Genomic DNA, 57,671 nt, shown 5'->3' with positions numbered 1-57,671 from the left:
CCTCCCGCAAGTTTCCCGACATCGGCATCGCCGCGCTCGCCGGCCGGCCCGGCAGTTGTTCGATCAGTCCCTCCGGCCTCTATGTGCTGTGCACCCAGGAGCTGGGCGACGCCGAGGAGACGCAGCAGACCTATGTGTTCGGCGTCGAGGGCGATCTGGTGCAGAAATGGAGCGAGCATCATCGGCCCGGGCATGGCGACATGGCGATCGATGCAGACGGCAGCGACGTCTATGTCGGCATCAGCAAGTCGGCACCGGATGCCTATCACGTCATCAAGCGGCGGCTTCGCGACGGCGCCGTGACCGACCTTGCGCCCTACGGCGAGGCGCAGCACGCCTCGCTGCGCAATGTCGACCGGCCGGGCTGGGTGTTCGTCACCTATGCCGGGACCGAGGCCGAGCTTGCCGCGCAACCGACCTGGGCGCCGTTCCAGCAGGAGATCGTCGCCCTGCGTCTCGACGGGAGCGGCGAGATCCGGCGCATCGTCCACACGCGGGCCGCGCCGGCGGATTACTGGAGCGAAGCCCATGGTTCGCCGTCCCCCGACGGCTCCCAGGTCATCTGGTCCAGCAACTGGGGCAAGGCGGGCGGTCCGGTATCGGATTATGTCGCCCGGATCGACTGGCCGGACAAGCCCGACACGTCGTGGCGCCGGCCGCTGACGACCGGCGCATTGGACAAGGGAAAGGCGCTACCATGACCACAGCAGGTCTGTCCCGGCACGCAACGAATGCAGGTGGCGTCGGCGGGGAGGGGGGAGCGGCCGCGAGGCTCCGCGGGCTGCGGCCGTCCGGCGTGGCCCGCCGGATCTGGGGGGCCATGCTTGTCGCCTCGGGCCTCTGCAGCGCGGCGACGGCTGCGGAAGACTATCGCCTTTCCGCCGGCGACACCGTCGAGATCGCCATCGCCGGCGTGTCGGCGCAGCAGCAGAGAGCCGTGATCCAGCCGGACGGGACCATCTCGCTGCCGCCCGTCGGCCGGGTGGCGATCGCCGGCCTGACCTCGGCCGAGCTGCAGACGGAAATGGCCGCCCTCCTGTCGACGAAGCTCTACAGCCAACGCGCCCAGGATGGGCGGGAAAACCTCATCGCGATCAAGCCGGGCGACGTCACCGCCACGATTGCGGACTACCGGCCGATCTATGTCACCGGCGACGTCCTGACCCCCGGCCAGCATCCGTACCGGCCTGAGGCCACCGTGCGCCAGCTGGTTGCGATCTCCGGCGGCTACAGCACGCTGCGCGCCAGGGCGGCGAACCCGAACGTCGATCCGGCCGACCTCCAGCGCGACTACACGACCACCTCGATCGACTATGCCAGGGCTTACGTGCGTGCCCTGCGGCTGAAGGCGGAGCTCGACGACAAGGACACCTTCGAGGTGCAGCCCCTGCCGAACACGCCCGTCTCCGCCGACGTCATGCGGGAGCTTACCTGGGCGGAGGCTGAGTCGCTCAAGACCAGCCTGGCCGACAGCCGGCAGGAGAAGGCCTTCCTGCAGGACGCGGTCAAGCAAGCCGACGAGCAGATCCAGGTGCTCGAGGAGCAGGAGCGCCAGGAAGCGCGCGGCGTCCAGGCCGACCAGGAGGAGCTCGACCGCGTCACCAAGCTGCTCGCCACCGGCAACCTTACCAGCTCGCGGGTCACCGACAGCCGCCGGGCCCTGTTGCTGTCCTCCACGCGCCAGCTGCAGGCCGTCGCCACGCTGATGCAGACGAAGCGCCAGCGCGCCGAGTCCCTGCGCCAGCTCGATCGCCTGGACAATCAGCGCCGCATCAACGTGCTGCGCGATCTGGGCGACGCCAATGCCCGGCTCGCCGATCTTTCGGTGAGGCTGCAGGCCATCCGCGCCAGGGCGCAGCCGAATTCCGCCTTTGCCGCGGCCGGCTCGGCCCCGCAGATCAACATCGTCCGTTCCGGCAGCCAGGGCTGGCAGCGGCTGCCGGCGACCGAGGACACCGAGGTCGAGCCCGGCGACGTCATCGAGATCGCGCTGAGCTTCGATGCGCCGGGCGCCGGCCTCGCGCAACGCTGATCCCATCGGAGTTCGCGGCAGGAGGGTGCGCCCGAGGCGCACCCTTCGGCGCGTGTCGCCGATTCCCCCCGTGCCGCACGCATCTCGTGCAGCTCGGCGCTTGCCGACACGCATCGGTCGCAAATACCCCTGAAACGAAGGACTGTCGCTCTTCGGCCTCATCCGAAAGAGATAGGGTTTGCATTGGTCGGACTATCACTATTTGGGGAGTTTACAATGAGGTCGACTCCTGCGGAAATGATACCGTCGAGAGTGCATATGGAGGGCACGAACACAGGGAGAACATGCGGTACAGGCAATCCACACGGTGCGAATACGGCGGCGCGTCTTTCGCAATACGAAAATATATTTCATGTGCATTCTGCGCGCACTGCGACGGCGGAAGAGGAGCCTGCTATGCGGAGGATCGTCGGCCAAAGCGACTTCGGTTGGGCTGAAAATTGGCGTTCCAATGTTTCTGAGAATACTGGAGCAGCACCATCGGGCAGATCCGAGGCGCTCCAGGGTGACAGCGGCGAGCACCATCCGCGCCAAGGCAAGGATTTTCCCGACAGCATCCTGTTCGCGACGCTGGACCTGATCGGTTGCGGCTACCTCGTGATCGACGCCCGTCGCACGGTCGTCGGTTCGAGCGATCTGGCGCGTGATCTCCTGCGCCGGGAGCTCGGCGATTCCTGCGGCCGCGACGGCATGTCGCTCACCAGCGGCTTCCGGCGCCTGATCGACCGGGCCGGTGCCCGCTTTCCGTTCGCGCCCGTACCCTGGGTGGCGGTGCCGCGCGAGACCGGCCGTCCGCTGATCCTCAACCAGATCGGCGACATTCAGCGGGATGGCTACAGCCTCATCGTCATGCTGGATCTGGACGACAGGCCCGAGCCCAATCCGCAGACGCTGCAGCGCATGTTCGGCTTGACCGCCGCGGAAATCCGCCTGGCCATCAGCCTGACCCGGGGCGAGGCTCCCGGAGATGTGGCGCGGGATCAGCATCTGAGCAAGACCACGGTACGCTCGCATCTCGCCTCGGTCTTCGCCAAGACGCAGACCTGCCGTCAGGCCGAACTGGTCTCGCTCCTGTCCAGCGTCTCCATCATGGCCTGAGGCTGAAGGTGCCGCGCCTGTCCGGTCAAGGGCCGGTGCGGCAAGCGGGCGGTCGAGGCGAGGGGCAATCCTCCGGGCTCGGCGAGGGCAGCCACGCGATGCCGAAACGGCCCTGCCCGTCTTGCCTTTCGTCAGGCAATGTCCCGCGCTACCGCTTCGCGCTGGCTCGTCATCGCATCGACCGGCCGGCGATCGCCGGATCCTGCCGGACGTTCTGCTCCATTCGCACGACGCGGACGTCGCCTCCCGTCGATGTCGTGGGTCATCCTCGTCGCCGGATACCCCGACCGCACCGTCCATCACCCGCCCGTGTCAGGCATCTTCGCCTCGGCCTGCCCCATGATGGGGCCGCCGGGACAAATCGCGTGACAAGCAACCTTCGGGTGCGCGACCATTCCGCAAGCTGACATGGGGGTCATCACAACGCACGGCGGGTGATCGCAATGTTGGAATCCGACAAGGTTTTCGCCGGCTCGGTCCCGGAAAATTACGACCGCTACATGGTGCCGTTGATTTTCGAGGCATACGCGGCGGACATCGCGCGGCGAGCCGCGTCGCTGTCGCCAGGCGCCGTTCTGGAAATCGCGGCCGGCACCGGGGTTGTCACCCGCGCCCTGGCGCCAAGGCTGTCCCCCGGCGCAAGCTATATGGTGACCGACCTCAACCAGCCGATGCTCGACTACGCCATGTCGCGGCAGGCTCCCGACAGCCGCATTCGATGGCGCCGGGCAGACGCCCTGGCGTTGCCGTTCGAAAATGCAGCCTTCGATCTCGTTTGCTGCCAGTTCGGTGCGATGTTCTTTCCCGACCGCCCGGCGGCCTACCGTGAAGCGAGGCGGGTCCTGAAGCCCGGAGGACATTTTTTGTTCAACGTCTGGGATCGCATCGAGGAGAATGTCTTTGCGGATGATGTGACGAAGGCTCTCGCAGAGATTTTTCCGGACGATCCGCCGCGCTTTCTGGCACGAACGCCCCACGGCTACCATGATACGGCACGGATCCGCAGCGAGCTGGAGGAGGCAGGTTTCTCGCGCGTGGTGATCGAGACGAAAGCCGAACAAAGCCGTGCATCCTCGCCGCGCGTTCCGGCCGTTGCCTATTGCCAGGGAACGGTTCTTCGCAACGAAATCGAGGCCAGGGACGCGGGAAAGCTGGAAGCCGCCACCGACCACGCCGCATCTGCGATTGCGGGCAGGCATGGCAGCGGTGAAGTTGCCGCAAAAATTCAGGCACACATCATCATGGCTGCGCTTTAGGGGCTGGGATATCCCGTTCGCGCGGCGGAACGCTTCCTCCGTCGCAAGGGAGGAGTCGAGGAGGTCATGTTGGCGCGAAATGTCCCCTATCTGTCAGCGATTGGCATTTCGGACTGAAAGCGCGAGGATATGGTATCTCCGTGATGCTCTCATGGAGATGCCGGAAATGTCCGCCGATACTGCGCTGCTCGTCATCGACGCCCAGGAGTCCTTTCGGCACCGTCCCTATTTTCGCCCGGAGGGGCTGCCGCATTATCTCGGCCGCCAGCAGGCGCTGATCGACGGCGCCAAGGCCGGCGGCATGCCCGTCGTCCAGATCTTCCATGTCGAGGATGCCGGCGTGTTCTCGGAGGCGTCCGGCTTCGTCGCTCCTCTGGCGCCGCTGCGCATCGAGCCGGACGCGGTCTTCCGCAAGCGCCGCCACAGCGCGCTCGTCGGCAGCGGCCTCGACGTCTGGCTGATGGAAAACAGCATCCGCCGGCTCATTGTCTCGGGCATCCGCACCGAGCAGTGCTGCGAGACCACGACCCGCCACGCCTCCGATCTCGGCTATGAGGTGGACTATGTCGGCGAGGCCACGCTGACCTTCCCGATGACGGACGCGGCCGGCCGGACGTGGAGCGCCGCCGAGATCCGCGCGCGCACCGAGCTGGTGCTCGCCGGTCGCTTCGCCCGCATCGCCACCGTCGAGCAGGCGCTGGCCGGTCGCCGGCAAAAGGCCGCGGCATGAGCAGCCGGGTGCGGCGCGACGTTCCCGTCTTCATGGTCGTGCCGCCGCGCGCCCTGCTGCTCGACATTGCCGGCCCGATGGAGGTCCTGCGCAAGGCCAACCTGGTGCAGGAGGATCTGCGCTTCGTCGCGACCTATGTCGGGCCCGCCGTCGGCGTCCGCACCTCCGTCGGCCTCGAGCTCGCCGGGATCGAGCCTCTGCCGGACTCCCTGCCGGACGACGCCATGGTCGTGGTTTCGGGGGCCGCCGATCAGCCGATGGGGGTGGTCGACGACATCAGGGCCGAGGACGCGCCCCTCGAGGCCGCGATCGTCGATTGGCTGCGCCGGGCGATCCGACCCGGCATCCGGCTGATGACGATCTGCTCGGGGGCGCTGCTCGCCGCCCGCGCCGGGCTGCTGGACGGGCGGGAATGCACCACGCATCACTCGGCGGTGGAGGAGCTCCGGCGTTGCGCGCCGACTGCGCGGGTGCGCGACAACCGGCTTTATGTCGAGGACGGCGAGCGGCTGACCAGCGCCGGGATCACCGCGGGAATCGACCTGATGCTCGCCGTCGTGGCGCGCGAGGCGGGGCATGGCGTGGCGCTTGCCGTCGCCCGTTATCTCGTCGTCTACCTCCGGCGCGCCGGTGCCGATCCGCAGCTGTCGCCCTGGCTCGAGGGGCGCAATCACATCCACCCGGCCATTCACCGGGCCCAGGATGCCGTCGCCGGCGATCCCGCCCGGGACTGGTCGGTCGAGGCGCTGGCGCGGATCGCCGTCACCAGCCCGCGCAACTTGTCGCGCCTGTTCAACGAGCAAGCCGGCATGAGCGTGACGGCTTACGTCAACCGCACTCGGATTGCTCTGGCCCGCGAGCTCGTGCTCGGCTCGCGGCTCGACATGGAAAGCGTGGCCGAGCGGGCCGGCTTTTCCTCGACGCGGCAGTTCCGCCGCGCCTGGAACCGCCTGCACGGTGCGTCTCCGACCACGCTGCGCGCCGGCGCCGGCTGACCCCACGCCGCCGACCGCGGCGCTGCGGCGATCATCCCGGGACAATATCGGCTTTGACCAATCGAACGGAGGGCGACAATGACTGAAAAGCGCGTGGTGTTCGACTTCGAGGTCGCGTTCGCGAACGGCGGAGGCATCCAGGGGCAGGACTTCCGCCTCGACATCGATGGCGACGGGATCGACGACGAGGCCCTGGCCGCCTACATCATCAAGGACCTGCGCCTTTTGATGGTCGGCACGGTGGACATCCTCAACAAGCGGATCGTCGCCGAGCCGCACAAGCGGTCGAGCCAGTCTCCGCCCGCGGCGGCCGCGGACGATGCGGTCCGCCATGTCGACCTCAGCCACACCATCGAAAGCGGCATGATCACCTACAAGGGGCTGCCGGCGCCGCTGGTGTGCGATCACATTTCGCGGCTGGAGTCGCGTGCCTCCTATGCCGAGGGAACGGAATTCCAGATCGGCCGCATCGACATGGTCGCCAACACCGGCACCTATCTCGACACGCCCTATCACCGCTACGAGGACGGCTACGACCTCGCCGGATTGCCCCTCGAAAGCGCCTCCGGGCTGCCCGGCATCGTCGTGCGTGTGCTGGCCGCCGCCGAGCGCCGCATCGACTGGACGATGTTCGCGGCCTGCGACGTCGCCGGCCGCGCGGTGCTCGTCCATACGGGATGGGACAGGCATTGGCGGACGGACCGGTATTTCGAGGGGCATCCGTTCCTGACCGAGGCGGCGGCGGCCTATCTGAGAGACCACGGCGCCAGGTTGGTCGGCATCGACTCCCTCAACATCGACGACACGGCCGACCGCCGTCGCCCCGTGCATTCGGTGCTGCTGGCCGCCGGGATCCCGATCGTCGAGCACATGACGAACCTCGGCGCCCTGCCGGTGGAAGGCTTCCGCTTCCACGCCGCGCCGCCGAAGATCTCCTGCATGGGCACCTTTCCGGTGCGGGCTCATGCGATCATCTCGTAGCCTGTCCTGTCGGCGCCGGCGCGAAGCGGGGAGGCTGGCTGGCTGCAAATGGCAAGACGGCTGGATGGCGGCCGGCGACCCGGCCATCCTCCGTCCGCCTTCGGATCCGGTCCGGACGAACGCTCCGGCGCGGAAACGTCCCCGTCGAGGTCTTGCCCCTCACGACGGATTCGGGCTCTCCAAAAGTCGGATTTTGGTTTAGTGAAGGCGGCCGATCCTTGTGGGCTCCGCATACGCCGAGGCTCATCCTGGCGCAGCATCGAGCGCACGCGACGTGACCCAATATCCCGAAATCCCAGGAAATGCATAAATATCAATCATTCAGAATTGCCGTTGCGCCCATGATGGACTGGACGGACCGTCACTGCCGGGCCTTCCATCGCATCCTCTCGCGCCGCGCGCGGCTCTACACCGAGATGGTCACGACCGGGGCGGTGCTGCATGGCGACCGTTCGCGCCTGCTCGGCTTCTCGGCCGAGGAACACCCGGTCGCCGTGCAGCTCGGCGGCTCGAACCCGCAGGACCTCGCCCGGGCGGCCCGCATCTGCGCGGAGTTCGGCTATGACGAGGTCAACCTCAACGTCGGCTGCCCGTCGGACCGCGTCCAGGAGGGCCGCTTCGGCGCCTGCCTGATGCAGGAGCCGGGGCTGGTCGGCGACTGCGTCGCCGCGATGAAGGCGGCGGTCGGCATTCCCGTCACCGTGAAGTGCCGCATCGGCGTCGACGACCAGGATCCGGAGACGGCGCTCGACGCCCTGGTAGCGGCGGTGCGCGCCGCCGAGGTCGACGGCCTCACCGTCCATGCCCGCAAGGCCTGGCTGAAGGGGCTCAGTCCGCGGGAGAACCGCGACGTGCCGCCGCTCGACTATGAGCGCGTCTACCGCTTGAAGGCGGCACATCCGGAACTGCCGGTCGCCGTCAACGGGGGCATCAAGGCCGTGGCCGAATGGCACGGGCACCGGCAGCGGGTCGACGGCGTGATGCTCGGCCGCGAGGCCTACCAGAACCCGGAGATCCTGCTGGCGGTCGATCCGGAGCTGCACGGCGAGGCGGCGCCGGTCGCCGACGGCTTCGAGGCGATCGAGGCGATGCTGCCCTATGTCGAGGCCCGACTCGCCGAGGGCGTGCGCCTGAGCGCCATCACACGCCACATGATCGGCCTGTTCCCGGGGCGCCCCGGCGCCCGGCTCTACCGCCGGCACCTGGCCACGGAGGCGGTGAAGCCCGGCGCCGGGCTGGCGGTGCTGCTCGACGCGGCGGAGCATGTCCGCCAGGCCGAACGGCGGCGCGAAGCCGCCTGAGCGCAGGCGTCAGCGTCCGGCGCGAGGTCCGTCCGACGCCTACAGCTCGAACACCAGCCCGTCCTCGGCCACGTCGAACAGGGTCCGGTCGACGGCGTCGAGGCGACTCAGCATCTCCGGTCCGAGATGGGTGAGCACCACCCGGCGCGCATCGAACAGCGGCCGCTTGGCCACCACCGTGGCGTAGTCGAGATGCGTCGGCGTCGGCGCATAGGCGAAGCATTCGAGGAAGAACAGGTCGGCGCTTCGGGCGATCTGCGGCAGCGCCTCGGTCCATTCCGTGTCGCCGGAATGGACGAACACCTTGCCGCCGGCTTCCAGCCGCACCGCCGTCGGAGGCGCGCCGCAAGGGTGAAGCACCTCGGCGGTATGGATGCGAAAGCCGCACAGCTTGACGTCCACCCCCGGCTCGATCTCCTCGACCGTCCAGGCGAATCCCCAATCGGTATGGCTGGCCGAGCCGTTGAACAGCACCTCGTTGGCGAGCTGGATGCGCTGGCGCGTCCCCGGCGGCCCGGCGATCATCAGCGGCCGCCGGCGGCCGCGGACCCATTGCGCATCGAGGAGGAAGAAGGGGATGCCGCCGAAGTGGTCGCCGTGCAGATGGGTCAGGACGATCAGGTCGATCCGTTCGGGGTCGATGCCGCGCGCATTGATCGCCGGCATGGTCGAGGCGCCGCAGTCGAGCAGGCAGACGGACTTGCCGGCCTCCACCAGGGTCGCCGCCTGAAAGCGCCCACCCGAGCCGAAGGCGTCGCCGCATCCCAGAATCGTGACGCGCATGATCAGGCGCCGGCATCGGGAAGCAGGGTGCCGCCGGCGCGGCTGGCCCGGGTTGTCGCCGGCGCGTCAGCCCTCCGGCGGGGCCGATGTGCCGGAGTATTCCCTGTCTTCCGGGCGAGGCGCGGGCGCGCGATCCTCTGCCCGGCCGGACGGGGCCGCGCACCAGCCGCGGTGTTGCACGAGGGCCGCGAACGGGGCGGCGCGCCAGCATCGATCAGTCCCACCCGACATCTCCCGCGCAGGTTCCTCGAGACCGCCGGGGTGGGCCCCGGACAACCTGCCAATTCTCAGTTGCCGCCCCACTCGGCTCGATGCGCTGAAGCGCAACGGAACGATGACATGCCATGCCGGCTCGCACTGTGCAAAACGATACATCGCGAACAGGGGGATGAAGAATCTGGTGATGCGCCTTTTGATGGGCGCCGCCGAGCCCGCCTGCACTTATGAGGCGGAGCGGATCGTCGCGGCGAAGGCTGCGGCGATCTGGCCGGACCTATTGCGCGGCTGCTCCATGCGCGTCCCGTCTCTCCCGGCGCCAGTCGGCCGGCCGCTCGAACGACCCGGCCCAGATCCCGCGCCGGGCGGCGCGGGCGGCGGCTTCCTCCGCCCGGCAGCAGGCCTCGGCCACCGCCTGGCCGTCCGCCACCATGCGGGCGGCGAGGTCGCCGCCGCCCGCCGTGCAGGAGGCGAGCAGGCGGTCGTAGCGGTCGCGGCCATGGCTCTCGCAGCGCACGCCGGCCCGGATGAGGGCGCGCAGCGCCTCGCGTGACTGGCGGCCGCAGGGCGTGGTCGCCCCGCCGACGCGGCAGGTCTGGTCAAGCTCGGGGGCATCGATGCCGATCAGGCGCACGCGTTCGCCGTGGAGCACCAGCGTGTCGCCGTCGATGGCGAAGGCCGGCCCCTCGAACACCGGCTTCTGGCCCTGGGTCAGCTTGATCGCCACCGCGATCAACAGGACGATCAGCGCATAGGCGGCGACGATGTCGAGCAGGCGCCGCAGTTTCATTCGGCTTTGTCCGGAATCTTCAGCGGATCGTTAACGATTCCTAGCCAATCTGGGAAGCCTGCGGCCGTCCTTCGGGGGGCGTCGCTGAGAAGGGCGTGAGCATGAGTGTGGAGACGGGCGAAACGGCCGGATCGGACCGGGTTGGTTTCGCGTCCGCACGCCGTCGCGACGTCTCGCTCAAGCTGCGGGACATGCGCGAACGCCTGACCTCGTCGAGCGGCATGCGTCAGGCCTTCGACGTGGAGATGATCCGCCAATTCGCCCAGAGCCGGCTCGGCGCGGCGCCGGCCGTCGGCGTCATGGTGACGGCGCTGGCGGCCTCGGCCAGCCTCTGGGGCGACCCGGTCATGCTGGCGATCTGGTGGGTGACCTGCTTTTCCACGCAGGCCACCATGGTCGCCCTGTCGCGCCGCTTCATCGACGAGTCCGCGGGGGCCGTCGCGCCCCGTCTCTGGCGCCGGCGCTTCGCCCTGGCCGAGACGTTGAACTCCGCCGCCTGGGTGACCCTGGCGCTGCAGTTCTGGGCGGTGGACCACGAGGCGGCGCAGTTCTTCCTCCTGTTCCTGATGATGCTCGTCGTCGCGATGTCGGCGGTCCTGTCGGCCGCCCTGCCGATGGTGATGTATGTCGGCGCGGTGCCGATCGCGGTCGTCGCCTGCGGCGTGTCGCTCGCCTCGGGCAATATTGTCGTGCTGGCCATGACACTGATGGCGCTTGGGGCCGGCATCTATTTCCTCGTCCTGGGCAACAGGCTGCACCACTCCTCGGTCGAGACGCTGGAGTTCCGCGCCGAGAAGGACACGCTGATCACCGAGCTGGAGCAGGCCAAGTCCAATTCCGACGAGGCGCGCCGCCGGGCCGAGGAGGCCAACCTCGCCAAGTCGCGCTTCCTCGCCACCATGAGCCATGAGCTGCGCACCCCGCTCAACGCCATCCTCGGCTTTTCCGAGGTGATGAAGTCGGAGGTGTTCGGAGCGCTCAACAATCCAACCTACAAGGAATATGTCGCCGACATCCATGCCAGCGGTCAGCACCTGCTCAACCTGATCAACGAGATCCTCGATCTCTCGCGCATCGAGGCTGGGCGCTACGAACTGAAGGAGGAGGCGGTCAACCTGGTGCACCTGGCCGACGAATGCCTGCATCTGCTCAAGCTGCGCGCCAAGGCCAAGGGCCTGCGCATCCACCAGGTGTTCGAGACCGGCATGCCGGCGATCTGGGCGGACGAGCGTGCCGTGCGGCAGATCACGCTCAACCTCCTGTCCAACGCCATCAAGTTCACGCCGCAGGGCGGGGAGGTGGTGATGAAGGCCGGTTGGACCTCGACCGGCGGCCAATACCTTCTGATCGCCGACACCGGTCCGGGCATCCCCGACGACGAGATCCCGACCGTACTCGCCACGTTCGGCCGCGGCTCGCTGGCGATCAAGACGGCCGAGCAGGGCACGGGGCTCGGCCTGCCGATCGTCAAGGGCCTGGTCGACCTGCACGGCGGCAAGTTCAGCCTGCGCTCGAAGCTGCGCGAGGGCACCGAGGTGACAGTGATCTTCCCGGCCGAGCGGGTGATGGAGGCGCTGCCGCCGATCATCGACGGCAAGCCGGCGCGCCGAGCCCGCGCCGCCTGATATGCCGTCTTCCCCGCCGTTGCGCGGATCGGGGGCCGGTCAGATGGGGTGATTGGGGTCTCGGCCTGAGGGTGGCTGCTCCGTTCGGGATGTTGGAACGTGGTCCGTGTTGATCGGCCACAAGCATCGGGAAGGAGCAGCCATGGAATACTATGCCGGACTGGACGTTTCGCTGGAAGAGACCGCGATCTGCGTTGTGGATGGAACGGGCCGGATCGTGAAGGAGGCGCGCGCGGCGAGCGAGCCTGACGCGCTGGCCGCGGCGCTGAACCAGATCGGCCTGCCGCTGGAGCGCATCGGCCTGGAAGCCTGCTCGCTGACGGCCTGGCTTCACGACGGTCTGCGCGCGGCGGGCTTGCCGGCGATCTGCATCGAGATGCGCCAGGCCAATGCGGCGATGAAGACGATGCCCAACAAGACCGACCGCAACGACGCCCGCGCTTTGGCGCAGATCATGCGGACGGGCTGGTTCCGGCAGGTTCACGTCAAGAGCCGCCAGTGCCGACTGTGGCGTTCGCTTTTGGTGGCGCGCCGCACGGTCCTGGGCGAGATGCGCTCGATCGAGAATGTGGTGCGGGCGATCCTGCGCGAGGCCGGCCTCAAGCTCGGCACCCCTTCGCGTCCAGCCTTCGCTGGCCGCGTGCGCGAGTTGGCCGAGGGCGACCCGCTGGTGATGCCACTCGTCGAGCCGCTTCTGGCTGTGCTGTCCGGCATGCTGACCGCGCTCGCCGGTCTGACCAGGCAGGTCCTGGATCTCGTCAGGAAGGAGGAGGTCTGCCGGCAGCTGATGAGCGTTCCGGGCGTCGGCCCGATCACCGCGCTCGCCTTTCGGGCGACGATCGACCGGCCCGACCGGTTCAGGCGCTCGCGCGACGTCGGCGCCCATCTCGGCCTGACCCCGGCGCGCTACCAGTCCGGCGAAACCGACATCCAGGGCAAGATCAGCCGTTGCGGCGACGAACTCGCCCGCACGGCACTCTATGAGGCGGCGCACACGCTGCTGGTGCGCAGCCGGAAATGGTCGAGCCTGCGCGCCTGGGGGACGAAGATCGCCAGGCATCGCGGCATGGCCCGCGCCCGCGTCGCGGTCGCCCGCAAGCTCGCCGTCATCCTCCACCGCATGTGGAGCGACGGTGTGGAGTTCCGTTTCGGCAAAGACCCTGCCAATGGCGCCCCGGTCGCAGCATGACGCCGCAGTGCTGAAACAGGAGGACACAACACCACGCATGAACCCGCATCAAGGGTGAACCGGATCGTCCCGTGGGGACGATGGGCAAGGCGATCTCGTTGAGAGTCCAGAGCCTGCAGGGGCAAACCTGCAAGGTCGTGAAACAGATTGAGACGCCTCGCCCTTCTGACCCCATCATGCGGCGGCCAAGCGTCGACCGCGAAGAGAAGCGTGTGACCCACGGGAGCGACACAAGCCGGAGAAATCAGAACGAGCAGCTTGACCTCAACGACCCCAATCAGAGAAGGCTCTCAGTTGAAGGTGCCGGCCTTCGGGGCCACGTAGACGCGGAACGGGCCCATCTCGGTGTCCTTGCGGGCGTCGAAGCTCAGCCCGGCCTTGTTGCCGACGCTCGATCCGCCCGAATTCGCGACGAAGCCGGCTTCGATCGAACCGCTGATGCGCACGCAGAAGCCGGAGGTCTCCGAATAGACGAAGCCCGGCCCGTAGGAGGCGCAGCGCAGGCTGTTCCCCTCGCTCGCGAGAGCGGGAGCGGCTGCGACGCAGGAGGTTGCGGCGAGAGCGGCGATCCAGAGGCGGGCCATGGGCGTGTCCATCCGGGCTGGTATTGTCCACCCTCACCAATCCGGTGCAATCATGGCATGATTGAGGCGGGGAGGATCACGCCTTGTCGCTGACGCCGGCCTGGCTGAACGTCGCCATGCCGCGATGGCAGGCCACGGCCGCCTTGATCAGCGCCACCGCGAGCGCGCCGCCCGAGCCTTCGCCGAGCCGCATGCCGAGGTCGAGCAGCGGCGCCTTGCCGAGGCGCCGCAGCACTTCGCCATGGGCGCCCTCGGCCGAGACATGGCCGGCGACGCAATGGTCGAGCGTCGCCGGGTCGAGCGCATGCAGCACCGCTGCCGCGGCGCAGACGACATAGCCGTCGAGAACCACCGGAACGCGTTCCAGGCGCGCCGCCAGGATGGCGCCGGCCATGGCGGCGATCTCGCGGCCGCCGAGTCGGGAGAGCACTTCGAGCGGGTCGCGCAAATGGGGGGCATGCCGCGCCACGGCCGCGGCCACGGCGTCGGTCTTGCGCGCCAGGCCGGCATCGTCGACGCCGGTGCCGCGCCCCACCCAGTCGCGCGCCGCGCCGCCGTAGAGGGCGTGGTAGATCGCCGCCGCCACCGTGGTGTTGCCGATGCCCATCTCGCCGAGCACCAGGAGGTCGGTGCCGCCGGCCACCGCCTCCATGCCGAAGGCCATGGTGGCGGCGCAGGCCGCTTCGTCCATGGCGGGGCCCTCGGTGATGTCGCCGGTCGGGATGTCGAGCGCCAGGTCGAACACCTTCAGGCCGATGTCGAAGGTGGCGCAGATCTGGTTGATGGCGGCGCCGCCGGCGGCGAAGTTCTCCAGCATCTGCCGCGTCACGGCCGGCGGGTAGGGCGAGACGCCCTTGGCCGTGACGCCGTGATTGCCCGCGAACACGGCCACCATCGGCCGTGTCACCGCCGGCGCGGCCACGCCCTGCACCGCGGCGAGCCACTCGACGATCTGCTCCAGCCGGCCGAGGCTGCCCGGTGGCTTGGTGAGCTGCCGGTCGCGGCCGCGCACGGCGTCGACTGCGTCCGCATTCAGATCCGGCATCAGCTTGAGCAGGCCGCGAATGTCGTCGAAGGGCAGGGCAGTGGCGGCGAGAGCCATGGAACGGTCCGGGCTTGGTCATGCGTCGCGCCGGGATGGCGCGACGACGGCGCGCGCTTATATCCGGGGCGCGGGGCGGCGCAAAGTCCCGGCGGGCGTGGTGCGGCCATGCGCCCGAGGGGGCCGCCTTGCGCTGCCCGCTTCCCTGCGGAAAGATCGCGCCGGCCTGCCGACCATACGCCTGCGGGAGCTGCCTTGTCCGATTATCTTTCCTCCGTCGCCCGGGCGGTCCGGTTCTGGTCGCGGCTGCCGTTGCCGGTCCTGCCCTTCGAGGCCGATCCGCATGCGCCTCCGGCCATGGCCGGCCTGGCCACGGCCGCGCCGGTCGCCGGCGTGCTGATCGGCGCGGTCGGCGCCGCGGTGCTGATCCTGGTCCACGCGGCCGGCCTGCCGGCCTGGCCGACGGCGATCGTCGCCGTCGCGGGGCTCGTCCTGGTCACCGGCGCCATGCACGAGGACGCGCTCGCCGACATCGCCGACGGCTTCGGCGGCGGCCGCACCCTCGAGCGCAAGCTGGAGATCATGAAGGACCCCAGGCTCGGCAGCTACGGCGCCGCGGCCCTCGCCCTGGCGCTGATGGCCAAGGCCGCGCTCCTGGCCGAGCTGCTGGCGCGGCACGGCCCCTGGCCGGCCGCTGTCGCCCTCGTCGCTTCGGCCGCCGTGGCCCGCATCGCCGGCCTCTGGCCCCTGGTGGCGCTGCCACCGGCGCGGCGGGACGGCGCCGGGGCCGCCGCCGGCGTGCTCGCCGCCGCGCCCTGGGCCGTCGGGGCCGGCCTCGGCGCCGTCCTCGCCGCCGGTCTGACGGTCCTGACCGGCAGCGCTGCGGGAGCCGTGCTCGCGCCCGCTGCCGCCCTGGCCGCGGCCTGGGGCATCGCCCGCCTGGCCCGCCGCCAGATCGGCGGACAGACCGGCGACGTCTGCGGCGCCGCGACATGCCTCGCCGATCTCGCCTTCCTCGCCGTCGCGCTGGCGTCGGCCCCGAACTGACGGCACACTGGATCGATGCAGATCACCTCCACCCCTTGCGTCGCCATCTGCCGCATCGACCCCGAGGCGGGGCTGTGCATCGGCTGCGGCCGTTCGTCCGCCGAGATCGGACGCTGGATCGACATGACCGAGGCCGAGCGGCTTGCCTTGATGGCGCGGCTGCCGGAGCGCTTCGCGGACGTGCCGGCCCTGGCCGCGGCCCGCGCGGCCTGGGACGAGGCCCTGGCGGCGCGCCGGCGCACCGGCCGCCGGCGGGGCTGAGCGCCGGCGGCGCATTCCACACGGCTGCATGGGAAACTTGCGCAGGCGAGTTGCGCCCGTCCCGGCATGGTGCTTGAGTGCGGGCACGGGCAAAAGCCTGACGGGCGGTTCCAACCGCCCGGCAAGACCAGAAAAAGCAGGGGAACGAGCATGCGTCTCGTCAAGATCATCGCGATCGCCGCCGTCGCGGTAGCCGCAGCCGTCGGTTCGGCGTCGGCCAAGGACTGGAAGACCATCCGCATCGGCACCGAAGGCGCCTATCCGCCCTTCAACGCCGTCGACTCCTCCGGTCAGCTGATCGGCTTCGACGTCGACATCGCCAAGGCGCTTTGCGCCAACCTGAAGGTGGAATGCACCTTCGTCGCCCAGGACTGGGACGGCATCATCCCGGCCCTGCTCGCCGGCAAGTACGACGCCATCGTCGCCTCGATGTCGATCACGCCGGAGCGCAAGAAGAAGGTCGCCTTCAGCAACAAGTACTACAACACGCCGCCCGCCTTCATCGCCGCCAAGGACACCAAGATCACCGACTGGTCGCCCGAGGGCCTCAAGGGCAAGGTGCTGGGCACGCAGTCCTCCACCACGCACGCCACCTTCCTGGAGGAGGTCTACCAGGCCGCCGGCGCCGAGGTGAAGCTCTACGCCACCCAGGACGAGGCCAATGCCGACCTGGCCGCCGGCCGGCTGGATGCGGTCGAGGCCGACAAGACCGTGCTGATGGACTGGCTCAAGAAGCCGGAGGCCTCGTGCTGCGAGTGGAAGGCCGACGTCGACCACAAGAAGTACGTCAAGTATTTCGGCGAGGGCGTCGGCATCGCCGTCCGGCCCGACGACAAGGATCTGGTCGAACTGTTCAACAAGGCCATCGCCGCGATTGTCGCGGACGGCACCTACGAGAAGATCAACGCCAAGTACTTCCCGTTCTCGATCTACTGACGCTCGGCCCGGCCTGCGGCACGGGCGGCGCAAGCGCGCCCGTGCTGCCCCATGACGCCTGATCCTCCGTTTCGACCGGGTGCCGATGCTCGACCTTTTCTCGCTTCTGTCCTGGGGGCCCGACGGCTGGGGCGACGAACTCGCGCGCGGCGCCGGGCTGACCCTGCTGCTGGCAGTGTGCACCCTGCCGGTCGGCTTGGCCGTCGGGTTGATTGTGGCGCTGGCCAAGAACAGCAATCGTGCCGTCCTGCGCCTTGTCGGCAACGTCTACACCACGCTGTTCCGGGCGCTGCCGGAGCTCCTGACCATCCTGATCATCTATTACGGCGGCCAGATCCTGCTGCGGAAGATTGCCGCCGGCCTCGGCTTCTCCGGCGATATCGAGGTCAACGGCTTCGCCGCCGGCCTGATCGCCCTCGGCGTGGTGATGGGCGCCTTTTCCAGCGAGGTCTGGCTCGGCGCCCTGCGGGCCGTGCCGAAGGGCCAGCGCGAGGGCGCCTCCGCGCTCGGCATCGATCGCTTCAACTGCTTCCGGCACGTCATTTTTCCGCAGGCCCTGCGCATCGCGCTGCCCGGCCTCGGCAACAACTGGATGGCGCTGCTCAAGGACACGTCGCTGGTCTCGGTCATCGCCTTCTCCGACCTGATGCGCACGACCTACATCGCCGTTGGCGTCACCAAGCAGCCCTTCTTCTTCTATCTCGTCTGCTGCCTGCTCTATCTGGCGATGGCGATCGCCTCCTCGTTCGTCATCGACGGGCTGGAGCGCCGGGCGCGGCGCGGCCTGACGCGAGCCGGGGCCTGACATGGACGAGATCGGCGCCATCATCCTCACCCTGGCCGGCTGGCTCGGCATGGATACCGAACTGCTGGCCCGCTACGGCCCGCGCCTGCTCGATGGCCTCAGGACCACCCTCGTCATCGTCGCCGTGTCGATGATCGTCGGCGGGATCATCGCCTTTCCCGTCGCCATGGCGCGGATGTCGAAGAACCGCGCGCTGCGCGCCGTCGCCTTCGGCTATGTCTACTTCTTCCGCGGCACGCCGCTGCTCGCCCAGCTCTTCCTGATCTATGCCGGCCTCGGCACCGCCATGGCCAGCTATCGCGGCTTCTTCGAGCAGATCGGGGTGTGGTGGATCCTGCGCGAGGGCTTCTACTACGTGCTCTTCGCCTTCGCCCTCAACACTGGCGCCTACCAGGCCGAGATCCTGCGCGGCGGCATCGAGGCCGTCGGCAAGGGCCAGGCCGAGGCGGGCGAGGCGCTCGGCCTGCATGCCGGCCAGATCTTCCGCAAGATCGTGCTGCCCCAGGCGCTGCTCGTCGGGCTGCGTCCCTATGGCAACGAGCTGATCCTGATGATCAAGGCCAGCTCCGTCGCCTCGATCGTCACCGTCTTCGACGTGATGGGCGTGACGCGGCTCATCTTCTCGCGCTCCTTCGACTTCCAGGCCTATCTGTGGGCGGCGATCATCTACCTCGTGCTGGTCGAGACCATCCGCCGCTTGTGGGACGCCATGGAATGGCGCATGACGCGCCACCTGCGCCCCGCCAGGAGCGCGTGATCCGAATCAGTCGATGGAGCCGCCGCGATGAAGCTCGCCTTTCTGGGCCTTGGAGTCATGGGTTTCCCGATGGCCGGCCACCTGAAGACCCGCGGCGGCCACGACGTCACCGTCTACAACCGCTCCACCGCCAAGGCGCAGGCCTGGGTCGAGCGCTTCGGGCCGGCTGCGGCTCCGACGCCGGCCGACGCCGCGGCCGGAGCCGACATCGTCTTCGCCTGCGTCGGCAATGACGACGACCTGCGCTCGGTCACGCTCGGCGAGGCCGGGGCCTTCGCCGGCATGAAGCCGGGCGCCATCTTCGTCGACCACACCACGGCCTCGGCCGAGGTCGCCCGCCAGCTCCACGCCGAGGGCAAGGCGCGGGGGCTCGGCGTCATCGACGCGCCGGTCTCCGGCGGCCAGGCCGGCGCGGAGAACGGCGCGCTCGGCGTGATGTGCGGCGGCGATGCCGACATCTATGCCCGCGCCGAGCCGGTGATCGCCCACTATGCCCGGGCCTGCCGGCTGATGGGGCCTTCGGGGGCCGGGCAACTGACCAAGATGGTCAACCAGATCTGCATCGCCGGGCTGGTCCAGGGCCTGTCGGAGGGCATCCACTTCGCCGCGAAGGCCGGGCTCGACATCGAGCTGGTGATGAGCGTCATCTCCAAGGGAGCGGCCCAGTCCTGGCAGATGGAGAATCGCTGGCAGACCATGAGCGAGGGCAAGTTCGATTTCGGCTTCGCCGTCGACTGGATGCGCAAGGACCTCGGCATCTGCCTCGCCACCGCTCGCGACGTCGGCGCCCAGCTGCCGGTCACCGCTCTGGTCGACCAGTTCTACGCCGAGGTCCAGGCCATGGGCGGCCGGCGCTGGGACACGTCGAGCCTGGTCGCCCGGCTGGAGCGGTAGGCCCGCCCGGGGAACGGGCGCACGACGCGTCCGCGACCATGGCAATGAATGCCCGCCGCAGGCTCGGGACCGCGAAGGCGGGGGCCCTGGCCTCAGTCGCGGCGGCGCAGCAGGAACCAGGCGAGATAGCCGCCGATGGCGATGACGAGGCCGCCCATCACCAGGTCCTTGGTCTCGGTCGACAGCTCGGTCGCGCGCTGCATCTGCACATAGCGCTGCGCCATTTCCGGATTGCTGAACACATAGACCGATGCGCCGGCCAGGGCGATCAGGAGGGCGGCGAAGATCCAGCGGCTTGAGAACATGGCGTCCGGACGGGTTGCAGGGCGACGGTCGACTTGCCCGGCACCTAAGATAGGGCATTGCGCCGATTCCGGAAGGGCGTCGGCGGCGCGGCCGTGCCGCTCGCCGGTTTCCCCTGGCGCCGCCCTCGGCGGGGCCGGATGAACGGGATGCAAGATTACCGAAGTTTCATGCAGAACCCGCCGCGGCAGCCCGGTCGTGCCTTGCTCCTGCCGGATCGGGCCGCCATGTCTCGACGGTTCAACGGAGAAACCCGGCCAGATGTTCGACCCCAAGAAGATGCTCGACCAATTCCTCGGCGCCGGCGCGGGCGGCAGCCTGCAGCAGACGCTCGGCGGCGTGCTCGGCCAGCTCGGACAGGGGAGCGGACAACCCCAGGGACGCGATGCCGGTTCCCAGCCCGACGGCGGACGCGGTGGCTTCCTTCCCGGCAATGTCGGCTCCTTCGCCACCGGCGCCGCGGCCGGCGGCCTCCTGTCGCTGGTGCTCGGCTCGAAGATCGGCCGCTCGCTCGGCTCCGACATCCTCAAGCTCGGCGGCATGGCGGCGATCGGCGGCCTCGCCTACAAGGCCTATAGCGACTATCAGGCCGGCCGGCCGATCCTCGGTCTCGGCACCGGCTCCGCCAGCCCGCAGGCGCAGGCTCCCGCGCCGGCGGCGCTGCCGGCCCCGCCCGCGAACCCGGCCTTCACCAGCGACGCCACGGCGCGGCTGGTGCTGCGCGCCATGATCGCGGCGGCGAAGGCGGACGGCCATATCGACGACAAGGAGCGGGCCCGCATTCTCGGCGAGGTGCCGGCGGCCGGCGGCGATCGTGCCTTCCTCGACGCGGAGCTGGCGAGCCCGGTCCACATCGCGGCGCTCGCGGCCGAGGCGAACACGCCCGAGCTGGCGGCGCAGGTCTACGCCGCCTCGCTCGTCGCCATCGATCCCGACACCGATGTCGAGCGCGCCTATCTCTCGGCGCTGGCCACCAGCCTCAGGCTCGACCCGGCGCTGAAGTCGCATCTGGAGGCGACGGTGTCGCAGGCCAAGGCGGCCGCCTGAGGCGGGCGCTGCACAGCCGTCCAGGGCGACTCGCTCCCGGGCGGCCTCAACGGCCCTCGAAACGCGGCGGCCGCTTTTCGCGGAAGGCGGCGACGCCCTCCGCGAAGTCGTGGGAGAAGCCGGCCTGCTTCTGCACCCGCGCCTCGACGGCGAGCTGTGCCACCAGGTCGTTGGTGGCGCTCGCCAGCACCGCTTCCTTCATCAGGCGATAGGCGAGGGCGGGCCCGCGGGCGAGGCCGGCGGCGAACCCGGCGACATCGGCCGCGAACGTGGCATCCTCGAAAACCCTGTGGACCAAGCCCAGCCTCTGGGCCTCCTCGGCCGGCACCGGCTCGGCGGTCATCATCAGGGCGAGCGCCCGCTTCGGTCCGACCAGGCGCGGCAGCAGCCAGGTGCCGCCCGCGTCCGGCACCAGCGCGATCCTGGCGAAGGCCTCCTGCAGCATGGCCGAGCGCGCCGCCAAGACGATGTCGCAGGCGAGCGCGATGTTCATCGACGCGCCGACGGCCGGGCCGTTCAATGCGGCGATGGTCGGCTTGGGATACGAGGCGAGCGAGAGAATCAGCGGGTTGTAGTCGCGCTCCAGCGGCGGGCCGAGGTCGATGCGGCCCCGGCCGTCGCGCGGCAGATCCTCGGTCAGGTCCTGGCCGGAGGAGAAGGCCCGGCCGGCCCCTGTCAGCACCACGGCCTTGACCGAGTCGTCGGCCGCCGCGGCGGCGAGCGCATGGCGCAGGTCGGCATGCATGGCGGCATTGAAGGCGTTGAGCTTGTCGGGCCGGTTGAACGTCAGGGTGCGGACGCCGTCCTGCGTCGTCGATTCGATGGTGGTCATGCGATCCTCCGCCGGCAGACTAGCACGCCCGGGCGGGAGCCAGGGCGTGCGACCTCGTCGCGCCGCCGTCTCGTCGGGTTTTTCGGATCGTTCCCTCTGCCCCAGTGCGGCGGAGGTCGTGGCGGCGGCTCCCGGGGCGGCGATTCTCGGAGGGCGGCGCGGCGCCGCCCCGTGCACGTCAAAGGACGAGGAAGTCGAGATGGGTCAGCGCCAGCCCCGTCTCGACCGTCGCGAACCGGATTGCGGCCGTGGCGCCGGTGCCGTCGGCATCGTAGCTGAGCGTCCCGGTCGCGGCATTGTAGATGATGCGGTCGTCGGCGTCGTGAGCCGCGGGTCCGGTGAAGAACGCGCCGGCGGACAGGACGCCGGCCGTCGTCAGCGCGGTGAAGATCGACGCCTCCAGGCCGATGGAATCGTCGGCCACGCTGAAGTCGCTGATCCGGTCGACATTGGTCGCGCCATTCACGGCCGTGTCGAAGACGAAGGCATCCGACCCGCCCAAACCGGCGCGGCCACTGGCGCATCGAAAGCGGCAGCCATTCCGTGCGTGACGTCGCCTTCGCCGAGGACGCTTCCCGCATCCGCAAGAATCCGGACATTGCCGCCCGCCCGCGCTCCTTCGCCCGCAATCTGCTCAGCGCATCAGGGTGTGAAAACATCAAGGTCGCCGCCTCACTTGGCTTGGTGGAGTAGCTGCCCTTTCACGACTTGTGGAAGAGAGAAAAGGGGCGGCCGAGAACAAGGACGATTGCGCCGGGCCAACTCAGGCCGTCTCCATGGGCGGTGTGCAAATCGCCGGCTGTCCCCCTGGAGCGCCCCACGAGCTCTCTCTCGTCGAGAATTTATCTTCCATAGGGATATGTGTAGCATTTATCCAAAGTTTTAATTTATGCCATTTCTACCGTAAGGTTGTTGTCGGATTGTCACTTATTAGTATGATTTAGACTATCGATAATTCTTCTTGCCTTTCCGGCATAATTCATCCCATCCTGATGGCCATGGCGCGCGGGGCTGCGCGTCGGGAATGCAGGGGCTGCATATGATCTTCGACCGGTCGGGTCGCGGAGCTGAATCCGTTGTCGTGTCGAATGCCAAAGGCCAAGTGCTGGCCGGTTTAAGCAGTGGTGCCGCCAGAACGAGGATTGCGGTCATCCTGGCTGCCGCGCTCTTGGCGGCTTTCTCGCTTTTGCCTCATGCCGCCAACAGCGAGACGCTGCAGCCGGCCGGTGGCGATGCCCGTATCAACATCGCCCCGATCGTCGTGACACCCGGCGCAGGAGCGCCGCCCGTGCCGGTTTCCGACCCGACCAGGCGGGAGCCTGGAGGCGCGCAGGGGCAGGTGCCTGGGGCAACGTCTACCCCTTCCCCGACGGCCGATACCGGCAAGGCGCCCGCCGCGGTCACGGACGGCGCGGTGCCGAAGCAGGACGCGGCCACTGACGACACGGCCAAGCCGGTGGAGGCCTCGGGCAAAACGGGCTCAGCGACCGGTGACGAGGAGGCGCCCCAGGGAGTTCCGCCGGCGGCGGCCGCCACGACCCCCGGCGAAGAGGACCCGACCAGCCAGACAAGCGAGCTCAGCGGCATTCCGAACAAGGACGATGCGGCCTCAAATACGGGCTCATTCTCGCAAAACGTGCCCATCAAAGTCCCTGGTTTCCGGGGCCTGGAGCCGAATCTGGCGCTGGCATATGATTCGCTGGCCGGTGGACGGGCAGGCGGCTACATGGCCGGCTTTGTCGGCGCCGGCTTTCGCATGGCCGGCCTGTCGGAAATCACGCGTATCACGCACGGAGGCGGTTCGCCGCGCTTCACGGCGAGCGACACGTTCGCCTTGGATGGGCAGGAACTGGTGCTGTGCTCGGCGCTTTCGGCGCCGGTCAGCGCGGCGTGCGGAACGCCGGCGGCCGGCGTCAACTACTATGTCACCCGCGTCGAGAGCTACCTGCGGATCAGGCGCGCCGGCACCGCCTGGACCGTGACACGGCGCGACGGCGCGGTCGCGACCTACAAGCCCGTATCGACGTGGGGAACGCTCGACCCGAATGCCGATCTGCAGGTTCTGGGGACGGTGACGCGCTGGCTCGTGGCCAGCGTGGCCGACGTGCACGGCAACGTGGTTACTTACGATTACGACAACGGCGGCAGCGGCACCGAAAGCGAGCGCAAATGCACCGCGTTGCCCGTGTGCTGGCCGCGGAGCATCAGCTACAACGGCACGGTCATCACCTTCTACCACGAGCAGGCCCCCGAGGCGGCGCGGATGACGCTGGCGACCGGGGCGGCGCCGCCGGCCGGCTTCCCCACGACGCAGCTTTCGCCGATGTTGGCGACGCTCGACCGGCGCTTGACCGCCATCGGCATCCAGACCAGTGGCAAGATGGTCCGAGCCTATGGCCTGTCCTATGACGTAAGTCCGGCCACGGGTCTCTCGCGCCTGACAAGTGTGACCACCTATGGCAATGACGCCACCATCAACGCCAGCGGTCATGTCAGCGGCGGCACGTCCTTGCCGGCGGCGACTTTCGCCTATCAGGGAACACCCGCGCTGATATCGTCACCGACTGGACCAAAGTTCGATGCCGTTGAGGAAAGGTCGCCACTTTACCTGCCAAAAAGGATGCTTGGGGACCTCAATGGCGATCAATTGATTGATGGCGTGGCTCTCGACAAGAATGATGCAAACGTCTATTGCGGATACAAATTCGTCTATCAAACTCAACCCAATGGCGCTCCGCGTCTTCCGACAGACGATGAATATTTTATAAGTTGTAAAGATAAGCTCGCATTTTCTTTTCCATTGCTTGGGGATATGGATGGAGATGGCAGAACCAATCTCATAGGAGGGTATAAATTCGCAATTGAACTCTGGTTGAATCCAAGCTCTGCTTATGCATTCGACAACAGGACTGTTGGTAATATCAAGCGTATTGCCGAGGCCCAGAGCACTCGTCAGATTCACGGCTTGTTGAATGTCGACGGCGACAACCGACAGGACATCCTGTGGTCTGACGGCCGTATGTTCGGGCTGCGGAAGAATGCTGAGGGCGTGGAGGAGGGCTTCGAGTTCCCGTTCCAGACGACTGTCACTGTAACGGGACGGCAGGCGCTTGCCGACATCAATGGTGACGGCCTGACCGACCTGGTCGAGGTGAACGCGGCAAGCGGCACGCAGTGCCCGGGGACGGGGGACCAGATCCAGGTGAACTATGCGCTATCGACTGGCAGTGGTTTCACGAGCCAGAAGATTGCTTGCTTCCCCGGAAAGTATTTGCCGAAATTGGACAAGTGCGACGGTGAGACTTACGGTCAGGCCAATGTCCGTCCCGCCGACGTCAATGGTGACGGCCGCATGGATTTTGTGCTGCTGGAGGCCGGCGCTACCAACAAGACCGCCAACGTCGGAGTGCTTCTCTCCACCGGAGGAGGATTCGTTTATCAAATCTGGGTCGAGGGGGTGGCGGCTGCCGTTGCCAATGATCAAACTCAATACGCCTGCGCCTCGTCGATGATCGTCGGCGATGTCGACGGCGACGGGCGGTCGGACGTCGTGGTGAACAACACGAGGGGGAGCGCCACCCTGCTGCATTCGCTCGGCGGGTTGCGTGCCGCCGGGCCGGGACAGTATGTCGGATTCGAAAGGGCGCTTCTCGCAAAGGCGGCCTACGGGCTCGTCGATCTCAACGGTGACGGCCGTGATGACATCTTGCCGACCGAAGGAGACAGCTTCAGGACGAATGGGTACTACATTCACGCGACCACGGCATTCCCCGATCTCATGACGTCGGTGCGGGGGGGGCTCGGCGGCGCCACCACCGTGACCTATGGTCCATCGTCAGGAACTTTGTGGAAGCCCGGGACGACAAATGAAATTGGGATCAGGCATGGCCCGATGCCGGGCATCCTGCAGGAGATCAGGACCGTAACGCGGGATGACGGGCGCGGTCTGGTGCAATCCGCCGCCACCAGCAGCTACACATTCGAAGGCGGTTTCTACGACGCGGCCGAACGGAGATTCCTCGGATACCGTAAGGCAACCGTGGAGCTGCCCTGCAATATTGGCGAGACGGTTTGCCCGCGCAAGATCTACACATTCAGCCAAGACCTGGCCTCGGCCGGCAAGCTGGAGAAGCTGGAGGAGACCACCAATGCCGCCGCCGCCACGCCGCTGGCGATCCGGCTGGAGACCTGGACCTCGAAGACGGACGCGAACGGCGCCCCGACGTTGCCCTACACCGCCTCCAACACCGAGAGCGAGAAGCAGGTGCTGTTTGGCGCGATCGTGCGGCGCAGCAAGGTCGCGCGCACGTTCGACGATTACGGCAACGTCAAGACGCTCATCGAGTATGGTGATGCCGACCAGACGGGCGACGAGCGGCTGACCAAGACCGAGCGCGCCGCCAACACCACCGATTACATCGTCTCACTGCCCTATCGTATCCACGTGTATGCCGGCGAAACCGAAACCGCACAGTCGAGGATCGCGGATGCGCTGTATTTCTACGACGGCAAATCGACCTACACGACGCCGCCCGACCGCGGCAATCTGACCCGGACCGACCGCAAGCTCGACATCGACGCCCCCACCCAGAAGTGGGTCACCACCGCCAAGGCCGAGTATGACGGCTACGGCAACAAGACGGACACCATCGATGCGCGTGGCAAGCGCACGGTGACGACTTATGATGCCACCTACCACCTCCTGCCGGTCACGGTCACCAACCCGCTGCTGCAGACGACAAGCCTCGTCTACAGTGACGCCTCGTCGGATCCGGGCACCAAATGCCAGAAGCCGCTGAACAGCACCGACATCAACGGGCAGGTGACGACATTCACCTATGACGCGCTCTGCCGGCTGACCCGCAAGGACCTGCCGCTGACGGCCTTCGAGAAGACCGCCTACACCAACCTCGGCAACCCGAAGACGCAGTTCGTCGACGTGCGCACGCCGGGCTCGTCTGGCACGACGGAGATCTACACCAAGACCTATCTCGACGGCTTCGGGCGCACCTACAAGACGGTGAGCCGGGCGACGCCGGCCGAAATCGTGACGCTGACCGACTACAATGTCCGCGGCGAGGTCTGGCGCAAGAGCCGGCCGTTCTATCTCGGCGACGCCGAAGCCTACGCCACGACCGAGTACGACACGCTCGACCGGCCGGTGCTGACCATCAACCCGGACGACACCCCGTCCTCGCCGAGCCGGTCGACGCTGGTCTATGCCGCTTCGACCTTGTCGAGCATCGACGGCTTCGTGAAGACGACGGCGACGGACGAGCTTCTCCGCCCGCTCGTCACGCACACCGACGCCTACGGCCGAACGGTGCGCCAGACCCGGCTCGTCGCCGGCGCCGAGGTCAACCACACCATGACCTACGACCGTCTCGGCCAGTTGACCAAGCTGACCGACCCGGGCGGCGCCGTCTGGCGCAACACCTTCGACACGCTGGGGCGGCGTACAAAAGTCGAGGATCCGGACCTCGGCACCTGGGCGTTCGTGTACGACAACGCGGACAACCTCACGCTGCAGACGGACGCCAAGGCCCAGACGATCGCCTTCGACTATGACGATCTCAACCGCGTCGTCAGCAAGACCGTCGAAGCGGGCAAGCCGGCGCAGAGCGTCGTCACCTACATCTATGACGAGGTAAGAGGGGCCTATGCCAACAAGGGCCATCTCACGACTCTCAGAGATCTGGCGACGGCGACCATCACCTCCGATTTCGACAAGCTCGGACGCGAGGTAAAGAAGCAGCTCACGGTCGACGGCCAGACCTACGAGACGACGACGGCCTATGACCGTGGCTCGCGCGTGCTCTGGCGCGGCCTGCCGGACGGCTCGACGGTCGGCACGGCGGCCGCGCCGCTGGAATACGACGCGGCCGGGCGCCTGGCCAAGGTGCCGGGGCTGATCGGCTCGATCACCTACGACGCCTCCGGCCAGCCGCTGGTGACGTCCTACGCCAACGAGGCCGGCACGGTCGTCGGCACCAGCACCGCGACCTATCATGCGACCCGCGGCTGGCTGGCGACGCTGAAGCATGTGTCGAGCGCCACCACCCGCCTGTCGCTGGGCTACACCCGTGCCAAGACCGGACGGATCGACGCCGTCACCAGCGCCGCGCAGGAGGAAGCCTGGACCTACGCCTATGACGAGCTCGACCAGTTGCTGCAGGCGAGCAACGCCGGCAACAACACCTACAACGAGACGTTCACCTACAGCACGGCCGGCAACCTCCTGTCGAAGACCGGCGTCGGCGCCTACAGCTATGACGGGACGAACGGCGGCGGCCCGCACGCGGTGTCCAGGATCGTGGCGGGCGGCCTCACCTTCAACTTCGCCTATGACGCCAACGGCAACCTGACCAGCGGCTACAACCGCACCTATGCCTGGGACGCCGAGAACCGGCCGACCGCGATCACCGCGACCGGGGCCGCCACCACCTTCGTCTACGGCCCGGACGGCTCGCGGCTGAAGAAGATGGTCAAGGCGGCGCCACGCGGCTGCACGACCGCGCCCAGCCCGCTGCCGATGGAGACGACGCTCACCGTGTTCGGCGACGAACGCGTCACCTACGCGGCCTCGACCGACGCCTGCGTGCCGACCGCGCCGACCTGGGTCAGCTACCCGACGTCGGACACGAAGCGGGAGACCGTGCCGGGCAAGGCGCAGCAGACCTATATCCTGTTCAAGGATCACCTCGGGTCGATCCGCACCATCGTCGGCAACGCGGGCGGGCTGCTGGTCAGCAGCGTGAGCTACGCTCCCTACGGCTTCCAGCGCGGCACGCCGGCTTCGGCCAGCGGCAGCACGCGGGAGGACAAGGCCTTCATCGGCGAGCGCCAGGACGAGACCGGGCTGCTCTACCTCAACGCCCGCTACTACGACCCGAAGGTCGCGCGCTTCGTCTCGCCCGACTGGTGGGACCCGACCCAGGGCGGCGTCGGCACCAACCGCTACGCCTATGCGGTGAACAACCCGATCAATGTGGTGGACCCGAGCGGGCATTTATTTTTCGATTTTGACAGTCAAATCTTTACGACCAGCATGAATGACACCCTAGAAAGCATTTCATGGGAAACAAATATAAGCACCAATCAGATTATATCGATGAATCGTGATTTTTTTCAGATGAATTCTCTGATAAATGTGGCAATTCCCGACGGTATTACATTAGATCTGCCGAATACAGATAATATTGAGGCTTTCAAGTGGGCGGTATCAAGGCTCGGTAGTACGGAATATGCGGTCTCTGTTGAGAACGGAAGGTTTCTTGCGGGGGCGAACAAGTGCAACTTGTTTGTCAGCGAGGCTTATGTGGTTGGCGCAGGTTCATTTTTTCCGGAAAGGATTCCTCTCGTGGAGAGTTTTCTGGGGAGCTACATTGCGGATGCATTGGGACGTAGTCGCACTCCGGCTACGGCGGGGGCCCTCGCGAGCGAGGACCTGCCGGGAACTCAGATCGTGTCCGAAAGGCAGGCAGCGCTTGGTGATGTGGTAGCATGGCCGGGGGAGTTCTTGCGTGCTACCGGACATGCCGCTATCTATACGGGACGAGTTCAAATTTCTGGGCAAGACCCCCTGCCTCCCGGGGAGTTTGGAGCTATTGGCGCGGGAACATTCACTGTGAATTATTTGAATAGCGGTCATATGGCGGTTCCTCCCTACGGTCCCCCAGGGTTTCGGAGAATACTGGGTTTCGGAGAATAGGTGCGTGGTGAGCGCTCATTTACGAAATGGCCTGTACTTGATCTTGATTCTGGCTGTTCTGGGATTCGGATTCTGTATCTTTTGGAGGTACTATGGAGTGCCACAGCAATGGATGGACCCTTCCCTGCGCGGCCGTACGGCTCAGGAGATTTACGAAAAGCTTGGAAAGCCCTCAGCGTCCGCCTTGGTGAAAGGTTTTGATGAATGGCATATGGACGGATTTCCATATTGGGGATTAATTATTATATATTCTGAAATAAAGCCAATGCCAAATCGTTTAGATCAAAAATTGGACCCAAATAATTTCCGTGCAGAATCTGCTCAACTTTTGAGATTAAATAACATATATGTGGTTAAAATATTAGAGTCGCATGATATGTGGTAAGAATTGTCAGGTGTATTGTTTTGCTTTAGAGTCCCCCTTTGGGGATCGGTAAACCCCCCGCCTTCAGGCGGCGGGAATGTGATGCTACCGTAGTTTTATGAAGGATTATAAGAGCGGTAGCCATACGGTTTGGGACTGCAAATACTATCTGGTGTGGGTGACGAAGTATCGTTACCCGGTGCTGGGCGGGGATGTAGGGCAGCGCTGTCGTGAATTGCTGCGCGAGATATCGCGCAGCCATGAGTTGACGGTCTACGCGGGGGCGATCAATCGCGATCATGTGCACATGCTGATCGGTATTCCCCCGCAATTGTCGGTGTCTCGGGAGAGCCGGCTCGGTTTGTTTGGACAGCTGAAGCTGCCGGATAAGTGGGTTTCGGCCCGTATTATGCCGCCGCCGGGATTGGGGTTGGCTTGTTGAAGTAGGCCTGATCAGGTGTCTTCCGGTCAAGGCTCGAATGGGGTCAGCGGGTATTGTCGAAGGTCAGGTATCGGCCGATCGAGGCGCGGGCGTCAGGCACGGTGTCGTAGGCGTGCAGATAGACTTCCTCGTATTTGACCGACTTCCAGATCCGTTCGACAAAGACGTTATCGCGCCAGGCGCCCTTGCCATCCATGCTGATCCTGACGCCATTTTCGATCAGCAGGCTGGTGAAGGCCTCGCTGGTGAACTGGCTGCCCTGATCGGTCTTGAAGATGTCCGGCTTGCCATGGCGCGCCAGAGCTTCCTCGACCGCCTCGATACAGAAGTCCGCCTGCATCGTCATCGAGAGCCGCCAGGACAGGACGCGGCGGCTGAACCAGTCCACCACGGCCGCCAGGTAGACAAAGCCCCGGCGCATCGGGATATAGGTGATGTCCATCGCCCAGACCTGGTTCGGCCGGGTCACAGGTAGCTTGCGCAAGAGATAGGGATAGATCTTGTGTCCTTCTGCCGGCTTCGAGGTGTTTGGCCGCCGGTCGATCGCTTCAATCCCCATCCGCTTCATCAACGTCGAGACGTGAAGGCGCCCCGCTCTTAATCCATCGGCAGCCAAAAGACCTTGCAGCATGCGAGAACCGGCGAAGGGATACTCAAGATGCAACGCGTCGAGCCGCCGCATCAGAGCAAGATCGCCCGGTGGAACCGGCCGGGGCAGATGGTAGACACTGCTCCGGCTGAGCCCCAAAGCCTTGGCTTGGCGGCCGATCGGCAGAGCGTGCTTGCGGTCGATCATTTCCTTGCGCTCAGCAGGCCGGCCTTGGTGAGCGCTCCTTCCAAAAAATCATTGTCCAGCGTCAGCTCCCCGATCTTGGCATGGAGCGTCTTCACATCAACGGCGGGCGAAGCAGGCGCGACCGTGCCGCTCCCGCCGAATACCCCGGTAGCCCCTTCAAGAAGCTGGGCCTTCCATTGCGCGATCTGGTCGGCGTGAACGTCGAACTGCTGGGCCAGCTCGTTCAGCGTCTTGTCACCCTTGATCGCCGCCAAGGCGACTTTCGCCTTGAACGCCGGCGTATGGTTGCGGCGTGCTCGTCTCGTCATCATCGCTCCTGCCCTTGGCATCTTATGCCACGTCCAGGGCCGAACTCCACTTATCTGGCCTGTCCAAATTTCCCGAGCCGGCTCTGTCAATTTGGGACGGCTCGCTTCTTGGCTCCAAATGCTCCTCATGAATGGCTCGTGGCTGGCAAGCGTTTCATTCTCTTTGAAGGACCGCGTGCTCTTGCTGAAGGGAAAATCGACTGACGCCGCCGGTGCTCCTCAACCGACGGCTCCTCGGCTCCTGCCGGATCGCGCCGGCGCCGTCCTCTTCCCCTGGCGCGCCGGCAACTGCCGCGTCTCCGGATTCTTGATTAGGTGCAGCACCCGCGAGAACACGTGGTCGTGGGCTTCGGCTCGGCCGATGTGAAACACGCCGGTATGGCGCAGATCCTTGGCCAGGATATCGACGATGCGTTCATGTGCAACCTCTTCGACCGAACCCAGCACCTCGGCGTCCCGGCTGTCGTCCTTGGCGCCGGCCGGTGAGAAGCGATCGCGGAAGTGCCCCGGTGCGGCGGAGGTCGTGGCGGCGGCTCCCGGGGGGCGATTCTCGGAGGGCGGCGCGGCGCCGCCCCCTGCACGTCAAAGGACGAGGAAGTCGAGATGGGTCAGCGCCAGCCCCGTCTCGACCGTCGCGAACCGGATTGCGGCCGTGGCGCCGGTGCCGTCGGCATCGTAGCTGAGCGTCCCGGTCGCGGCATTGTAGATGATGCGGTCGTCGGCGTCGTGAGCCGCGGGTCCGGTGAAGAACGCGCCGGCGGACAGGACGCCGGCCGTCGTCAGCGCGGTGAAGATCGACGCCTCCAGGCCGATCGAGTCGTCGGTCACGCTGAAGTCGCTGATCCGGTCGACATTGGTCGCGCCATTCACGGCCGTGTCGAAGACGAAGGTATCCGATCCGCCCAAACCGGTGAGCGTGTCGTTGCCGCCTCCTCCGGCGATGACGTTGCTGCCGGCGTTGCCGACGATCGTCTGGGCGAAGGCGTTGCCGGTGAGATCGATCGCGCCGGCGCTGTCGGTGGTGGCGAGCAATTCGATCGACTGGCCGAAACTCAGCGCATAGCTGACGCTGGTCAGCACCCGATCGGCGCCGGCGTTCGCGGCCTCGCCGACCAGGTCGCCGGCATTGTCGACGATATAGGTGTCGTCGCCGCCGAGTCCGCGCATGGTGTCAGCGCCGCCAAGGCCGTCGATGACGTTGGCGCCGGCGTTGCCGGTGATCGTCTGCGACGCTCCGTTGCCGGTGAGACGGATGGCGGCGGTGCCGGTGCTGTCGGTGGTGGCGAAGGCCTCGATCGACTGGCCTGCCCCCAACGCATAGCTGACGCTGGTCAGCACCCGGTCCGTCCCTTCGCCTGCATTCTCGAACACGCTGTCGCCGGCATTGTCGACCAGATAGGTGTCGTCGCCGCGGTGCCCGACCATGGCATCGGCGCCGCCCTTGCCGTCGATGACACTGCCGGCGTCGTTGCCGAGCATCACCTGGCCGAACTCGTTGCCGGTCAGGCTGACGATGGCCGGGGGGAGGGCGGGCGAGCCATCCAGGGCCCGCATGACTTCGATCTCCTGGCCGGCTTTCAGCGCGTAGCTGACGGTGGTGGTGACTTCGTCGACGCCGCCGCCCGCCGCCTCGTTGACCACGTCGGCGGCGTTGTCGACGAAATAGCCGTCATTGCCGCCGAGGCCGGACAGGGTGTCGGCGCCGCCCTTGCCGTCGAGGATGTTGGCGCCGGCATTGCCGACGATCGTCTGGGCGAATTCGTTGCCGGTCAGCAGAAGCCCGGCGTGGCCGGCGGCGTCGGCGGTTGCGAGCCGCTCGATTTCCTGGCCGGCGCCGAGCGTGTAGTCGACGCTCGTCGACACCGTGTCGGTGCCGCCGCCGGCCGCCTCGTCGATCAGGTCGAACCGATCGTCGACGACATAGGTGTCGTTGCCGCCGAGGCCTCTGAGGACGTCGGCGCCGCCCTTGCCGTCGAGGATGTTGGCGCCGGCATTGCCGATGATCGTCTGGGCGAATTCGTTGCCGGTCAGGTTGATCGCGGCGGTGCCCGTGCTGCTGCTCGTGGTGAGCAGCTCGATCTCCTGGCCGTCGCCGAGCCCGTAGCTGACTCTCGCCACCACCCGGTCGGTGCCGGTGCGTTCGAAGATGGTGTCGCCGGCATTGTCGACGATATAGGTGTCGTTGCCGTCGCCGCCGGCCATGACGTCGGCCCCGCCGCCGCCGTTCAGGGTGTTGTCGCCGGCATTGCCGGAAAGGAACTGGGCGAACGCGTTGCCGGTGAGGCGCAGCGCCTCGGTGCCGGCAGCGTCGGCCGCCGCCAGGACTTCGATCGATTGGCCGGCCGCCAGCGCGTAGCTGACGCTGGTCAGCACCGCGTCGGTGGACAGAAGGTCGACGGCGCCGCGCGGCGCCTCGATCACCCGGTCGCCGGCATTGTCGACGAGGTAGCGGTCGCTGCCGTCGCCCCCTCGCATGATGTCGGCGCCGCCGCCGCCGTCGATGACATTGTTGCCGGCGTTGCCGACGATGGTCTGGGCCAGGTCGTTGCCGGTGAGCCTGATCGCGGCGGTGCCGGAATCGTCGGTGGTGGCGAGCAGCTCGATCGACTGGCCGGCGCCGAGGGCATAGTCGACGCCGGTCAGCACCCGGTCGCTGCCCTCGCCGTCGAGCTCGAACGCCTGGGCGCCGGCATCGTTGACGATGTAGGTGTCGTCGCCGCCGTTGCCGATCATCATGTCGGCGCCGCCCTTGCCGTCGATGGTGTTGGCGCCGTTGTTGCCGACGATCTGCTGGGCGAGCGCGTTGCCGCTGAGCCGGAGCGCGGCGGTGCTGGAGATGTCGTCGGTGGCGAGCACCTCGATCTCCTGGCCGGCGCCGAGCACATAGCTGACGCTGGTCAGCACCTGGTCGATGGTGCCGCCCCCGGCCGCCTCGAGCACCACGTCCGCGGCGTTGTCGACGAAATAGAAGTCGTTGCCGCCGAAGCCGGCCATGGTGTCGGCCGCGCCCTTGCCGTCGATGACGTTGTCGCCCTCGTTCCCGAATATCGTCTGGGAGAACTCGTTGCCGGTCAGGTTGATCGCGGCGAAGCCGACGAAGGCCGACATGGCTTCGATCGCCTGGCCGGCTTTCAGCCCGTAGCTGACGCCGGCCGCCACCTGGTCGATGCCGCCGCCCGCCGCCTCGAACACCTGGTCGCCCGCGTCGTCGACGATGTAGGTGTCGTCGCCGCCGAGGCCGCGCATCACGTCGGCGCCGCCACCGCCATCGATGACGTTGTGGCCGGCATTGCCGACGATCGTCTGGGCGAACTCGTTGCCGGTGAGGTTGATCGGGGTGGTGCCGGCGATGGCGGCGGTCGCGAGCCGTTCGATTGCCTGGCCGGCCTTCAGCGCATAGTCGACGCTGGTGAGCACGCGGTCGATGCCTTCGCCCACGGCCTCGTCGACCACGTCGGCCGCCTCGTCGACGAAATAGGTGTCGTTGCCGCCGAGGCCGGCCATGATGACGGTCTCGCCCCTGCCGTCGAGGACGTTGTCGCCGGCGTCGCCGGTGATGACCAGGATGGTGGGAAGCGTGCCGACGGCGTCGTCGTCCCGGGGCGCGGCAAGCGTGCCGTCGGCCGGAGCGGCGGCCTGCGGCAGGTCGGCGAAGGCATCGGACGGGACGGCGGCGGCATGGCCGGTCATGGATGTCGTGGTCATCGTGAGGTCCTCGGGCTGGGTTTGGGCATGGCGCCTCGGCCGCGCCTTTGATCGGTCGCTGCCGCTCGGGTGATGTCTCGGCGCTTCGAAGTCGCGGAGGACATGTACCGGACCAGGCGCCGGCCGGCTTGGACGGTGGCGAAGCCCGGCCTGGCCTGAAACGAAGCCGGGCGACGCGCCCGGCTTCGGCGTGACCGTTCAGCCCCTGGGCAGATAGGGGATCGTTCCGGCCAGGTCGGTATCGTCGATCACCTGGAAACGGCTTTCGCTGCCGTCCCGGCGCGCGGCGACGTAGGGCGCGTAGCTGGGATCGGTGGCGAAGGCCTCGACGGCTTCCTGCGACGGAAAGGCCATGATCGCGATGAGGCTGGTGTCCAGCGGCTCGCCCTCGAGTGTCCTGACGTTCCCGCTGCGGGACAGATACTTGCCGCCATGCTTGTGCACGAGATCATGCACCGACGCCGCATAGGCCGGCACCCAGCTGTCGTCCGTCACCTTGATGTCTGCAATCAGGTAGGCTGTCATCGTGATCTCCCGTTGTCCGGCACAGGATCGCCCTGCGACCTGACCGCAGCCTGGGAGAAGAAGGCCGGCTCGCGCCAGTCCAGGACCTGTACCTGGCCGGTACAGTTTCCGTACTGGTTGTCCGGGGGCCGATCATCTATCGTCAGGTTTGGCTTTGACGAAAGGGCAGGAAAATGGCGCAGCCCGGATACAAGCAGTTCTGTCCCCTCGCCATGGCCGCCGAGCTGCTCTGCACGCGATGGACCATGGTGCTGCTCCGCGAGCTGGTGGCGGGAACCACGCGGTTCAACGACCTGCGACGTGGCGTTCCCAAGATGTCGCCGACGCTTCTGTCCCAGCGGCTGAAGGAACTCGAAGTCTCCGGCATCGTCGAGCGCAGGGAGCTCAAGTCCCAGAAGGGTATCTTCGAATACCACATGACGGAGTCCGGCAGGGATCTCCGGGCCGTCGTCGAGGCGATGGGCTTCTGGGGGCAGAAATGGGTCGAGGCCAGGCAGTCTCTCAAGAACCTGGATCCGTCATTGCTCATGTGGGACATGCGGCGCAACCTCGATCCGTCCCCGCTCCCCGGCAGGCGCACGGTGATACAGTTCCTGTACCAGGAGCTGCCGGCGTCGAAGCGGTCCTGGTGGCTGGTCGTCGAGCCCGATGGCGAAGTGGATCTGTGCTGGTCCGACCCGGGCTTCGATGTCGACCTCTATGTCTCCACCGATCTTCACACCATGACGGCGATCTGGATGGGGCTGACGACCGTCGCCAAGGAGCGCGGCAAGATCGTCCTGACCGGCGATCGGGACATCGCGAGCAGCATGCAGACATGGCTCGGGCTGAGCCCGTTTGCGACCGAGCCAAAGCGCGTATCGGCATAGGCCCCGAGCGGAACGATACGGACCGGAACGCGGTTCCGGCTCCGCGAAGCTCCGCCGAGGCTCCGGGAAAAGGCCCCCGATGCTCTCGATCCGCGCGTGAGGCGCGGCGACGGGACGAGCGCCCGCGCGGCTGACGCCATGCGGTGATTGACCGGTCCTTGACTTCACGGGGCGGCTGTGGCGGCCGGCCCGCCTCGAACGCCTATCGGCTTGCGGAAGCCGTCGCCCGCGATGCAATCGCGGTTCCTGGCGGCGGGAGCCACGACAGGAGCGTCGGATGCTGTTGGATGCACCACCCCGTTTCGGCACGATCCCGCTCTCGACCAGGGGCGTGCCCGAGGCCGACCGGGTCGCGGTCTGGCGCGAGGAAATCGGGCCCCTGATGCGTCTCGATGTCGAGGCGCTGCCGGACGCACCCTTCCATGTCGATCTGACGATGCGGCTGTTGCCCGGCCTCGGCCTCGTCACGGGAACGTATGCGCCGTTTCGCGTCGGCAGGTCGCGTGCGCTCGTCGCCGACGGAAACGACGACGTGGTCCTGCTGCTGAGGACGGGCGCCGGCGTTCTCTTGCAACGCAACCGCGAGATTCCCGTCGCCTCCGGCGACGCCGTCGTGCTGTCGAACGGCGATGTCGGCGGCTTCACCTTTTCATCGGCAGCCAGGGTTGTCGCCCTGATCCTGCCGCGCGCGGCCCTGAAGCCGCTGCTGGGCGATGTCGATGCCGCCATCATGCGGCCGCTGCCGAACGACAGCGGCACGCTGCGGCTGCTCCGGAGCTACCTGGCGGTGATCGGAGGCGACGAGGCACTGGCCAGCCCGGAACTGTGCCGCGCCGTCACCGCCCATGTCCATGATCTTGTCGCCCTGACCCTCGGCGCGCGGCCGGACGCGGCCGGGCGGGCCGCCGAGCGCAGCGTTCCCGCGGCGCGGCTTCGGGCCATCAAGGCGGATATTTCGGACCGCCTCGATCGGGAGCGGGACGTGGCGGTCGGAACGCTGGCGGCGCGCCACCGGGTCACGCCGCGCTACGTGCAGATGCTGTTCGAGGGCGAAGGCAGCACGTTGACGCAGTTCGTGCTCGGCCAGCGGCTTGCCCGTGCCCATCGCATGCTGGTCAATCCCGGCCTGCCGGACCGGGCCATCGCCGCCGTGGCCTTCGCCGCCGGCTTCGGCGACCTGTCCTACTTCATCCGGGCCTTTCGCCGGATCTACGGCGCGACGCCTTCCGAGGTCAGGGACGGGGCCGACAAGGGCCGGGCATCCTTCGAAGGACAGGCGCTTCGCGGCGACCGGCCGCCGGGCGGACCGGGACGAGAGGCAGGGGCGCGACGTCCGATGTCGCGGCCCCTGCCGTCGTGACGGCCGGTCCGCCGAGGCTTAGAATTCGCTCTTCAGCTTGCCGAGGCCGGATCGGTAGATGTCGGAGATGACCTTCACCGCGTCGGCTTCCGTCGCGCCCTTGGGATCGAAGGTGGACGACCACTCGACGGTGCTCGCCTTGCCCGAGCCCGACACCTTGATGGTGGAGATGTAGTTGTCGACCGGCAGCGGGCTGGACTGGAAGCGATAGGTATAGGACATGCCGGCGGCGTCCCATGTCTCCAGCGGCTCGACCAGAACGGCGCCGTCGCCCGTGGTCAGGGTGCGGACCTTCCTGCCGCCGACTTCGGCCATCTCGCATTTGGCCACGGCCGGAAGCCATGAGGCGATGCCGCAGAAATCGCCGATCGCTGCCCAGACCTTGTCGGGCGACACGGCGATATCGACTTTTTCCGAGACGGACGCCGCCTCTGCCGCCGATGCCGCCAGGCATGCCGCGCTCAAGGCGGCGATCATTCCTGCAAAGTGCATTTCAATCTCCTTGTTGTTTCTTCGAATTCACCAGCCGGTCGTACCGAATGCGGAGCCGGCCGGCTTGGGCCGGGGCGAAGTCCGGAGTGTCCGGAAACGAAGCCGCCCCCCATGGAGCCGCAACGACGGTTCGGCTGTCCCGATCCTCCGGCGGCCGGGGTTTCCGCCCGATCGGCGGTTGGAGGGGGATCGGAGCACATGGCGAGGCCGTCTCCGACGAGACGTCGTTCGGCCGTTTCGGCTGGCACGGGTCGGCCGGCCGCAAGGCAGCTCCCCTCTCGCACGGCCGGCGCTGGCCTCGATCGATGCGAGAGCGTCCCGACGGGCGGCTTGCGCCGCCTCGATCGGTGCGCAAGCCGGCGGGACGCGCGCTATGCCCGTCCCTGCCGCAGTCGCCACTGGTCGAGGAAGACGATGGCGAGGCCGCCGGCCAGGATCAGGGCGATGCCGAGGGTCGCCGTCAGGTTCGGCACGTCGCCCCAGACGAGATAGCCGGAGACCAGGGCCCATACCGTGAAGCTGTAGTAGAACGGCGCCACCACGCCTGCCGCGCCGGAGCGGTAGGCGATCAGGATCGCCACCTGGGCGAGGGTGACGAGCAGGCCGGCGAGGGCCAGCATCGCCAGGTGGGCGGGGGCGGGCGTGACCCATTCCTCGGTCAGCGCCGAGGCGAGGCCCGAGCCGGCCATGACCACGACGATCGTGCCGAAGGCCGCCGCCAGGGCCGGCACCTCGGCGGCGATGCGCTTGCCGGCGAGGTCGCGCAGCGCCACCAGCACCGCGGCGGCGAAGGCGAGGAGGGCGTTCGGCGACAGGCCGTCCAGGCCCGGCTGGGCGACCAGGATCGCGCCGGCGAAGCCGAGCAGGATCAGCGCGAGCTTGGCCGGGCCGATGCGCTCGCGGAACGCCAGCCGGACCAGGCCGACCAGGATCAGCGGCGCGGTCTGGCCGATGGCGACGACGTCGGCGATCGGCAACTGATGCAGCGCCACGATGTAGCACAGCACCGCGCCCAGCTCGATCGCGCCGCGGAGCAGGGACGTGCCGCGCAGGGCGCCGGGAACCTGCCGCCACTGGCCCGTCGCGACCAGCAGGGCCCCGCAGCCGATCGCGGCGGCCGCGCCGCGCAGGAACACCACCGCATAGGGCGGCAGATCCGCGGCGGCCACCTTCATCAAGCTGTCGTTGACGACGAAGAACCCCGTGGCCAGCACCATCGCCAGGATGCCGCGCAGGTTGGACGCTGGGGAAGGCATGAGGTCACGCGATCAGGAGGAGAAACGTTTGCGTAGCGTCAGCGGCCGGCCGCGGTCAAGCCGACGCGGCGGCCGACGGCCACATTCTCGCGTGATGGCAGGGGGCAGGTCGCGGCGGGTGAGGGGCTCTCAGCCGCCGGTGACGCTCATGTGCCGGCCGACGGCCGGCTGGCGGGTGCGCCGGTCGATGACGAAGTCGTGCCCCTTGGGCTTGCGCAGGATCGCCCGGTCGATCGCGGCATGGAGCGTCTCGTCGGCCTCGGAGGCCCGCAGGGGCGCGCGCAGGTCGGCGGCATCCTCCTGGCCGAGGCACATGTAGAGCGTGCCGGTGCAGGTGACGCGGACGCGGTTGCAGCTCTCGCAGAAATTGTGGGTCATCGGCGTGATGAAGCCGAGCCGGCCGCCCGTCTCGCGGACACGGACATAGCGGGCCGGGCCGCCGGTGGAATAGGGGATGTCGTCCAGCGTGAAGCGGTCGAGCAGCTGCGCGCGCAGCACGGAGAGCGGCAGGTACTGGTCGACGCGGTGGCCGGACACGTCGCCGAGCGGCATCACCTCGATGAATGTCAGGTCCATGCCCCGGCCATGCGCCCATTCGATGAGGCCGACCGCCTCGCGGTCGGTCATGCCCTTGAGCGCCACGGCGTTGATCTTGACGGCGAGGCCGGCCTCCTGCGCCGCGTCGATGCCCTGGAGCACCTTGTCGAGGTCGCCCCAGCGCGTGATCGCCTTGAACGCCTTGGGGTCGAGCGTGTCGAGCGAGACATTGATCCGCTGGACGCCGCAGGCCTTCAGCTCGGTCGCGAAGCGTGCGAGTTGCGAGCCGTTGGTGGTCAGCGTCAGCTCCCTGAGGCGGCCGCTGTCGAGATGGCGCGACAGCGAGCGGAACAGCGTCATGATGTCACGCCGCACCAGCGGCTCGCCGCCGGTGAGCCGCAGCTTGGTGACGCCCTTGGCGATGAAGGCGCTGCAGAGCCGGTCGAGCTCCTCGAGCGAGAGCAGATCCCTCTTCGGCAGGAAGGTCATGTCTTCCGCCATGCAATAGACGCAGCGGAAATCGCAGCGATCCGTCACCGAAACGCGCAGATAATCGATCGACCGCCCGAACGGATCGATCATCCCGGCGCGATCGGCGGAGCCGATCGTCGCCCCGCGATCGGCGGAGCCGATCGTCGCCCCGCGATCGGCGGAGCCGATCGTCGCCCCGCGATCGGCGGAGCCGATCGTCGCCCCGCGATCGGCGGAGCCGATCGTCGCCCCGCGATCGGCGGAGCCGATCGTCGCCCCGCGATCGGCGGAGCCGATCGTCGCCCCGCGATCGGCGGAGCCGATCGTCGCCCCGCGATCGGCGGAGCCGATCGTCGCCCCGCGATCGGCGGAGCCGATCGTCGCCCCGCGATCGGCGGAGCCGATCGTCGCCCCGCGATCGGCGGAGCCGATCGTCGCCCCGCGATCGGCGGAGCCGATCGTCGCCCCGCGATCGGCGGAGCCGATCGTCGCCCCGCGATCGGCGGAGCCGATCGCAGCGGGAAGGGATGCGGTTTCGAAATCGGTCAGGCGCATAACGATAAGCTCGGTCTATCGTGCGCACCCTAGCGCAATGCCGGGGAGCGTCAAATCACGAAGGCGTCGCGAATGCCTTGCGCAGCGCGATCGTCCTTCTTAAGTGGCGACCAGATCCGTGAAAGGGAAGAGCCCGTGACCGCAACCGCCTGGCCGACCGAGCTGCGTCTGTCCGAGAACAAGCGGACCCTGACCGTGTCCTTCGACGACGGCACGAGGCATGCGCTCACGGCCGAATATCTGCGGGTGATGTCGCCCAGCGCAGAGGTCCAGGGGCACAGCGCCGCCGAGCGCAAGACCGTCGGCGGCAAGATCAACGTCACGATCCTGTCGGTCGAGCCGGTCGGAAACTACGCCGTGCGCCTCGGCTTCGACGACATGCACAACACCGGGCTCTACACCTGGAGCTACCTCGCCGAGCTCGGCGCGCAGCATGACGGGCGGTGGGCGGAGTACCTCGCGGACTTGCAGGCCAAGGGCCTGTCGCGGGAGCGGCCGGGCCAGCGCTGAGGCGCCGTCGGATCGCCGCCGCGGTAGAGTTTCAAAACGGGCTCTGAGCCCATTCCGGGCGGAGAAGGGGCCTTGGCCTTGCGGTTTCGCCAACCCGCCGCCGGGTTCTCCCGGTCGGACGGCCCCTCACGCCAGGCTGCCGAGCGACGACAGCAGGCCATCGATTTGGCTCCGCTGCTTCATCGCCTTGTCGTACTGTTCCAGCATGACGCGCTTGTAGACGGCCTGGGCGATCAGCGTTTCCTCGGCCGAGATCTGGTTGGCGATATTGCCGTAGAGCGAGGACGACAGCGCCTCGTTCGAGATGAAGGTGCTGGGCCGCGAACCCGACCCGCCGCCCAGCATGGCGCCCAGCGTGTCGGCGCCGCTGGCATAGCCGCCGAGCGTCGCGGTCAGGATGCTGGTCTGGCTGCGGAACGTGGCATAGGACGCGGCGCGCCGGGCGCTCCACGCCTGCATCTGGTCGTAGGCCGACCTTCCGGATGTGGCGCCGATGCTCATCACCGTCCTCGGCCGTCAAGTCTAGGCCCGATGTCCTACCGGACCGTTACCGGCGGCCGCCGGCGCGAGCGGCTCAGCCGCGGGTGACGATCACCTTGGTGCCCACCTTGACGCGCTCGTAGAGATCGGTGACGTCGTCGTTGGTCATGCGGATGCAGCCCGACGACACGGCCTGGCCGATGGTCTTGGGCTCGTTCGAGCCATGGATGCGATAGAGCGAGCCGCCCAGATACAGGGCGCGGGCGCCGAGCGGATTGGTCGGGCCGCCGGCCATGTAGCGCGGCAGGTCGGGGCGGCGCTTCAACATCTGGCTCGGCGGCGTCCAGCTCGGCCACTCGGCCTTGCGGGTGATCGACTTGACGCCGCTCCACTCGAAGCCCGGCCGGCCGACGCCGACGCCGTAGCGCAGGGCCGTGCCCTTGCCGAGCACGAGGTAGAGACGCCGCTCCTGCGAGTTGATGACGATGGTCCCTGGCGCCTCGCGGCCCTTGTAGGTGACCACCTCGCGCGGGACCGGCGAGGTGCCGGCCGGCGTGCCGCCCAGGCTCCTGGTCAGGTCTTCCCACAGGGCCGCGAACGGGTTGCTGCTGGCGGCCTGCGCCGGAGCGGCGGCCAAGGTGGAAATGCCGATCGCCAGGGCGGCGATCATGGATGGGATGCGACGCATCAAATCAGCCCCGTCTTGCGGCGGATGATTTCCGCCGGCCCCTCTGCACAGCCCGCGGCGCCGGGCCGCGGGGGTTGCCAATCCAACACGATCCCGGCCCCGGAGTCGAGCCGGCGTCCGAAGCGAGCATGGACGACGACGGTAAACGGATTGCCGTACGGAAGGGAGCCGCCGGAGTCCGCGCCGACCCTGCATCGGGACATGATACCGCTTGCGCCTACGGCAGATAGGGGCGCAGCAAGGCGAGATCCGCCGGGCTCAGGCGATCGTTCGCCGTCGCCGCCTGGTGCCAGTAGGGGTAGAGCAGGGGAGGCTGGCTGACGGCGTCGAGCTTGCCGCGTTCCTCCGCCGTCAGCACCAGGTCGGCGCTGGCGAGGTTGTCGGCGAGTTGCGCCTCGTTGCGCGCTCCGATCACCAGCGAGGTCACGCCCGGCCGGCCCAGCAGCCAGGCCAGCGCCACCTGCGCCGCCGAGACGCCGCGCGCCGCGCCGATCTCGACCAGAACGTCGACGATGTCGTAGAGCTTCTCCTCGTCGCGCACCGGCGGCTCGCTCCAGCCGTTGAAGCGGCGCGAGCCTTCCGGATCGGCCTGGCCGCGGCGGTACTTGCCGGTGAGCAGGCCGCCGGCGATCGGGCTCCACACCAGGATGCCCAGCCCCTGGTCGATCGTCACCGGCACCAGTTCATATTCGGCCTCGCGCGCCTGGAGGGTGTAATGGATCTGCTGGCTGACGAAGCGCTGCCAGCCGTGCTTCTCGGCGGCGGCCTGGGCCTTCATCAGGTGCCAGCCCGAATAGTTGGAGGCGCCGACATAGCGCACCTTGCCGGTGCGCACGAGGTTGTCGAGCGCCTCCATCGTCTCTTCCACCGGCGTCTCGCCGTCCCATTCGTGGACGTAGTAGAGGTCGATATGGTCGCGATGCAGGCGGCGCAGGCTCTTCTCGCATTCGGCGATCAGGCTGTGGCGCGAGGCGCCGCCCTGGTTCGGGCCGGTGCCGAAGCGCATCCGTGCCTTGGAGGCGACCAGCATGTCGCCCCAGCGCCCGCGCATGACTTGGCCGATGATCTCTTCCGAAGCACCGTCGGAATAGATGTTGGCGGTGTCGAGCAGGTTGACGCCGGCCTCGGCCGCCTGGCCGATCAGCCGGTCGGCGCCTTCGACATCGGTGTTGCCGACCTTGGCGAACGGCCCCTGGCCGCCGAAGGTCATGGTGCCGAGCGTGAGCACCGAGACGCGCAGGCCCGAACGGCCGAGCTGACGATATTCCATGGCTGCCCTCGTGGAGACGATTGGATGGCGCATTTGTCGGATGTTTGCGGCGGGCTGTCCAGAGCGGGTTCGCCGTGAAGCATCACAGCCGGGACGCTGCCGATGTTCCGGCCGGGCAGGGCGAGACCGGCAATCTCAGGCAATAGTGCGACGTCTGTGCCTTCCCTCCCCTTGCGGGGAGGGATAAAGGGTGGGGGTCGTAAAGAACTGGTCGCGCCTTATCCTACGTGACCCTCACCCCTTACCCCTCCTCGCAAGGGGAAGGGGACCGACCGGCGTCGCGCCTGAAGCAGTTGTTCTCGCACGACGCCCTACCGCTTCCACCCCCGTCCCGGCTTGCCGCCGCCCTTCTTGCGCGCCTCGGCGCCCAGCGGCACCTCGCGGTCGGTGCCCGGACCCATGCTATCGAGGTCGGGCTTCCGCGCCCGGGTCGGCGGCAGGTTGGCCGCGCTGCCGTACTCCTTCGGCCCGGCATAGGCGCCGGCCTTCTGGCGGATCGTCACCGGCCGGGCCACGCCGTCGTCGGCCACCGCCATCTCGGTCTCGCGCAGGCGCTTGAGCTCGTCGCGCAGGCGCGCCGCCTCCTCGAAGCGCAGGTCCGCGGCGGCCTCGCGCATGCGCCGTTCGAGATCGGCGACCACCGCCTCGAAATTGTGGCCGACCGTGGCGACATCGTCGGCCAGGCCCTTGTCGACGGTGACGCGGTCGCGCTCATAGACCGAGTTGACGATGTCGGCGATGCTGCGCTTGACGCTCTCGGGCGTGATGCCGTGCTCGGCGTTCCAGGCCACCTGCTTCTCGCGCCGGCGGCTGGTCTCGGCGATGGCGCGCTCCAGGCTGCCGGTCATGTTGTCGGCATAGAGCAGCACGCGGCCGTCGACGTTGCGGGCGGCGCGGCCGATGGTCTGGACCAGGCTGGTCTCCGAGCGCAGGAAGCCCTCCTTGTCGGCGTCGAGGATGGCGACCAGGGCGCATTCGGGGATGTCGAGGCCCTCGCGCAAGAGGTTGATGCCGACCAGCACGTCGAAGGCTCCGAGCCTGAGATCGCGGATGATCTCGATGCGCTCGATCGTGTCGATGTCGGAATGCATATAGCGCACCCGCACGCCATGGTCGTGCAGGTACTCGGTCAGGTCCTCGGCCATGCGCTTGGTCAGCACCGTGACCAGGCTGCGATAGCCGGCCCGGGCCGTGGCCTGGACCTCGCCGAGCAGGTCGTCGACCTGGGTGCGGGCCGGGCGGATCTCGGTCTGCGGGTCGACCAGGCCGGTCGGGCGGATCACCTGCTCGGCGAAGACGCCGCCGGTGCGCTCCATCTCCCATTTGCCGGGCGTCGCCGAGACGTGGACGGTCTGCGGCCGCATCGCATCCCATTCCTCGAAGCGCAGCGGCCTATTGTCCATGCAGGAGGGCAGCCGGAAGCCGTATTCGGCCAGGGTCGCCTTGCGCCGGAAGTCGCCCTTGTACATGGCGCCGATCTGCGGGACCGTCACATGGCTCTCGTCGGTGAAGACCAGGGCGTTGTCGGGCAGGTATTCGAACAGGGTCGGCGGCGGCTCGCCCGGCAGGCGGCCGGTGAGCCAGCGCGAATAGTTCTCGATGCCGGCGCAGGAGCCGGTCGCCTCCAGCATTTCCAGGTCGAAGGTGCAGCGCTGCTCCAGCCGCTGCGCCTCGAGCAGGCGCCCCTGGGTGTAGAGTTCCTGCAACCGCCCCTTCAGCTCGTCCTTGATGCCCTTGATCGCCTGCGCCAGCGTCGGCTTGGGCGTGACATAGTGCGAATTGGCGTAGACCTTGACGAATTTCAGGTCGGCGATCTTCTGGCCGGTCAGCGGGTCGAACTCGGCGATGGCCTCGACCTCGTCGCCGAACAGCGAGATGCGCCAGGCCCGGTCCTCGTAGTGGGCCGGGAACAGCTCGATCACGTCGCCGCGCACCCGGAAGGTGCCGCGGGCGAAGTCGGCGTTGATGCGCTTGTACTGCAGGGCGACGAGGTCGGCGATCAGCTGGCGTTGCTCCACCTTCTCGCCGACGGTGATGCCGAAGGTCATGGCCGTGTAGGTCTCGACCGAGCCGATGCCGTAGATGCAGGACACGGAGGCGACGATGATCACGTCGTCGCGCTCGAGCAGGGCGCGCGTCGCCGAGTGGCGCATGCGGTCGATCTGCTCGTTGATCGAGGATTCCTTCTCGATATAGGTATCGGTCCGCGGCACATAGGCCTCGGGCTGGTAGTAGTCGTAATAGGAGACGAAATACTCCACCGCGTTGTTCGGGAAGAACGACTTGAACTCGCCGTAGAGCTGCGCCGCCAGCGTCTTGTTCGGCGCCAGGATCAGGGCCGGGCGCTGGGTGCGGGCGATCACCTGCGCCATGGTGTAGGTCTTGCCCGAGCCGGTGACGCCGAGCAGCACCTGGTCGCGCTCCCGGGCCGCGGTGACGCCCTCGACCAGCTCGGCGATGGCGGTGGGCTGGTCGCCGGCCGGCTCGTATTCGGAGACGAGGTCGAAGCGGATGCCGCCCTCGGACTTGTCGGGCCGGGCCGGCCGGTGCGGCGTCCACACCGGCTTGTTGCGCATGCGCGGGTCGCCGCCTTCCAGCAGCTCCGTCAGTGCGGCGATGGTGCCGGCCGAGCCGCCGAGCCGGTCCAGCCCGTCGGGATCGGGCAGCTCCTCCACCGCGTTCTTGCCCGCGGGCTTGCGCTTGACGGCGCGGCCTTCCATGGCGGCGCCGCCGGTGGGCAGGTTCAGCTTGGCCGCCAGCTCCGGGTCGACCCCGGTGAGCGGGCCGACGTCGAAGCCGGCTTGCGGGGATTCGGCAAAACCCTTCTTGTCCAGAAGGCCCGGGTTGAGCAGGGCCTTCAGGTGCTCGTCGAGCGAGGGCAGGGTCGGCTTGGCCGCCTTGGCGCGGGTCGGCCGGATCTTTTGCGGGTCCTTGGGCATGGGCCGAATATGGCGCGAGTCAGCCGCCGGGAAAAGGCATGGCGGGGAGAGGCTGCTGACAGGGTGATGTCAGCATGGCATGCATCCAGGGCTATGCAGCTCGATCGAGATCGTAGCCGTTTGTCTCTGTGTCGGGCCGGAGCACTTGTTGGGCGCCGACGGCACGAGGTTGTGCGCTGAATGCCCGGGGCAAGCGCCTGAAAAGGCCTTGCGCAATGCCGCCGTCGTCACTCACGCCACAAAGAAATCCGCATTGGTCAAGGCGAGGCCGGCGGAAAGATGGGCGAACTGTCGTGGGGCGTGCGTGCCGGAGCCGTCGTCGTCGAAGTAGAGATTTCCCGTCGCCGAATCGTAGATGATGCGCTGGCTGGTGTTTGTCGCCGCCGCGCCAATGTGGAAAGCGGCCGCGTCGAGCACATGGTTCGTGCCCAGCCCGTCAAAGATGGCGTGCGCCAGCCGGATGGTGTCGTCGGCGACCGAAAAGTCGGCGATGGTATCGATATTGTCGGCGCCCAGCGCGGTCGAAAAGACGAAGGTATCGATGCCGCCGAAGCCCTGCATGGTGTCGGCGCCGGCCTTGCCGTCGATGATGTTGGCGCCGGCATTGCCCTGTATGGTCTGGCCGAATTCGTTGCCGGTCAGATTGATCGCGCCGGTGGCTGCGGCGGTCGTGGTGGTGAACAGTTCGATCTCGGCGCCCGCCGTCAGCGTGTAGCTGACCGAAGTCAGCACCCGGTCGGACCCGCCTCCGACCGCTTCCAACACCTTGTCGCCGGCATTGTCGACGAAATACCGGTCGTTGCCGCCGAAGCCGGACATGGTGTCGGCGCCGGCCTTGCCGTCGATGATGTTGGCCCCGGCATTGCCCTGTATGGCCTGGCCGAATTCGTTGCCGGTCAGATTGATCGCGCCGGTGGCTGCGGCGGCCGTGGTGGTGAACAGTTCAATCCGGGCGCCTGCCGTCAGCGTGTAGCTGACCGAAGTCAGCACTTGGTCGGACCCACCGCCGACCGCTTCCAATACCGTGTCGCCGGCATTGTCGACATAATACGTGTCATTGCCAGCGCCGCCGGACATGGTGTCGGCACCGCTGCCCCCGACAAGGATATCGTTGCCGCGGCCGCTGCTCAAAAGATCGTTGCCGCCGCCGCCGCTCAACGTGTCTGCGCCGTCGCCCGTGGTGATGCTGTCGTTGGCGGAGCCGGTCGTGACGCTGAAGCGCTCGACGCCGGAAAAGGTCAGCCGGCCGACGCCGGCATACTGCGCGCCGTTCGGGCCGTCGCTGTAATAATCGGTGGCGAGGCCGCCGACACTGCTGCTGTTGCTATAGATGGAGAAGGTGACGGCTACGGTCGCGGCGGAATAATCCGCGATCAGAAGATCGTTGCCGCCGGCACCGAGATCGACCGTGTTGACCCCGCTCGTTGCCGCGCTCGCGCCGCCGCGTATGGTCACGGTGTCGTTGCCCAGGAGCGTCGAGACGGAATTGGCGTAGCCGCTGAACGCGGCGCCGAGCGTGATCGTGTCGGCCTTGTTGGTGGCGGTGAGATCGAGCCGCTCGACGTTGCGGATGGCGGAGCCGTCGGCAAGCGTCTGGACGGTCGCCGGGCTGGTCAGGTTGATCGTCGCGCCCGAGCCCAGCAGCGAGAGGTCGGCCTTCCACTGATCGACGCCGCTGCCGCCATCGATCGTCGCCTTGCCGCGACCGCTGTTCAAAAGATCGTTGCCGCCGCCGCCGCTCAACGTGTCTGCGCCGTCGCCCGTGGTGATGCTATCGTTGGCGGAGCCGGTCGTGACGCTGAAGCGCTCGACGCCGGAAAAGGTCAGCCGGCCGGCGCCGGCATACTGTGCGCCATTCGGGCCGTCGCTGTAATAATCGGTGGCGAGGCCGCCGACACTGCCGCTGTTGCTATAGATGGAGAAGGTGACGGCTGCCGTCGCCGCGGAATAATCCGCGATCAGAAGGTCGCTGCCGCCGGCACCGAGATCGACCGTGTTGACCCCGCTCGTTGCAGCGCTCGCGCCGCCGCGTATGGTCACGGTGTCGTTGCCCAGGAGCGTCGAGACGGAATTGGCGTAGCCGCTGAACGCGGCGCCGAGCGTGATCGTGTCGGCCTTGTTGGTGGCGGTGAGATCGAGCCGCTCGACGTTGCGGATGGTGGAGCCGTCGGCAAGCGTCTGGACGGTCGCCGGGCTGGTCAGGTTGATCGTCACGCCCGAGCCCAGCAGCGAGAGGTCGGCCTTCCATTGATCGACGCCGCTGCCGCCATCGATCGTCGCCTTGCCGCGGCCGCTGTTCAAAAGATCGTTGCCGCCGCCGCCGCTCAACGTGTCTGCGCCGTCGCCCGTGGTGATGCTGTCGTTGGCGGAGCCGGTCGTGACGCTGAAGCGCTCGACGCCGGAAAAGGTCAGCCGGCCGGCGCCGACATACTGTGCGCCATTCGGGCCGTCGCTGTAATAATCGGTGGCGAGGCCGCCGACACTGCTGCTGTTGCTATAGATGGAGAAGGTGACGGCTACTGTCGCGGCGGAATAGTTCGCGATCAGAAGGTCGCTGCCGCCCGATCCCATGTCGGCCCGATCCGACCCCGTGTCTGTTGCCCCACCCTTGCCGACATCAACGATATCGTTGCCCGCGCCGGTGTCGAAAATGTCGCCCATCGTCCCGCCGACGAAGACGTCGCTGAGGGCGCCACCGCGAAGATTGTTGGCCCGGGTCAGGCTGCCCCGTATGGAAAAGGCCTCGATGCTGGAGTACAGCACCTCGTCGCTGCCCGCGTCGCCAAAATTCCCGGCAACGACATATGTATAGACGGAATCGCCACCCGGGCTGTGCACGGTGTTCGTGACGAAAGATACCGCGAGGTTGACGTTGCTGAAGTCGAGGCTCAGCCTGTCGTAGCCACCGTAGCCATAGACCTCGTCATGACTGCCGGTAAGCGGCGCCAGAACGTCATCGCCGTTGCTGCCGTTGAGCACATCGTTGCCCGTCGTTCCCTGGATTTGCACCACGAGTGTGGTGTCGTCGAAGGCCAGGCGTTCAACGCCGGACAAGGTGTCGGTGCCATCCGGTCCGGTCACGATGATGGTATCGGTCAACAGATCACGGGTAATGGTGTACTCGGAAGCGTTGCCGACGAAGATCGCAGTGTCGAGGTTTCCCGCGCCACCGACAATGATGTCGTCGCCGGGGCCGCCTTGGATCGAATCGTTGCCGCCGCCGGCGTTGATGCGGTCATTGCCGGCAAGACCGAAAATCCAGTCCGCATTGCTCGTCGGCGCGCCACCCGTAGCACCCGGGTGCGTAGCGTCTATCGTGTCGCCATCGTGCGTCCCGTAAATCGGTTCGATCGCATTCGTCACCCTGATCGTCAGCGTCTGGGTGTCGAAGTTGCCGTCCGCGTCGGTGGCGCGAACGGCAACTTCGAAGACATTGTCATGATTGCTGTCGCGAGGATTCTCGAAGTCCGGCAAGATCTTGAAGGAAAGGAAGCCGTTGGTCGGGTTAAGGTAGAACTTGTCGGCATCCGTGCCGCCGACGATCGAATAGCTGAGGGTATTGCCATCGACGAGATCCCAGCCCTCGACCTTCGTTACGATGCCGCTGTCACTCGAATTGGTGCTTTCCCGTACGGTAATGGAAGCATTGTCGCCACCTCCGTTGGACTCGATTTTAGGACTGGCTGAGCCGACCGACATTTCGATCGAGTAGGTACCAGCCCAGGCGTCGTCAAAGCCCCGGGCGACCAGATAGAAGGTGCCGTTGGACGCAGGTGTGAACACCAGCCGGGAGTTGGTGCCCAAGCCGCCATCATCTTCATGCGCGATGATCGCCCCGGCGGAGTTCAACAGGTGGAGAAACGGATCAGCCAGTGTGCCGTCGCCGCTGGAGCGGCCGTTGAGGTCGAAGACGTAGGTCGTGCCTGCGACGAGATCAACACGATACCAGTTGCTGTCGCCCTCGCTGGCGAGTTGGCCCGTGCGCGGTTTGCCCTCGGACAGGAGCTGCGCGCCTCCCGCTTTGGAGCCGAAATCGCCGGCGTCATCAGAAGGTCCGAGGTAGAGATGCTGATTCTGGCCGAGATGCGACGTCAAATTTGCGAACAGATCCGTTGTCAGGTTGCTGAGATCGGTCGCTGTCGCCGTGTCGATGATCTGTCCGTTGCTGAACTGGAAACCGGTCGAGAGTGTGCCGTCGATGCCTGAACTGATCAGGCTGGCGCCGTCGTTGCTGATGATGCCGGCGCCGATCTTTCCAATCAGGTCGGCGACGGACAGGTTGGTCAGGCTGCCGCCATCGTTCGTGATCAGACTGGCGCCGTCGTTGCTGATGATGCTGGCGCCGTCGTTGCTGATGAGGCTGGCACCGTCATTGCTGATGAGACTTGCTCCGTCGTTGCCGATGATGCTGGCACCGTCATTGGAGATCAGCCGCAGAATGTCGAAATTGCCGCTGTCGCCGGTCGCGACGATCGGGTTGAGCGCATCGTGCTGCGAGTTTTGAAGTGTGACGACCAGGTGAGGGGAGTCAGGGCCCCCCTCCGCGTTTCGGTTGAACGACGCTTCGAGGCACACGGGATTGTTCGCATCCGTGGCCGTCAGCAGGTAATGCGTCAGGTGTCCCCGATCGAAGTCCTGCCGCACCTCGAAACCGTCCGGCGAGGTAACGGACGAAAAGGCGAGCGCGCCATGACGCAGCGTATTGCCTGGTCCGAACGCGAAGCTTGCGTTCGAGTTGGGGGGCGCGAATTGCAACAGGACATGGCTGCCGTCGCTTCCATTGCTTTCGTAGCTGTGGATGCTGCCGTCGGCGTAGAGGCTGATCCTGACGAAGTCCTGAGCGGTGGTATAGTTGCCGGCAGGGGCCACGCTCCCGTCCGGTTTGAAACGTATGACAGTCGCGTCGCTGTCGTTGTCATATCCGATCGAGTAGGCGATCTTTCCGCCGTTATTGAGGTGAACGTAAAGGGAGCCTGGCTGCGGAACGTTCAAAGCCTACTCCCGGCGGAGTTTAACCTCCACCTGATATTGAAGCATATCGCAATCGGGACGCCCCCGCGCCACCTTGCGTAGCGAACAAATCCTAGACATACGCAACGTCACTGTCAATTGGTTGAAGCGATGCATCCGGTCGCGCAGACGTCTGGCGTCTGGCGATCCATGCTGCTGATTCGCATCGCATCCTCTCGGCTCGTCCGACTTCATAACCCCGGGGGGCACGCGCTGTTTCCGCTTGACGGAGCGGCAGCTTGGGATCAGCCTCCATCGGTAGCGAACATCGATCTTTCCGTGAGTGGCTCAGGCCGGAAGCCTGATGCAGCGTCGGCAGCGGGGCAGGGGCGATGATGCGGATCGTGCGATGGGCGGCCGGGCTTGCCGTGGCGTTGTCGCTGGCCGGCTGTTCCAATTTCCATCCCACACAGGAGGCTCACACCGCGCTGGTTCGCAGCGGCTCCTATGACGACTTCGCCGCGAGGACGCCGGCCGGGCCGATCGCCGCCCGCCTCGTGCCCTATGCCCTGCTCGCCGAGCAGGCCTATCGCACCGACGTCTATCGGACGGGGCGGGCCCGGCATTCGAACCGGCCCTGCCCGGATGACGGCGGCGGATGCGGCGGCCTGGCGGCAGACGCGGCCCGCGCCAATCGGATGCTCGACGGCTGGCGCCTGGTCTATGCTCAGGACGGACCGTTTGCCTGCCCGGCAGGGCAGAACTGCGGCGCCCCGGTCGGCGGCCTCGGCGTCCAGATATGGGTCTCGCGGGGACCGGTCTGCCGGGAAGGCGTGATCGCCTTTCGCGGCACCGTCGGCCACAGCCTCGGCGACTGGGTCTCCAATGCCCATTGGGTGACGCGTGCGCTGCCGGTGCCGGTCTATGACGAATATGCCCAGGTGCATGACCACATCGGCTGGCTCGTCGAACGCATCCGGCGCGACCCCTGCTACCGGTCCGGCACGACGCGGATCGCGGCGCTCGGCCATTCCCTCGGCGGCGGCCTGGCCCAGCACGCGGCCTATGCCGAGCCGGCGATCCGGAGCGTCTATGCTTTCGATCCGTCCTTCGTCACCGGCTACTACGACAAGGCCCTGAAGAACCGTGACCGCACGGTCCGGGGTCTGCAGATCGAGCGGGTCTACGAGCACGGCGAGATCCTGGCCTTCGGCCGCTATGTCCTGCGCCAGTTCAATCCGCCGACGGCCTGCGATCCCACCATCGTCAACATCCGCTTCAACGTGCTGGAAGGCAGCGTCATCGACCAGCACAGCCTCGTCGACTTCACCACGGCGCTGCTGCGGGATTCGCGTGGCGTCGCGCCGGAGCAGCGGCCCTTCGTGGCCGAGGCCTGCGCCTGGCAGAGGGCGCACGATCCGGCGCGGCAGCGCCTCGCCGCCCGATAGGCCCCGTCTCTATCCGGCCGTCCAGGTCCGCAACGTCGCCAGGTCGAGGCACGGGCCGGCCGGCGCGCGTCCCGCCAGACACCCGCAGGGAGAGTCCGGCTCGCCCAGATGGTCGAGCACGCTCAGCGCGCCGGCAAAATCCTGCCCGGCGGTGTAGCGGCTGACGGTCACCACCGTGGCCAGCCCCGCAGCCAGGGCCGCGGCGAGCCCGTTGCGGGAGTCCTCGAAGGCGAGGCAGCGGGCCGCCGGCAGGCCGAGTTGCGCCAGCGCCGCCAGGTAGGCATCGGGCGCCGGCTTCTTGGCCGCGACCTCGTCGCCCGCGACGATCGCCTCGAACCAGCCGGGCGCGTCGGGGCCGAGTGTCGCCCGCAGCAGGCTCTCGACATTCGGCCGGCTCGTGGTCGTGGCGATGGCCAGGCGCAGGCCCGCGCGTCGGGCCTCGCCGATCAGGCGCGCGACGCCCGGCCGCAGCCCCGTCTCGCCGTGCTCGACCAAGTCGACATAGCGCCGCGTCTTGCCGGCGTGCAGCGCCGCGATCGCCGCCGTGTCCGGCGCGGGGGCGACGCCGTGCGTCTCGACATAGTGCCGGATGCGTTCCTTGCCGCCGGTAACCTCCAGCAGCCGGCCGTAGAGCGTTTCGTCCCAGCGCCAGGGCAGCCCATGCGCGGCGAAGGTCTCGTTGAACGCGCGGAGATGGGTGTCCTCCGTCTCGGCCAGCGTCCCGTCGACGTCGAAGATCAGCGCATCCAGCATGTCGGGTCCTCGGCGCGGCGGCATGCCCGCTGGGCGTGGTTCCGGTCGTCCTGCCCGCGATCCGAGGCGCCCCGAGGGACCGGCTGCGCCGGCCCGTCGGGGCCGCCCGGCCTATTGCGCGGCCTGCCGCGAGGCGACGATCTGGTCGGCCTGCCGGCCGGTCAGCTCGGCCAGATGGTCGAACCGGGCGCTGAACGTGCCGACGCCGGCCGTGGCCGAGCGCAGCTCGACGATCAGGTCGGCCATCTCCGCCTCCGGGATCAGCGCCTGCACCGCGTCCCAGCCGTCCCAGCCCTCGCGGGCGTCGAAGCCGAGGATCTGGCCGCGGCGCGAGGAGACGATGGCGTTGGCCTTGGCGGTGGCGTCGGAGGGCACGAAGATCGACACCGCCAGCACCGGCTCCAGCAGCACCGGCTGGCAGGCCGGCAGGGCCTCGCTCATGGCGATGCGCGCCGCCATCTGGAATGCCATGTCGGAACTGTCGACCGTGTGGTAGGAGCCGTCCGTCAGCGTCACGCCGACATCGACCACGGGGAAGCCGAGCGGGCCGCGCTTGAGATATTGCCGCGCGCCTTCCTCGACCGAGGGGATGTAGTTGCGCGGCACGGCGCCGCCCGTGACCTTGTCGACGAAGGCGAAGCCTTCGCCGCGCGGCAGCGGCGCGATGTCGACCAGCACGTCGCCGAACTGGCCGTGGCCGCCCGACTGCTTCTTGTGCCGGCCGCGCACGCCCTGCGCCGCCTTGCGTATGGTCTCGCGATAGCCGATCTGCGGCGGATAGGCCTGCACGGCGACGCCGAACTTCGAGGACAGCTTCTCCACCGCCACGCGCAGATGCATCTCGCCCTGGCCGCGCAGCACCATCTCGCCGAGTTCGGCGTTCTGCTCGACCGCCAGCGAGGGGTCCTCGTCCACCAGCTTCTGGATGGCGGCCGAGAGCTTGACGTCGTCCTTGCGGTCGCGGGCCCGCACGGCGAGCGCCATCACGGGGGCGGGGGAGGGCAGCGTCACCAGCGGCTTGGCCGGCTTGCCGGTCGAGATGGTGTCGCCGGTGCGGGCCATGTCGAGGCGGCCGAGGGCCAGCGTGTCGCCGGTGACGGAGGAGGGCTGCTTCTGCGCGGTCTGGCCCATCAGGCGTGACAGGCCGGAGACGCGGCCGCTGTCGCCGGAGGCGTTGGTGACCACGGCGCCGTCCTGGAACGAGCCGCGCAGCACGCGCGCCAGCGACAGCTTGCCGGCATGGGCGGTGTGGATGGTCTTCATCACATAGCCGAGCCCCTCGCCGTCGGCCGCAATGCCCAGCCGCTTGACGGTTTCCGAGACGTCGGGAGCTTCGTGGCGCAGGGCCTTCATCAGCCGCAGCATGCCGTTGCCGTGCAGCGCCGAACCGATCAGCACCGGCACGGTCAGGCCGTCGCGCAACTCATGGGCGAGGTCGTCGAAGACCCGGTCGCGCGGCGGCTCGACCTCCTCGAGCAATTGCTCCATCAACTGGTCGTCGTGGTCGGACAGGCGCTCCAGCATGGAGTAGCGCGCTTCCTTCTCCTGGGCATGCTCGTCCGGCGGGATCTCGACCACCCGCGAGGCGGCGTGCTCCTGGTAGATGAAGGCCCGCTCCAGGGCGAGGTCGATATAGCCGACGGCGATGCCGTCCTTCCAGATCGGCAACTGGCGCAGCAGCAGCGGCACCCGCGAGGCGGGCTGCAGCACGGGCAGCGTGTCGCGCACGCTCTGAGTGCCGCTGTCGATCTTGTTGAGGAACAGGAAGCGCGGGATCTTGCGCTCTTCCAATTCGCGCAGGACCAGTTGCAGAGCCGGGACCTTCTTCTCGTCCGCCTCGCAGACCACCACCGCCGCGTCGATCGCCGGCAGCACGCCGTGCATCTCGGGCAGGAACTCGACGGAGCCGGGGCAGTCGATGAATGTGTAGGTGTCGCCCATGAAGTCGACCGAGGCGACATTGGCCTCCACGCTCATGGCGTGGGCGCGGGCTTCGGCGCCGGCGTCGCCGACCGAGGTGCCCGCGGTCACCGAACCCTGGCGCTGCAGGGCGCCCATGCGCGCCAGGATCGCTTCGAGAAGGGTCGTCTTGCCGCTCTGGAACGGGCCCACGAGTGCGATGCATCGCGGACCCCCGCGTGCTCTGCCGTTCGCTGCTCCATTGGTTTCAGCCATGGCGTGTGCCTCCTGCCAACCCGCGTTGTCACCCCGACCCGTCGTCGCGCCGCGCTCTGCCTGGCGCTTGGCCGGGAATGCTCGCGCCGTTTGCCGGGCCTGGCAAGAGGGAATTGGCGCGGCTGGACCAGCGGGAATGCCGTGGAAACAAGAGGCTGTCGCCAAAGCTTGACGCATCGTAGGGCATCGTGCCTACTCGATTTGCCGCTGCGGCATGCGGCTGGCCGCCGGCTTGGCCGCGGACTTCTGCGGGGAGGGGGCTGGTGTCTGTCCGACAGTATTGCGTCGCCTTGCTGCTCACCGTCTTTTGTGCGGGAAGCGCCGTGGCCGAGGAACGGTTCGGCTTTGTCGTCGGCATCGGCGACTATCGGTCGCTGAGCGATGATCAGCAGTTCTCCGATCCGTCGAATGACGCAAATATCGTAGACAATACGAGGGAATCGCTTCGCTTCGTCAATGTGTCGAAGCAATCAAAGACACTCTCATCGGAGTTTTTGATTGGCGCACGCGACGTGTTGTTGGCGGAGCAGATCCCGGCCGTTCGGCCGCAGTCAGTGCAAGTCACCCCAATTGAGTCGGAAAAGGCGGCCGGACAAGCCGATAGGGACCGGCTCGTGGCGGAATGCGACAGGCTCGCGGCCAGTCCTTTCGACCTGCAGCGCCCTGCCAATGTCGTGGGCATCGCGCCTGAGAAGCTTGACCCGTCTTTGGCCATTCCGGCCTGCGAGAAGGCGACAGCGGCCGCTCCCGACATTCCGCGCCTGCGTTTCAATCTCGGACGGGCCTATTACGCCGCCCACCGAGACGAGGAGGCCGTCGTGAGTTATCGCAGAGCCGCCGACGAAGGCCATGCGAGTGCCATGAACAACCTCGGCTGGATGCTGGCGGACGGCCGCGGCGCGGCCAAGGACGAGGCTGAAGCCGTGCGCTGGTACCGCAAGGCCGCCGACGCGGGCAATGCGAGTGCCATGGACAATTTCGGTACGATGCTGCTGAACGGTCGCGGCGTTGCCAGGGACAAGGCTGAAGCTGCTCGCTGGTACCGCAAGGCTGCGGACGCGGGCTATGCGGGTGCCATGTTCGACCTCGGTGCGATGCTGGCGGATGGCCTTGGCGTCGCCAAGGACGAGGCTGAGGCCGTGCGCTGGTTCCGCAGGGCCGCAGACGCGGGCAAGGCGTATGCCATGAATAGCCTTGGCATAATGCTGGTGGACGGCCGCGGCGTGGCCGAGGACGGAGCCGAAGCCATGCGCTGGTTCCGCAAGGCTGCGGACGCCGGCGATACGGATGCCATGTTCAATCTTGGCCTGATGCTGACGGACGGCCGCGGCGCGGCCAAGGACGAGGCTGAAGCTTTGCGGTGGTATCGGAAGGCCGCCGACGCCGGCGATGTGAATGCCATGACCAACCTCGGCCTGATGCTGGTAGACGGCCGCGGCGTGGCCAAGGACGAGGCTGAAGCCTTGCGCTGGTTCCGCAAAGCCGCCGACGCCGGCGATGTGAATGCCATGACCAACCTCGGCCTGATGCTGGTAGACGGCCGCGGCGCGGCCAAGGACGAGG

At 67.4% G+C, this 57,671-nt stretch carries 44 protein-coding genes and 2 pseudogenes (2 of these 46 cut by a window edge); 25 read left to right on the top strand and 21 right to left on the bottom strand.

The window, feature by feature from the left end; translation table 11 throughout:
- The 8 genes from AC27L4_RS27740 to dusA form a co-directional block, all read left to right on the top strand.
- Positions 1–701: the 3' portion of a hypothetical protein gene (locus AC27L4_RS27740; RefSeq protein WP_487145849.1), read on the top strand. It extends 631 nt beyond the left edge of the window; only the last 701 of its 1,332 coding nucleotides appear in the window; the start codon falls outside the window, past its left edge; the stop codon is at positions 699–701.
- Positions 702–820: 119 nt separating this feature from the next.
- A complete protein-coding gene (locus tag AC27L4_RS27735; RefSeq protein WP_487145848.1) occupies positions 821–2,032 on the top strand; it encodes a polysaccharide biosynthesis/export family protein in 1,212 nt (403 codons plus the stop codon).
- 258 nt (positions 2,033–2,290) lie between these two features.
- Positions 2,291–3,130: a helix-turn-helix transcriptional regulator gene (locus tag AC27L4_RS27730; RefSeq protein ID WP_487145847.1), complete on the top strand. Its 840-nt coding sequence runs from the start codon at positions 2,291–2,293 to the stop codon at positions 3,128–3,130.
- A 443-nt stretch (positions 3,131–3,573) separates the two neighbouring features.
- Positions 3,574–4,386 carry a class I SAM-dependent methyltransferase gene (locus AC27L4_RS27725; protein ID WP_487145846.1) on the top strand — a complete coding sequence of 271 codons (813 nt, stop codon included), beginning with the start codon at positions 3,574–3,576 and terminating at the stop codon, positions 4,384–4,386.
- 166 nt (positions 4,387–4,552) lie between these two features.
- Entirely contained in the window at positions 4,553–5,116 is a 564-nt protein-coding gene (locus AC27L4_RS27720; RefSeq protein WP_487145845.1) for an isochorismatase family protein, read from the top strand.
- Positions 5,113–6,111, top strand: a complete 999-nt coding sequence (locus tag AC27L4_RS27715) for a GlxA family transcriptional regulator (RefSeq protein WP_487145844.1) — start codon at positions 5,113–5,115, stop codon at positions 6,109–6,111. Before AC27L4_RS27720 ends, AC27L4_RS27715 begins: the two co-directional genes overlap by 4 nt.
- 78 nt (positions 6,112–6,189) lie before the next feature.
- Positions 6,190–7,092, top strand: coding sequence for a cyclase family protein (locus tag AC27L4_RS27710; RefSeq protein ID WP_487145843.1), 903 nt, complete (start codon positions 6,190–6,192; stop codon positions 7,090–7,092).
- Positions 7,093–7,394: 302 nt separating this feature from the next.
- Complete coding sequence (gene dusA, locus AC27L4_RS27705; protein ID WP_487145842.1) at positions 7,395–8,393, top strand: tRNA dihydrouridine(20/20a) synthase DusA; 999 nt, start codon at positions 7,395–7,397, stop codon at positions 8,391–8,393.
- Between the two features lie 39 nt (positions 8,394–8,432).
- Here dusA and AC27L4_RS27700 read toward each other — a convergent pair whose 3' ends face one another.
- Together AC27L4_RS27700 and AC27L4_RS27695 are read right to left on the bottom strand one after the other, a co-directional pair.
- A complete protein-coding gene (locus AC27L4_RS27700) occupies positions 8,433–9,176 on the bottom strand; it encodes an MBL fold metallo-hydrolase (RefSeq protein ID WP_487145841.1) in 744 nt (247 codons plus the stop codon).
- A 493-nt stretch (positions 9,177–9,669) separates the two neighbouring features.
- Complete coding sequence (locus tag AC27L4_RS27695; RefSeq protein WP_487145840.1) at positions 9,670–10,182, bottom strand: thermonuclease family protein; 513 nt, start codon at positions 10,180–10,182, stop codon at positions 9,670–9,672.
- A 101-nt stretch (positions 10,183–10,283) separates the two neighbouring features.
- Here AC27L4_RS27695 and AC27L4_RS27690 point away from each other — a divergent pair, with 101 nt between their 5' ends.
- Positions 10,284–11,807 (top strand): sensor histidine kinase, encoded by a 1,524-nt coding sequence (locus AC27L4_RS27690; protein WP_487145839.1) that lies wholly within the window; start codon positions 10,284–10,286, stop codon positions 11,805–11,807.
- Positions 11,808–11,949: 142 nt separating this feature from the next.
- Positions 11,950–12,996, top strand: coding sequence for an IS110 family RNA-guided transposase (locus tag AC27L4_RS27685; protein ID WP_487145838.1), 1,047 nt, complete (start codon positions 11,950–11,952; stop codon positions 12,994–12,996).
- 290 nt (positions 12,997–13,286) lie between these two features.
- Here the strand turns inward: AC27L4_RS27685 and AC27L4_RS27680 are convergent, their stop codons facing one another.
- A complete protein-coding gene (locus AC27L4_RS27680; RefSeq protein ID WP_487145837.1) occupies positions 13,287–13,580 on the bottom strand; it encodes a hypothetical protein in 294 nt (97 codons plus the stop codon).
- A gap of 76 nt (positions 13,581–13,656) precedes the next feature.
- Complete coding sequence (cobT, locus tag AC27L4_RS27675) at positions 13,657–14,682, bottom strand: nicotinate-nucleotide--dimethylbenzimidazole phosphoribosyltransferase (RefSeq protein ID WP_487145836.1); 1,026 nt, start codon at positions 14,680–14,682, stop codon at positions 13,657–13,659.
- A 195-nt stretch (positions 14,683–14,877) separates the two neighbouring features.
- On the opposite strand from cobT, the gene cobS reads away from it, so the two are divergent.
- The 6 genes from cobS (at position 14,878) to AC27L4_RS27645 (ending at position 19,322) form a co-directional block, all read left to right on the top strand.
- The gene (gene cobS / locus AC27L4_RS27670) at positions 14,878–15,669 is read left to right on the top strand and encodes an adenosylcobinamide-GDP ribazoletransferase (protein WP_487145835.1); all 792 of its coding nucleotides are present in this window, start codon (positions 14,878–14,880) and stop codon (positions 15,667–15,669) included.
- Positions 15,670–15,684: 15 nt separating this feature from the next.
- A complete protein-coding gene (locus AC27L4_RS27665; RefSeq protein ID WP_487145834.1) occupies positions 15,685–15,930 on the top strand; it encodes a DUF1289 domain-containing protein in 246 nt (81 codons plus the stop codon).
- Between the two features lie 150 nt (positions 15,931–16,080).
- Positions 16,081–16,866 carry an ABC transporter substrate-binding protein gene (locus AC27L4_RS27660; protein WP_487145833.1) on the top strand — a complete coding sequence of 262 codons (786 nt, stop codon included), beginning with the start codon at positions 16,081–16,083 and terminating at the stop codon, positions 16,864–16,866.
- Between the two features lie 85 nt (positions 16,867–16,951).
- Positions 16,952–17,671 carry an ABC transporter permease gene (locus tag AC27L4_RS27655; RefSeq protein WP_487145832.1) on the top strand — a complete coding sequence of 240 codons (720 nt, stop codon included), beginning with the start codon at positions 16,952–16,954 and terminating at the stop codon, positions 17,669–17,671.
- Position 17,672: 1 nt separating this feature from the next.
- Positions 17,673–18,428, top strand: a complete 756-nt coding sequence (locus tag AC27L4_RS27650) for an ABC transporter permease (RefSeq protein WP_487145831.1) — start codon at positions 17,673–17,675, stop codon at positions 18,426–18,428.
- Between the two features lie 27 nt (positions 18,429–18,455).
- Positions 18,456–19,322: an NAD(P)-dependent oxidoreductase gene (locus AC27L4_RS27645; RefSeq protein WP_487145830.1), complete on the top strand. Its 867-nt coding sequence runs from the start codon at positions 18,456–18,458 to the stop codon at positions 19,320–19,322.
- A 92-nt stretch (positions 19,323–19,414) separates the two neighbouring features.
- Here the strand turns inward: AC27L4_RS27645 and AC27L4_RS27640 are convergent, their stop codons facing one another.
- On the bottom strand, positions 19,415–19,627 hold the full coding sequence (locus AC27L4_RS27640; RefSeq protein ID WP_487145829.1) for a hypothetical protein: 213 nt from the start codon (positions 19,625–19,627) through the stop codon (positions 19,415–19,417).
- Positions 19,628–19,886: 259 nt separating this feature from the next.
- Between AC27L4_RS27640 and AC27L4_RS27635 the strand changes: the two genes are divergently transcribed.
- Positions 19,887–20,672 (top strand): tellurite resistance TerB family protein, encoded by a 786-nt coding sequence (locus tag AC27L4_RS27635; RefSeq protein WP_487145828.1) that lies wholly within the window; start codon positions 19,887–19,889, stop codon positions 20,670–20,672.
- Positions 20,673–20,718: 46 nt separating this feature from the next.
- Here AC27L4_RS27635 and AC27L4_RS27630 read toward each other — a convergent pair whose 3' ends face one another.
- Both AC27L4_RS27630 and AC27L4_RS27625 read right to left on the bottom strand, forming a co-directional pair.
- Positions 20,719–21,504, bottom strand: coding sequence for an enoyl-CoA hydratase-related protein (locus AC27L4_RS27630; RefSeq protein ID WP_487145827.1), 786 nt, complete (start codon positions 21,502–21,504; stop codon positions 20,719–20,721).
- Between the two features lie 178 nt (positions 21,505–21,682).
- Positions 21,683–21,970, bottom strand: a complete 288-nt coding sequence (locus AC27L4_RS27625) for a hypothetical protein (RefSeq protein WP_487145826.1) — start codon at positions 21,968–21,970, stop codon at positions 21,683–21,685.
- 77 nt (positions 21,971–22,047) lie between these two features.
- Between AC27L4_RS27625 and AC27L4_RS27620 the strand changes: the two genes are divergently transcribed.
- The 3 genes and pseudogenes from AC27L4_RS27620 to tnpA all read left to right on the top strand — a co-directional run.
- Positions 22,048–22,197, top strand: a complete 150-nt coding sequence (locus AC27L4_RS27620; RefSeq protein ID WP_487145825.1) for a hypothetical protein — start codon at positions 22,048–22,050, stop codon at positions 22,195–22,197.
- 346 nt (positions 22,198–22,543) lie between these two features.
- Complete coding sequence (locus tag AC27L4_RS27615; protein WP_487145824.1) at positions 22,544–29,215, top strand: RHS repeat-associated core domain-containing protein; 6,672 nt, start codon at positions 22,544–22,546, stop codon at positions 29,213–29,215.
- 482 nt (positions 29,216–29,697) lie between these two features.
- Positions 29,698–29,925 (top strand): annotated as a pseudogene (gene tnpA / locus AC27L4_RS27610) (IS200/IS605 family transposase); the annotation flags it as partial.
- Positions 29,926–29,986: 61 nt separating this feature from the next.
- On the opposite strand, the pseudogene AC27L4_RS27605 reads toward tnpA, so the two are convergent.
- From AC27L4_RS27605 to AC27L4_RS27590, 4 genes and pseudogenes are all read right to left on the bottom strand, one after another.
- Positions 29,987–31,125 (bottom strand): annotated as a pseudogene (locus AC27L4_RS27605) (IS3 family transposase).
- Positions 31,126–31,344: 219 nt separating this feature from the next.
- Entirely contained in the window at positions 31,345–31,572 is a 228-nt protein-coding gene (locus tag AC27L4_RS27600) for a hypothetical protein (RefSeq protein ID WP_487145823.1), read from the bottom strand.
- 135 nt (positions 31,573–31,707) lie between these two features.
- The gene (locus AC27L4_RS27595; protein ID WP_487145822.1) at positions 31,708–34,830 is read right to left on the bottom strand and encodes a beta strand repeat-containing protein; all 3,123 of its coding nucleotides are present in this window, start codon (positions 34,828–34,830) and stop codon (positions 31,708–31,710) included.
- Positions 34,831–35,028: 198 nt separating this feature from the next.
- Positions 35,029–35,355 carry a DUF1330 domain-containing protein gene (locus AC27L4_RS27590; protein WP_487145821.1) on the bottom strand — a complete coding sequence of 109 codons (327 nt, stop codon included), beginning with the start codon at positions 35,353–35,355 and terminating at the stop codon, positions 35,029–35,031.
- 173 nt (positions 35,356–35,528) lie between these two features.
- Between AC27L4_RS27590 and AC27L4_RS27585 the strand changes: the two genes are divergently transcribed.
- Complete coding sequence (locus AC27L4_RS27585) at positions 35,529–36,224, top strand: winged helix-turn-helix transcriptional regulator (RefSeq protein ID WP_487145820.1); 696 nt, start codon at positions 35,529–35,531, stop codon at positions 36,222–36,224.
- A 277-nt stretch (positions 36,225–36,501) separates the two neighbouring features.
- Positions 36,502–37,584: a helix-turn-helix domain-containing protein gene (locus tag AC27L4_RS27580; protein ID WP_487145819.1), complete on the top strand. Its 1,083-nt coding sequence runs from the start codon at positions 36,502–36,504 to the stop codon at positions 37,582–37,584.
- Between the two features lie 18 nt (positions 37,585–37,602).
- Here AC27L4_RS27580 and AC27L4_RS27575 read toward each other — a convergent pair whose 3' ends face one another.
- From AC27L4_RS27575 to moaA, 3 genes are all read right to left on the bottom strand, one after another.
- A complete protein-coding gene (locus AC27L4_RS27575) occupies positions 37,603–38,076 on the bottom strand; it encodes an SRPBCC family protein (RefSeq protein ID WP_487145818.1) in 474 nt (157 codons plus the stop codon).
- Positions 38,077–38,447: 371 nt separating this feature from the next.
- Positions 38,448–39,332 carry a DMT family transporter gene (locus AC27L4_RS27570; protein ID WP_487145817.1) on the bottom strand — a complete coding sequence of 295 codons (885 nt, stop codon included), beginning with the start codon at positions 39,330–39,332 and terminating at the stop codon, positions 38,448–38,450.
- A 129-nt stretch (positions 39,333–39,461) separates the two neighbouring features.
- Positions 39,462–40,451: a GTP 3',8-cyclase MoaA gene (gene moaA / locus AC27L4_RS27565; protein ID WP_487146062.1), complete on the bottom strand. Its 990-nt coding sequence runs from the start codon at positions 40,449–40,451 to the stop codon at positions 39,462–39,464.
- A gap of 579 nt (positions 40,452–41,030) precedes the next feature.
- On the opposite strand from moaA, the gene AC27L4_RS27560 reads away from it, so the two are divergent.
- Positions 41,031–41,405, top strand: coding sequence for a gamma-butyrobetaine hydroxylase family protein (locus tag AC27L4_RS27560; protein ID WP_487145816.1), 375 nt, complete (start codon positions 41,031–41,033; stop codon positions 41,403–41,405).
- A gap of 126 nt (positions 41,406–41,531) precedes the next feature.
- Here the strand turns inward: AC27L4_RS27560 and AC27L4_RS27555 are convergent, their stop codons facing one another.
- The 5 genes from AC27L4_RS27555 to AC27L4_RS27535 all read right to left on the bottom strand — a co-directional run bounded on the left by AC27L4_RS27555 (position 41,532) and on the right by AC27L4_RS27535 (position 51,774).
- The gene (locus tag AC27L4_RS27555; RefSeq protein WP_487145815.1) at positions 41,532–41,906 is read right to left on the bottom strand and encodes a hypothetical protein; all 375 of its coding nucleotides are present in this window, start codon (positions 41,904–41,906) and stop codon (positions 41,532–41,534) included.
- A 73-nt stretch (positions 41,907–41,979) separates the two neighbouring features.
- On the bottom strand, positions 41,980–42,573 hold the full coding sequence (locus AC27L4_RS27550) for a L,D-transpeptidase (protein WP_487145814.1): 594 nt from the start codon (positions 42,571–42,573) through the stop codon (positions 41,980–41,982).
- A gap of 217 nt (positions 42,574–42,790) precedes the next feature.
- Positions 42,791–43,843: an aldo/keto reductase gene (locus AC27L4_RS27545; protein ID WP_487145813.1), complete on the bottom strand. Its 1,053-nt coding sequence runs from the start codon at positions 43,841–43,843 to the stop codon at positions 42,791–42,793.
- A 311-nt stretch (positions 43,844–44,154) separates the two neighbouring features.
- Positions 44,155–46,782: an excinuclease ABC subunit UvrB gene (gene uvrB, locus AC27L4_RS27540; protein ID WP_487145812.1), complete on the bottom strand. Its 2,628-nt coding sequence runs from the start codon at positions 46,780–46,782 to the stop codon at positions 44,155–44,157.
- Positions 46,783–47,013: 231 nt separating this feature from the next.
- Positions 47,014–51,774, bottom strand: a complete 4,761-nt coding sequence (locus AC27L4_RS27535; protein ID WP_487145811.1) for a beta strand repeat-containing protein — start codon at positions 51,772–51,774, stop codon at positions 47,014–47,016.
- 353 nt (positions 51,775–52,127) lie between these two features.
- Between AC27L4_RS27535 and AC27L4_RS27530 the strand changes: the two genes are divergently transcribed.
- Positions 52,128–53,180, top strand: a complete 1,053-nt coding sequence (locus AC27L4_RS27530) for a lipase (protein WP_487145810.1) — start codon at positions 52,128–52,130, stop codon at positions 53,178–53,180.
- A 9-nt stretch (positions 53,181–53,189) separates the two neighbouring features.
- Here the strand turns inward: AC27L4_RS27530 and AC27L4_RS27525 are convergent, their stop codons facing one another.
- Both AC27L4_RS27525 and AC27L4_RS27520 read right to left on the bottom strand, forming a co-directional pair.
- Positions 53,190–53,933, bottom strand: coding sequence for an HAD-IA family hydrolase (locus tag AC27L4_RS27525; protein ID WP_487145809.1), 744 nt, complete (start codon positions 53,931–53,933; stop codon positions 53,190–53,192).
- 111 nt (positions 53,934–54,044) lie between these two features.
- The gene (locus AC27L4_RS27520) at positions 54,045–56,108 is read right to left on the bottom strand and encodes an elongation factor G (RefSeq protein ID WP_487145808.1); all 2,064 of its coding nucleotides are present in this window, start codon (positions 56,106–56,108) and stop codon (positions 54,045–54,047) included.
- A 263-nt stretch (positions 56,109–56,371) separates the two neighbouring features.
- Here AC27L4_RS27520 and AC27L4_RS27515 point away from each other — a divergent pair, with 263 nt between their 5' ends.
- On the top strand, positions 56,372–57,671 hold the 5' portion of the coding sequence (locus AC27L4_RS27515; RefSeq protein WP_487145807.1) for a tetratricopeptide repeat protein. 644 nt of this gene lie beyond the right edge of the window; the window shows 1,300 of its 1,944 coding nt (coding positions 1–1,300); the start codon lies at positions 56,372–56,374; the stop codon falls past the right edge of the window.

The organism is Labrys sp. Lb11 (genome assembly GCF_057554225.1).
The sequence above is the reverse complement of the archived record's forward strand: the minus strand, read 5'-3'. Positions and strand labels throughout refer to the sequence as shown.

Excerpts from the sequence above, each read along its gene's own strand:
- AC27L4_RS27735 (WP_487145848.1), top strand. The coding sequence starts at position 821 with ATGCTTGTCGCCTCGGGCCTCTGCAGCGCGGCGACGGCTGCGGAAGAC.
- AC27L4_RS27730 (WP_487145847.1), top strand. The coding sequence starts at position 2,291 with ATGGAGGGCACGAACACAGGGAGAACATGCGGTACAGGCAATCCACAC.
- AC27L4_RS27725 (WP_487145846.1), top strand. The coding sequence starts at position 3,574 with ATGTTGGAATCCGACAAGGTTTTCGCCGGCTCGGTCCCGGAAAATTAC.
- AC27L4_RS27720 (WP_487145845.1), top strand. The coding sequence starts at position 4,553 with ATGTCCGCCGATACTGCGCTGCTCGTCATCGACGCCCAGGAGTCCTTT.
- AC27L4_RS27715 (WP_487145844.1), top strand. The coding sequence starts at position 5,113 with ATGAGCAGCCGGGTGCGGCGCGACGTTCCCGTCTTCATGGTCGTGCCG.
- AC27L4_RS27710 (WP_487145843.1), top strand. The coding sequence starts at position 6,190 with ATGACTGAAAAGCGCGTGGTGTTCGACTTCGAGGTCGCGTTCGCGAAC.
- dusA (WP_487145842.1), top strand. The coding sequence starts at position 7,395 with ATGCATAAATATCAATCATTCAGAATTGCCGTTGCGCCCATGATGGAC.
- AC27L4_RS27700 (WP_487145841.1), bottom strand. The coding sequence starts at position 9,176 with ATGCGCGTCACGATTCTGGGATGCGGCGACGCCTTCGGCTCGGGTGGG.
- AC27L4_RS27695 (WP_487145840.1), bottom strand. The coding sequence starts at position 10,182 with ATGAAACTGCGGCGCCTGCTCGACATCGTCGCCGCCTATGCGCTGATC.
- AC27L4_RS27690 (WP_487145839.1), top strand. The coding sequence starts at position 10,284 with ATGAGTGTGGAGACGGGCGAAACGGCCGGATCGGACCGGGTTGGTTTC.
- AC27L4_RS27685 (WP_487145838.1), top strand. The coding sequence starts at position 11,950 with ATGGAATACTATGCCGGACTGGACGTTTCGCTGGAAGAGACCGCGATC.
- AC27L4_RS27680 (WP_487145837.1), bottom strand. The coding sequence starts at position 13,580 with ATGGCCCGCCTCTGGATCGCCGCTCTCGCCGCAACCTCCTGCGTCGCA.
- cobT (WP_487145836.1), bottom strand. The coding sequence starts at position 14,682 with ATGGCTCTCGCCGCCACTGCCCTGCCCTTCGACGACATTCGCGGCCTG.
- AC27L4_RS27665 (WP_487145834.1), top strand. The coding sequence starts at position 15,685 with ATGCAGATCACCTCCACCCCTTGCGTCGCCATCTGCCGCATCGACCCC.
- AC27L4_RS27660 (WP_487145833.1), top strand. The coding sequence starts at position 16,081 with ATGCGTCTCGTCAAGATCATCGCGATCGCCGCCGTCGCGGTAGCCGCA.
- AC27L4_RS27655 (WP_487145832.1), top strand. The coding sequence starts at position 16,952 with ATGCTCGACCTTTTCTCGCTTCTGTCCTGGGGGCCCGACGGCTGGGGC.
- AC27L4_RS27650 (WP_487145831.1), top strand. The coding sequence starts at position 17,673 with ATGGACGAGATCGGCGCCATCATCCTCACCCTGGCCGGCTGGCTCGGC.
- AC27L4_RS27645 (WP_487145830.1), top strand. The coding sequence starts at position 18,456 with ATGAAGCTCGCCTTTCTGGGCCTTGGAGTCATGGGTTTCCCGATGGCC.
- AC27L4_RS27640 (WP_487145829.1), bottom strand. The coding sequence starts at position 19,627 with ATGTTCTCAAGCCGCTGGATCTTCGCCGCCCTCCTGATCGCCCTGGCC.
- AC27L4_RS27635 (WP_487145828.1), top strand. The coding sequence starts at position 19,887 with ATGTTCGACCCCAAGAAGATGCTCGACCAATTCCTCGGCGCCGGCGCG.
- AC27L4_RS27630 (WP_487145827.1), bottom strand. The coding sequence starts at position 21,504 with ATGACCACCATCGAATCGACGACGCAGGACGGCGTCCGCACCCTGACG.
- AC27L4_RS27615 (WP_487145824.1), top strand. The coding sequence starts at position 22,544 with ATGATCTTCGACCGGTCGGGTCGCGGAGCTGAATCCGTTGTCGTGTCG.
- AC27L4_RS27595 (WP_487145822.1), bottom strand. The coding sequence starts at position 34,830 with ATGACCACGACATCCATGACCGGCCATGCCGCCGCCGTCCCGTCCGAT.
- AC27L4_RS27590 (WP_487145821.1), bottom strand. The coding sequence starts at position 35,355 with ATGACAGCCTACCTGATTGCAGACATCAAGGTGACGGACGACAGCTGG.
- AC27L4_RS27585 (WP_487145820.1), top strand. The coding sequence starts at position 35,529 with ATGGCGCAGCCCGGATACAAGCAGTTCTGTCCCCTCGCCATGGCCGCC.
- AC27L4_RS27580 (WP_487145819.1), top strand. The coding sequence starts at position 36,502 with ATGCTGTTGGATGCACCACCCCGTTTCGGCACGATCCCGCTCTCGACC.
- AC27L4_RS27575 (WP_487145818.1), bottom strand. The coding sequence starts at position 38,076 with ATGCACTTTGCAGGAATGATCGCCGCCTTGAGCGCGGCATGCCTGGCG.
- AC27L4_RS27570 (WP_487145817.1), bottom strand. The coding sequence starts at position 39,332 with ATGCCTTCCCCAGCGTCCAACCTGCGCGGCATCCTGGCGATGGTGCTG.
- moaA (WP_487146062.1), bottom strand. The coding sequence starts at position 40,451 with ATGATCGATCCGTTCGGGCGGTCGATCGATTATCTGCGCGTTTCGGTG.
- AC27L4_RS27555 (WP_487145815.1), bottom strand. The coding sequence starts at position 41,906 with ATGAGCATCGGCGCCACATCCGGAAGGTCGGCCTACGACCAGATGCAG.
- AC27L4_RS27550 (WP_487145814.1), bottom strand. The coding sequence starts at position 42,573 with ATGCGTCGCATCCCATCCATGATCGCCGCCCTGGCGATCGGCATTTCC.
- AC27L4_RS27545 (WP_487145813.1), bottom strand. The coding sequence starts at position 43,843 with ATGGAATATCGTCAGCTCGGCCGTTCGGGCCTGCGCGTCTCGGTGCTC.
- uvrB (WP_487145812.1), bottom strand. The coding sequence starts at position 46,782 with ATGCCCAAGGACCCGCAAAAGATCCGGCCGACCCGCGCCAAGGCGGCC.
- AC27L4_RS27530 (WP_487145810.1), top strand. The coding sequence starts at position 52,128 with ATGCGGATCGTGCGATGGGCGGCCGGGCTTGCCGTGGCGTTGTCGCTG.
- AC27L4_RS27525 (WP_487145809.1), bottom strand. The coding sequence starts at position 53,933 with ATGCTGGATGCGCTGATCTTCGACGTCGACGGGACGCTGGCCGAGACG.
- AC27L4_RS27520 (WP_487145808.1), bottom strand. The coding sequence starts at position 56,108 with ATGGCTGAAACCAATGGAGCAGCGAACGGCAGAGCACGCGGGGGTCCG.